At 63.2% G+C, this 57,671-nt stretch carries 49 protein-coding genes (2 of these 49 only partly in view); 35 read left to right on the top strand and 14 right to left on the bottom strand.

Translation table 11 applies throughout. From position 1 onward, the window contains the following. The 9 genes from carA to AC3A4M_RS10700 all read left to right on the top strand — a co-directional run. A protein-coding gene (gene carA / locus AC3A4M_RS10740) for a glutamine-hydrolyzing carbamoyl-phosphate synthase small subunit (RefSeq protein WP_498735738.1) crosses the window boundary here: on the top strand, positions 1-583 show its end. The gene continues 680 nt to the left of window position 1, outside the view; 583 of the gene's 1,263 nt are visible here — the last part of the coding sequence; the start codon falls outside the window, past its left edge; it ends in the stop codon at positions 581-583. Then, on the top strand, positions 583-3,882 hold the full coding sequence (gene carB, locus AC3A4M_RS10735) for a carbamoyl-phosphate synthase large subunit (protein ID WP_498735737.1): 3,300 nt from the start codon (positions 583-585) through the stop codon (positions 3,880-3,882). The genes carA and carB overlap by 1 nt, the downstream gene beginning before the upstream one ends. Further along, on the top strand, positions 3,875-4,735 hold the full coding sequence (gene pyrF, locus AC3A4M_RS10730; protein ID WP_498735736.1) for an orotidine-5'-phosphate decarboxylase: 861 nt from the start codon (positions 3,875-3,877) through the stop codon (positions 4,733-4,735). The genes carB and pyrF overlap by 8 nt, the downstream gene beginning before the upstream one ends. Before the next feature lie 120 nt (positions 4,736-4,855). Next, on the top strand, positions 4,856-5,173 hold the full coding sequence (mihF, locus tag AC3A4M_RS10725; RefSeq protein ID WP_074702268.1) for an integration host factor, actinobacterial type: 318 nt from the start codon (positions 4,856-4,858) through the stop codon (positions 5,171-5,173). Positions 5,174-5,194: 21 nt separating this feature from the next. Further along, positions 5,195-5,767, top strand: coding sequence for a guanylate kinase (gmk, locus tag AC3A4M_RS10720; RefSeq protein WP_498735735.1), 573 nt, complete (start codon positions 5,195-5,197; stop codon positions 5,765-5,767). 49 nt (positions 5,768-5,816) lie between these two features. Beyond that, positions 5,817-6,080: a DNA-directed RNA polymerase subunit omega gene (gene rpoZ / locus AC3A4M_RS10715; RefSeq protein ID WP_169997529.1), complete on the top strand. Its 264-nt coding sequence runs from the start codon at positions 5,817-5,819 to the stop codon at positions 6,078-6,080. Positions 6,081-6,116: 36 nt separating this feature from the next. Further along, the gene (gene coaBC / locus AC3A4M_RS10710; protein WP_498735734.1) at positions 6,117-7,343 is read left to right on the top strand and encodes a bifunctional phosphopantothenoylcysteine decarboxylase/phosphopantothenate--cysteine ligase CoaBC; all 1,227 of its coding nucleotides are present in this window, start codon (positions 6,117-6,119) and stop codon (positions 7,341-7,343) included. A gap of 69 nt (positions 7,344-7,412) precedes the next feature. Next, positions 7,413-8,618: a methionine adenosyltransferase gene (gene metK, locus AC3A4M_RS10705; RefSeq protein WP_498731407.1), complete on the top strand. Its 1,206-nt coding sequence runs from the start codon at positions 7,413-7,415 to the stop codon at positions 8,616-8,618. 7 nt (positions 8,619-8,625) lie between these two features. Beyond that, entirely contained in the window at positions 8,626-10,752 is a 2,127-nt protein-coding gene (locus tag AC3A4M_RS10700) for a primosomal protein N' (RefSeq protein WP_498735733.1), read from the top strand. Here the strand turns inward: AC3A4M_RS10700 and AC3A4M_RS10695 are convergent. The 3 genes from AC3A4M_RS10695 to AC3A4M_RS10685 are packed head-to-tail and all read right to left on the bottom strand — an operon-like array spanning position 10,749 to position 13,552. Then, positions 10,749-11,831 (bottom strand): glycosyltransferase family 4 protein, encoded by a 1,083-nt coding sequence (locus tag AC3A4M_RS10695; protein ID WP_498735732.1) that lies wholly within the window; start codon positions 11,829-11,831, stop codon positions 10,749-10,751. The two genes, AC3A4M_RS10700 and AC3A4M_RS10695, sit on opposite strands and share 4 nt — an antisense overlap. Next, entirely contained in the window at positions 11,828-12,709 is an 882-nt protein-coding gene (locus AC3A4M_RS10690) for an alpha/beta fold hydrolase (protein ID WP_498735731.1), read from the bottom strand. The genes AC3A4M_RS10695 and AC3A4M_RS10690 overlap by 4 nt, the downstream gene beginning before the upstream one ends. A 3-nt stretch (positions 12,710-12,712) precedes the next feature. Continuing rightward, complete coding sequence (locus AC3A4M_RS10685; protein WP_498735730.1) at positions 12,713-13,552, bottom strand: aldo/keto reductase; 840 nt, start codon at positions 13,550-13,552, stop codon at positions 12,713-12,715. Between the two features lie 167 nt (positions 13,553-13,719). Between AC3A4M_RS10685 and glpK the strand changes: the two genes are divergently transcribed. The 6 genes from glpK to holA all read left to right on the top strand — a co-directional run bounded on the left by glpK (position 13,720) and on the right by holA (position 23,567). Next, complete coding sequence (glpK, locus tag AC3A4M_RS10680; RefSeq protein ID WP_498735729.1) at positions 13,720-15,234, top strand: glycerol kinase GlpK; 1,515 nt, start codon at positions 13,720-13,722, stop codon at positions 15,232-15,234. A gap of 208 nt (positions 15,235-15,442) precedes the next feature. After that, positions 15,443-17,932 carry a leucine--tRNA ligase gene (gene leuS / locus AC3A4M_RS10675; RefSeq protein WP_498735728.1) on the top strand — a complete coding sequence of 830 codons (2,490 nt, stop codon included), beginning with the start codon at positions 15,443-15,445 and terminating at the stop codon, positions 17,930-17,932. Positions 17,933-17,944: 12 nt separating this feature from the next. Next, positions 17,945-18,898: a DegV family protein gene (locus AC3A4M_RS10670; RefSeq protein WP_498731400.1), complete on the top strand. Its 954-nt coding sequence runs from the start codon at positions 17,945-17,947 to the stop codon at positions 18,896-18,898. Positions 18,899-18,984: 86 nt separating this feature from the next. Next, complete coding sequence (locus AC3A4M_RS10665) at positions 18,985-19,770, top strand: ComEA family DNA-binding protein (RefSeq protein WP_498735727.1); 786 nt, start codon at positions 18,985-18,987, stop codon at positions 19,768-19,770. Beyond that, positions 19,767-22,490, top strand: coding sequence for a ComEC/Rec2 family competence protein (locus AC3A4M_RS10660; RefSeq protein ID WP_498735726.1), 2,724 nt, complete (start codon positions 19,767-19,769; stop codon positions 22,488-22,490). Before AC3A4M_RS10665 ends, AC3A4M_RS10660 begins: the two co-directional genes overlap by 4 nt. A 69-nt stretch (positions 22,491-22,559) precedes the next feature. Further along, positions 22,560-23,567, top strand: a complete 1,008-nt coding sequence (gene holA / locus AC3A4M_RS10655; protein ID WP_498735725.1) for a DNA polymerase III subunit delta — start codon at positions 22,560-22,562, stop codon at positions 23,565-23,567. A gap of 91 nt (positions 23,568-23,658) precedes the next feature. Here holA and rpsT read toward each other — a convergent pair whose 3' ends face one another. Together rpsT and AC3A4M_RS10645 are read right to left on the bottom strand one after the other, a co-directional pair. Then, positions 23,659-23,919 carry a 30S ribosomal protein S20 gene (gene rpsT, locus AC3A4M_RS10650; RefSeq protein WP_169997508.1) on the bottom strand — a complete coding sequence of 87 codons (261 nt, stop codon included), beginning with the start codon at positions 23,917-23,919 and terminating at the stop codon, positions 23,659-23,661. A gap of 186 nt (positions 23,920-24,105) precedes the next feature. Then, a complete protein-coding gene (locus AC3A4M_RS10645; protein ID WP_498735724.1) occupies positions 24,106-24,507 on the bottom strand; it encodes a type II toxin-antitoxin system PemK/MazF family toxin in 402 nt (133 codons plus the stop codon). Between the two features lie 292 nt (positions 24,508-24,799). Here AC3A4M_RS10645 and lepA point away from each other — a divergent pair, with 292 nt between their 5' ends. Together lepA and hemW are read left to right on the top strand one after the other, a co-directional pair. Next, positions 24,800-26,653 (top strand): translation elongation factor 4, encoded by a 1,854-nt coding sequence (gene lepA, locus AC3A4M_RS10640; RefSeq protein ID WP_498735723.1) that lies wholly within the window; start codon positions 24,800-24,802, stop codon positions 26,651-26,653. Positions 26,654-26,693: 40 nt separating this feature from the next. Further along, positions 26,694-27,923, top strand: coding sequence for a radical SAM family heme chaperone HemW (gene hemW, locus AC3A4M_RS10635; RefSeq protein ID WP_498735722.1), 1,230 nt, complete (start codon positions 26,694-26,696; stop codon positions 27,921-27,923). A gap of 46 nt (positions 27,924-27,969) precedes the next feature. Here hemW and AC3A4M_RS10630 read toward each other — a convergent pair whose 3' ends face one another. Both AC3A4M_RS10630 and AC3A4M_RS10625 read right to left on the bottom strand, forming a co-directional pair. Next, positions 27,970-28,392 carry a DUF4870 domain-containing protein gene (locus tag AC3A4M_RS10630; protein WP_498735721.1) on the bottom strand — a complete coding sequence of 141 codons (423 nt, stop codon included), beginning with the start codon at positions 28,390-28,392 and terminating at the stop codon, positions 27,970-27,972. Between the two features lie 136 nt (positions 28,393-28,528). Continuing rightward, a complete protein-coding gene (locus AC3A4M_RS10625) occupies positions 28,529-29,371 on the bottom strand; it encodes a DUF3097 domain-containing protein (protein WP_498735720.1) in 843 nt (280 codons plus the stop codon). 181 nt (positions 29,372-29,552) lie between these two features. Between AC3A4M_RS10625 and hrcA the strand changes: the two genes are divergently transcribed. The 3 genes from hrcA (at position 29,553) to AC3A4M_RS10610 (ending at position 32,546) form a co-directional block, all read left to right on the top strand. Then, on the top strand, positions 29,553-30,566 hold the full coding sequence (hrcA, locus tag AC3A4M_RS10620; RefSeq protein WP_498733450.1) for a heat-inducible transcriptional repressor HrcA: 1,014 nt from the start codon (positions 29,553-29,555) through the stop codon (positions 30,564-30,566). Positions 30,567-30,645: 79 nt separating this feature from the next. Beyond that, the gene (gene dnaJ, locus AC3A4M_RS10615) at positions 30,646-31,773 is read left to right on the top strand and encodes a molecular chaperone DnaJ (RefSeq protein WP_498735719.1); all 1,128 of its coding nucleotides are present in this window, start codon (positions 30,646-30,648) and stop codon (positions 31,771-31,773) included. Positions 31,774-31,775: 2 nt separating this feature from the next. Next, positions 31,776-32,546 carry a 16S rRNA (uracil(1498)-N(3))-methyltransferase gene (locus AC3A4M_RS10610; protein ID WP_498735718.1) on the top strand — a complete coding sequence of 257 codons (771 nt, stop codon included), beginning with the start codon at positions 31,776-31,778 and terminating at the stop codon, positions 32,544-32,546. A gap of 16 nt (positions 32,547-32,562) precedes the next feature. Here AC3A4M_RS10610 and AC3A4M_RS10605 read toward each other — a convergent pair whose 3' ends face one another. After that, a complete protein-coding gene (locus AC3A4M_RS10605; protein ID WP_498735717.1) occupies positions 32,563-33,309 on the bottom strand; it encodes a Gmad2 immunoglobulin-like domain-containing protein in 747 nt (248 codons plus the stop codon). A gap of 510 nt (positions 33,310-33,819) precedes the next feature. Here AC3A4M_RS10605 and AC3A4M_RS10600 point away from each other — a divergent pair. The 5 genes from AC3A4M_RS10600 to AC3A4M_RS10580 all read left to right on the top strand — a co-directional run bounded on the left by AC3A4M_RS10600 (position 33,820) and on the right by AC3A4M_RS10580 (position 39,320). Next, entirely contained in the window at positions 33,820-34,857 is a 1,038-nt protein-coding gene (locus AC3A4M_RS10600; protein ID WP_139003488.1) for a PhoH family protein, read from the top strand. Positions 34,858-34,860: 3 nt separating this feature from the next. Continuing rightward, on the top strand, positions 34,861-35,334 hold the full coding sequence (gene ybeY, locus AC3A4M_RS10595) for an rRNA maturation RNase YbeY (protein WP_498735716.1): 474 nt from the start codon (positions 34,861-34,863) through the stop codon (positions 35,332-35,334). A 20-nt stretch (positions 35,335-35,354) separates the two neighbouring features. Then, positions 35,355-36,674, top strand: coding sequence for a hemolysin family protein (locus AC3A4M_RS10590; RefSeq protein ID WP_498735964.1), 1,320 nt, complete (start codon positions 35,355-35,357; stop codon positions 36,672-36,674). Continuing rightward, positions 36,671-37,639, top strand: a complete 969-nt coding sequence (gene era / locus AC3A4M_RS10585) for a GTPase Era (RefSeq protein ID WP_498735715.1) — start codon at positions 36,671-36,673, stop codon at positions 37,637-37,639. Before AC3A4M_RS10590 ends, era begins: the two co-directional genes overlap by 4 nt. Before the next feature lie 214 nt (positions 37,640-37,853). After that, positions 37,854-39,320 (top strand): LCP family protein, encoded by a 1,467-nt coding sequence (locus AC3A4M_RS10580; protein WP_498735714.1) that lies wholly within the window; start codon positions 37,854-37,856, stop codon positions 39,318-39,320. A gap of 93 nt (positions 39,321-39,413) precedes the next feature. Here the strand turns inward: AC3A4M_RS10580 and AC3A4M_RS10575 are convergent, their stop codons facing one another. Further along, a complete protein-coding gene (locus AC3A4M_RS10575; RefSeq protein ID WP_498735963.1) occupies positions 39,414-41,354 on the bottom strand; it encodes a M13 family metallopeptidase in 1,941 nt (646 codons plus the stop codon). A 211-nt stretch (positions 41,355-41,565) separates the two neighbouring features. Here AC3A4M_RS10575 and leuA point away from each other — a divergent pair, with 211 nt between their 5' ends. From leuA to AC3A4M_RS10560, 3 genes are all read left to right on the top strand, one after another. Further along, the gene (leuA, locus tag AC3A4M_RS10570) at positions 41,566-43,320 is read left to right on the top strand and encodes a 2-isopropylmalate synthase (RefSeq protein ID WP_498735713.1); all 1,755 of its coding nucleotides are present in this window, start codon (positions 41,566-41,568) and stop codon (positions 43,318-43,320) included. Between the two features lie 95 nt (positions 43,321-43,415). Beyond that, a complete protein-coding gene (recO, locus tag AC3A4M_RS10565; protein ID WP_074702323.1) occupies positions 43,416-44,168 on the top strand; it encodes a DNA repair protein RecO in 753 nt (250 codons plus the stop codon). Next, the gene (locus tag AC3A4M_RS10560) at positions 44,165-44,968 is read left to right on the top strand and encodes an isoprenyl transferase (protein WP_498735712.1); all 804 of its coding nucleotides are present in this window, start codon (positions 44,165-44,167) and stop codon (positions 44,966-44,968) included. Before recO ends, AC3A4M_RS10560 begins: the two co-directional genes overlap by 4 nt. On the opposite strand, the gene AC3A4M_RS10555 is transcribed toward AC3A4M_RS10560, so the two are convergent. After that, positions 44,965-46,032, bottom strand: coding sequence for an alpha/beta hydrolase (locus AC3A4M_RS10555; protein ID WP_498735711.1), 1,068 nt, complete (start codon positions 46,030-46,032; stop codon positions 44,965-44,967). The two genes, AC3A4M_RS10560 and AC3A4M_RS10555, sit on opposite strands and share 4 nt — an antisense overlap. Positions 46,033-46,117: 85 nt before the next feature. On the opposite strand from AC3A4M_RS10555, the gene AC3A4M_RS10550 reads away from it, so the two are divergent. Next, on the top strand, positions 46,118-47,197 hold the full coding sequence (locus AC3A4M_RS10550; RefSeq protein WP_498735710.1) for a quinone-dependent dihydroorotate dehydrogenase: 1,080 nt from the start codon (positions 46,118-46,120) through the stop codon (positions 47,195-47,197). Between the two features lie 129 nt (positions 47,198-47,326). Here the strand turns inward: AC3A4M_RS10550 and AC3A4M_RS10545 are convergent, their stop codons facing one another. Continuing rightward, positions 47,327-47,920 (bottom strand): DUF3043 domain-containing protein, encoded by a 594-nt coding sequence (locus AC3A4M_RS10545; RefSeq protein ID WP_498733476.1) that lies wholly within the window; start codon positions 47,918-47,920, stop codon positions 47,327-47,329. Between the two features lie 61 nt (positions 47,921-47,981). Here AC3A4M_RS10545 and AC3A4M_RS10540 point away from each other — a divergent pair, with 61 nt between their 5' ends. The 6 genes from AC3A4M_RS10540 to AC3A4M_RS10515 all read left to right on the top strand — a co-directional run bounded on the left by AC3A4M_RS10540 (position 47,982) and on the right by AC3A4M_RS10515 (position 54,135). After that, positions 47,982-49,406 (top strand): dipeptidase, encoded by a 1,425-nt coding sequence (locus AC3A4M_RS10540; RefSeq protein ID WP_498735709.1) that lies wholly within the window; start codon positions 47,982-47,984, stop codon positions 49,404-49,406. Between the two features lie 156 nt (positions 49,407-49,562). After that, entirely contained in the window at positions 49,563-49,949 is a 387-nt protein-coding gene (locus tag AC3A4M_RS10535) for a HesB/IscA family protein (RefSeq protein WP_074702333.1), read from the top strand. A gap of 191 nt (positions 49,950-50,140) precedes the next feature. After that, the gene (ctaC, locus tag AC3A4M_RS10530) at positions 50,141-50,986 is read left to right on the top strand and encodes an aa3-type cytochrome oxidase subunit II (RefSeq protein WP_498735708.1); all 846 of its coding nucleotides are present in this window, start codon (positions 50,141-50,143) and stop codon (positions 50,984-50,986) included. Between the two features lie 18 nt (positions 50,987-51,004). Continuing rightward, entirely contained in the window at positions 51,005-52,732 is a 1,728-nt protein-coding gene (ctaD, locus tag AC3A4M_RS10525) for an aa3-type cytochrome oxidase subunit I (RefSeq protein WP_498733481.1), read from the top strand. A gap of 3 nt (positions 52,733-52,735) precedes the next feature. Continuing rightward, positions 52,736-53,137 (top strand): cytochrome c oxidase subunit 4, encoded by a 402-nt coding sequence (locus tag AC3A4M_RS10520; protein ID WP_498733483.1) that lies wholly within the window; start codon positions 52,736-52,738, stop codon positions 53,135-53,137. 209 nt (positions 53,138-53,346) lie between these two features. Then, positions 53,347-54,135, top strand: coding sequence for a GntR family transcriptional regulator (locus tag AC3A4M_RS10515; protein WP_498735707.1), 789 nt, complete (start codon positions 53,347-53,349; stop codon positions 54,133-54,135). 280 nt (positions 54,136-54,415) lie between these two features. Here AC3A4M_RS10515 and qcrB read toward each other — a convergent pair whose 3' ends face one another. From qcrB to qcrC, 3 genes are all read right to left on the bottom strand, one after another. Next, positions 54,416-56,092 (bottom strand): cytochrome bc1 complex cytochrome b subunit, encoded by a 1,677-nt coding sequence (gene qcrB, locus AC3A4M_RS10510; RefSeq protein WP_498735706.1) that lies wholly within the window; start codon positions 56,090-56,092, stop codon positions 54,416-54,418. Positions 56,093-56,094: 2 nt separating this feature from the next. Then, on the bottom strand, positions 56,095-57,123 hold the full coding sequence (gene qcrA, locus AC3A4M_RS10505) for a cytochrome bc1 complex Rieske iron-sulfur subunit (RefSeq protein WP_074702343.1): 1,029 nt from the start codon (positions 57,121-57,123) through the stop codon (positions 56,095-56,097). A 95-nt stretch (positions 57,124-57,218) separates the two neighbouring features. Continuing rightward, a protein-coding gene (qcrC, locus tag AC3A4M_RS10500; RefSeq protein WP_498635200.1) for a cytochrome bc1 complex diheme cytochrome c subunit crosses the window boundary here: on the bottom strand, positions 57,219-57,671 show its 3' portion. Its footprint extends 360 nt past the window's final position; only the last 453 of its 813 coding nucleotides appear in the window; its start codon lies off the right edge, out of view; the stop codon is at positions 57,219-57,221.

Raw genomic sequence — 57,671 nt, 5'->3', positions numbered from 1 at the left:
CATCCAGGCAGTGAATCCCGACGGCGTTTTCATGTCCAACGGCCCCGGCGACCCTGCCACCGCTGACACTCAAGTAGGCATGCTGCGGGACGTCCTGGACGCCAGGATGCCGTTCTTCGGCATCTGTTTCGGCAACCAGATTCTGGGCCGGGCCCTGGGCTTCGGCACCTACAAACTACGCTATGGGCATCGCGGCATCAACCAGCCGGTGATGGACCGCCGCACCGGTAAAGTGGAGATCACCTCCCAGAACCACGGTTTCGCCGTCGACGCTCCCACCGACGGGGTCACCCGCGCACCGGAAGAACGCTTCGGCCGGGTCGAGGTCAGCCACGTCAGCCTCAACGACGACGTCGTCGAGGGCCTGGCCTGCCTGGACATCCCTGCCTTCTCGGTCCAGTACCACCCCGAAGCCGCAGCCGGCCCGCATGACTCGGCCTACCTCTTCGACCGCTTCATTGATCTGATGGCGGCCGAAAAGAAGAATCCCGGCACTACGGATGCTGCCGACGTCTCCAAAGCACTTATTGCAGACACCGATACAACTGTCGCCGTCGCCAGCGACGCCAAGGAAGAAAACTAATGCCCAAGAGAACAGACCTCAAAAGCGTTCTGGTTATCGGCTCCGGCCCCATCGTCATCGGACAGGCCGCCGAATTCGACTACTCCGGCACGCAGGCCCTGCGGGTGCTCAAGGAGGAAGGCCTGCGGGTCATCCTGGTGAACTCCAACCCGGCCACGATCATGACGGACCCTGAGTTCGCCGACGCCACCTACGTCGAGCCGATCACTCCCGAGATCGTCGAGAAGATCATCGCCAAGGAACGCCCGGATGCCGTGCTGCCGACCCTGGGCGGCCAGACCGCGCTGAACACCGCCATCGCGCTGGACAAGAACGGCGTCCTGGACAAGTACAACGTCGAACTCATCGGCGCCAACATCGAAGCCATTGAACTCGGCGAGGACCGGGAGAAGTTCAAGGGCGTCGTGGAACGCTGTGGCGCCGAGTCCGCCAAGTCCATCATCGTGCACTCCATGGATGAGGCCTTCAAGGCAGCCGATGAGCTGGGCTACCCGATGGTGGTCCGGCCGTCCTTCACCATGGGTGGTCTCGGTTCCGGAATGGCGTACAACGCGGAGGACCTGCGCCGCATTGCCGGCGCCGGCATCCAGTACAGCCCCACCAGCGAGGTCCTGCTCGAAGAGAGCATCCTGGGCTGGAAGGAATACGAGCTCGAGATGATGCGGGACAAGAACGACAACGTGGTTGTCGTCTGCTCCATCGAGAACTTCGATCCGGTCGGCGTGCACACCGGGGACTCCATCACCGTGGCGCCCGCCTTGACCCTGACGGACCGCGAATACCAGCGGCTGCGCGACATTTCCATCGCGGTGATCCGCGAGGTCGGCGTCGATACCGGCGGCTGCAACATCCAGTTCGCGATCGAGCCGGATACCGGCCGCGTCGTCGTTATTGAGATGAACCCGCGCGTTTCCCGCTCCTCGGCCCTGGCCTCGAAGGCAACCGGCTTCGCCATCGCCAAGATCGCCACCAAACTCTCCCTGGGCTACACGCTGGACGAAATTCCCAACGACATCACCCAGAAGACGCCGGCTTCGTTCGAGCCGACGCTGGACTACGTTGTCGTCAAGGTCCCGCGCTTTGCCTTCGAGAAGTTCCCGGCGGCCGATCCGACACTGACCACCACCATGAAGTCCGTCGGCGAGGCCATGGCGCTGGGCCGGAACTTCACCGAAGCGCTGCAGAAGGCCCTGCGCTCACTGGAGCAGAAGGACGCGCAGCTGACCTTCGATCCGGTCAACGACTTCGAGGTTCCGGAACTGCTGGAAAAGGCCAAAACCGGCACGACCGAGCGGCTGTCACAGGTCCAGCGCGCCCTGCTGGGCGGCGCCACCGTGGAACAGCTGTACGAAGCCACCGGCATCGACCCGTGGTTCCTGGACCAGCTGCAGCTGATCAACGAGATCGCCGCCGAGATCCGCAATGCGCCTGCCCTCACCGAGGAGATCCTGCGCCTCGCCAAACGGCACGGCTTCTCCGACGAGCAGATCGGCAAGCTGACCAACACCCCCGAGGCCGTAGTGCGCGGCGTGCGGCACGCACTGGGCATCCGCCCGGTGTTCAAGACCGTGGATACCTGCGCAGCGGAATTCGCGGCCTACACGCCGTACCACTACTCCTCCTATGACGAGGAGGACGAGGTCGAGCTGCACGCCAAGCCGTCCGTGATCATCCTCGGCTCGGGCCCGAACCGGATCGGCCAGGGCATCGAGTTCGACTACAGCTGCGTGCACGCGACCATGGCCCTGCGCAGTGCCGGCTACGAGACGGTCATGATCAACTGCAACCCGGAAACCGTCTCCACGGACTACGACATCTCCAACCGTCTCTACTTCGAACCGCTGACGCTCGAAGACGTGCTGGAGGTCATCGCGGCTGAAGAGCGCACCGGCGGCGTGATGGGCGTCTTCGTCCAGCTCGGCGGCCAGACCCCGCTCAAGCTGGCCCAGGCACTGGCCGACGCGGGCATCCCCATCCTTGGCACGTCGCCCGAAGCGATCGATCTGGCCGAGCACCGCGGTGCCTTCCAGCGGGTGCTCGACGCGGCCGGTCTGATAGCCCCGAAGAACGGGACCGCAGTCTCCTTCGAGGAAGCAAAAAAGATCGCCGACGAAATCGGCTACCCGGTGCTGGTCCGCCCGTCCTACGTACTGGGCGGCCGCGGCATGGAGATTGTCTACGACGAGCCCAACCTCTCGCGCTACATCGCCAACGCCACGGAAATCACCCCGGACCACCCGGTCCTGGTGGACCGTTTCCTCGAAGACGCCATTGAGATCGACGTCGACGCGCTGTATGACGGCAAGGACATGTACCTGGGCGGAATCATGGAGCACATCGAGGAAGCCGGCATCCACTCCGGCGACTCGGCCTGTGTCCTGCCGCCGATCACCCTCGGCACTTCCGTCATCGAACGGGTCCGCGAGGCTACGTTCGCGATCGCCCAGGGTGTCGGCGTGCGCGGTCTGATCAACATCCAGTTCGCCCTCGCCTCGGACGTGCTGTATGTCATCGAGGCCAATCCGCGTGCCTCCCGTACCGTGCCGTTCGTGTCCAAGGCCACCGGCGTCCAGCTGGCCAAGGCCGCCGCGCTGATCGGCACCGGCGTGACCATCCACCAGCTGCGCACCGCTTACAAGATGCTGCCGGAGACGGGGGACGGTTCCACCCTGCCGCTGGATGCACCGGTGGCCGTGAAGGAAGCCGTGCTGCCCTTCAACCGCTTCCGCACTCCCGAGGGCACGGTTGTTGACTCGCTGCTCGGCCCGGAAATGCGTTCCACCGGCGAAGTGATGGGTATCGACAAGTACTTCGACACGGCCTTCGCCAAGTCCCAGGCCGCCGCCAACAGCGCCCTGCCCACGTCCGGCAAGGTGTTCGTTTCCGTGGCGAACCGGGACAAGCGTTCCATCATCATGCCCGTGAAGCTGCTGGTCGATCTGGGCTTCGAAATCCTCTCCACGGGCGGCACCGCCGAAGTGCTGCGGCGCAACGGCATCCAGTCCACCACCGTGCGCAAGGTTGCCGAAGGCCGCGGCCCCGACGGCGAAGGCACCATAGTGGATCTGATCACCGAAGGTGCCATCGGCCTGATCCTGAACACCCCCTCGGGTGGACAGGCACGCGGGGACGGCTACGAGATCCGCGCCGCCGCAACCTCGGTAGGTACGCCTGTCATCACCACCGTGTCCGAATTCGGCGCGGCGATCCAGGCCATCGAAGCCATGCGCCAGTACGAGTGGGACGTCACCAGCCTGCAGGAGCACGCCCTGAAGCTGAAGGCCGCCGTCGATGCCTGACGCCGCCTCCGGACCCGCCGCGTCCTTCGGGGCGCGGCTGCGGGCCGCCATGCAGAAACACGGACAGCTGTGCGTGGGCATCGATCCGCATCCGGCCTTGCTGGAGTCCTGGGGTTTGAACGACGACGCCGATGGGCTGGAACGCTTTTCCCTCACCGTGCTGGAGGCGGTGGGGGAGGGCGTTGCCGCGCTCAAGCCGCAGGTGGCGCTCTTCGAGCGCCACGGCTCACGAGGCCTTGCGGCCCTGGAGAAGTTTCTCGCCGCCGCGGCGGCGGCCGAGGTGCTGACTATTGCCGATGCCAAACGCGGCGATATCGGTTCCACCATGGCCGCATACGCCCAGGCTTGGCTTGCAGACGGCTCGCCGCTGGCCGCGGATGCCGTGACGCTGAGCCCGTACCTTGGCTACGAGTCGTTGCGGCCGGCCCTTGATCTGGCTGCCGGAACGGGGCGGGGCGTGTTCGTGCTGGCCCTGACGTCGAATCCTGAAGGCGCCAGCGTCCAGCATGCCGGCGGCGCAGACTCCGTTGCGCGCCGGATTGTGGAGGCCGCGTCGGCTGACAATGCTGCCGCGGACCGCGACGGCACGCTGGGGTCCGTGGGCCTCGTGGTGGGTGCCACGGTTGCGGACGCGCCTGCGCAGCTGGGCTTGGATCTGGCCGCGCTCAACGGTCCGGTCCTGGCGCCCGGTCTCGGCGCGCAGGGTGCAACCGGCGCGGACCTGCGACGCACCTTCGGCCGGGCCTACGGCAATGTACTGGCGACTTCGAGCCGGGAAATCCTCAGGGCCGGACCGGACCCGCAGGGCCTGCGTTCGGCAGTCGACAGCACAATGGAAATGCTTGCGGACTGAGGTCTGCAGCGATCGGGCTCCGGGGAGGATTGATTTTCCCGGGCGCTAGCGGATAGGTTCAGTGCAAGCTGATTACTTCCTAGCCGCGGCTGCGGCCAGCGATACGATGTGGAGAAGCCTGTGAGCCTGAAACCGCTGTCGGATACTGAACGCACTGCAGCCCGAAACAAGGCCACCGCGGCCAGAGCCGAGCGGGCCGAGATCAAAGCCAGGCTTAAAGACGGCCGGGTCAGCGTGGCCGAGGTCATCGATACGGCGAAGAATGTTGAATCGATCGGCAGGCTTCGGGTCGTCGAATTGCTCGAGGCGCTGCCGGGCATCGGCAAGGTCCGGGCCGCGGCCATAATGGAAAGCATCGGAATCGCCCCAACCCGGCGGGTCCGGGGTCTGGGCGTGCACCAGCGCAAGGCCCTGATCGAACTTCTGGAATCACAATAGATCCTGCAACAGATGGAAAGCATGTCTGATAAACCCCGCCTCACCGTCCTGGCCGGTCCCACCGCCGTCGGCAAGGGAACCGTCTCCACTTTCATCCGCGACCATTACCCGCAGGTCTGGCTGTCGGTATCCGCTACCACGCGGGCACCGCGCCCCGGCGAGGTGGACGGGGTCCACTACTATTTCGTCGCCGCCGAGGAGTTTGACCGGCTGGTGGCCGATGGTGCCATGCTCGAATGGGCCGTAGTCCACGGTCGCAACCGCTACGGAACCATCCGGAACACCGTGGAGCAGGCGATGGCGGAAGGGAAATCGGTGCTCCTGGAGATCGATTTGCAGGGCGCCCGCCAAGTGAAGGAAAGCATGCCGGAGGCGAATTTCGTCTTTTTGGCGCCGCCCAGCTGGGACGAAATGGTCCGCCGCCTGGTGGGCCGTGGCACAGAAACGCCGGAGGAACAGCAGCAACGGCTGGAAACCGCTAAACTGGAACTTGCTGCCGAATCCGAATTCAACCACACCGTCGTAAATGACGATGTCCGGCGGGCGGCAGAAGAGCTTGTTTCGCTGATGGGGCTCGTACCGAACCCGCGTTAGACCGCGACCGTCAGTGAAGCAGATACCTACAGAATTTTTTGGAGAATAAGTGTCGACTAACCTCGAAGGCATCATTAATCCGCCGATCGACTCCCTGCTGGAGACGACGGACTCGAAGTATGCCCTGGTGATCTACGGTGCCAAGCGCGCCCGCCAGATCAACGCTTACTACTCGCAGCTGCATGAGGGCCTGTTCGAGTACGTTGGCCCGCTGGTGGACACCAAGCTGAACGAGAAGCCGCTTTCCATCGCCCTGCGCGAGATCAACGAAGGCCTGCTGGTTTCCAAGCCGGCGGAACCGGCTGCAGAGTAGTACCAGGCAACAACTCAACACGGTAACGGAGCAGGAATGCGGATCATTCTAGGTGTGGGCGGCGGTATCGCCGCCTACAAGTCCGCATCCCTGCTCCGGCTGTTTAAGGAAGCCGGACACCAGGTCACCGTTGTCCCGACCGAGGCCGCCGAGAAGTTCGTCGGGCGCGCCACCTGGGAAGCACTCTCCGGCCAGCCAGTGTCGACCACCGTCTTTGACGCGGTGGACACCGTGAACCATGTGCGGCTGGGCCAGGACGCTGACCTGGTGGTGGTGGCTCCTGCCACCGCGGACGTTCTTGCCCGTGCCGCGGCTGGCCTTGCCGATGACCTGCTCACCAATACGCTGCTGATGGCCCGGGGGCCGGTGGTTTTCGTGCCGGCTATGCACACCGAAATGTGGCAGCACCCGGCAACGCAAACAAATATTGCCACGCTGCGCGGCCGCGGAGCCCTCGTCATGGATCCAGCCGTCGGCAGGTTGACCGGCAAAGACACCGGGCCCGGCCGGTTGCCGGAGCCGGAGGAAATCTTCGAATTCGCCCTTGAGCAGCTCGGCGAAAGCCAGTCGGCCGCAGGCACCACCATACTGCTGGGCAAGCGTGTGGTCATCACCGCTGGCGGAACTCGCGAACCGCTGGACCCGGTGCGCTTTTTGGGCAATCGCTCGTCGGGAAAGCAAGGTGTCGCGTTGGCGCGGGCCGCGGCGGCCGCCGGCGCCGAGGTCGAGCTTGTCGCCGCCCACATGGATGTTGCTCCGCCTGAGGGCGTCAAGACTACGCGGGTGGAAACTGCCCTGCAGCTGCGGACGGCGATGCTTGAAGCGTCGGCGCGTGCCGACGTCGTTATTATGGCTGCTGCTGTAGCTGACTTCCGTCCCGCGGAGGCAGCCGAAACCAAGATCAAGAAACGCGACGACGCCGCGGATCCGGTCATCACCCTGGTGCGCAACCCGGACATCCTGCAGGAAATTGTCCAGGCCCGGCGCGACAGCGGAACGGGTCCGGCGTTGATCGTCGGCTTTGCCGCTGAAACCGGGGACAGCAGCAGCGATGTGTTGGGCTACGCACGTCAAAAGCTGGCCCGCAAGGGCTGCGATCTGCTGGTGCTGAACCAGGTGGGCCGGGATCTGGTGTTCGGCCAGGACAAGACTGCAATCAGCATTCTCGATAATTCCGGCGCTGATCCGCAGACAGCGGCCGGGAGCAAGGACACCGTGGCCCGCACCATCATCGAACGGGTGGCGGCGGAGCTCGTCTCCTGACCATTCCGCCCCCTCGCCGCCTGTTGACAGGCGCGGCAGCTGCGGCTTAAGACCAAGTAAGGTATGTCTGTGACTTCTTCTGCTTCCCCCCTGCGGCTTTTTACCTCCGAGTCCGTCACTGAAGGGCACCCGGACAAGATCTGCGACCAGATCTCGGACGCCATTCTTGATGCGCTGCTCCGCGAAGACCCGGACTCGCGTGTCGCTGTGGAGACACTCGCCACAACGGGGTTGGTCCATGTGGCCGGCGAAGTGACGACCCAAGGCTACGTTGAGATCCCGCAGATTGTCCGCGAGACCATCCTGAACATCGGCTACAATTCTTCCGACAAGGGCTTCGACGGCGCCCGCTGCGGCGTCTCCGTGTCCATCGGGCAGCAGTCGACGGACATCGCGTCCGGCGTGTTCAATTCGCTGGAGGGCCGCGAGGGCACGCAGCAGGACGACTACGATGCACAGGGCGCCGGCGACCAGGGCATCATGTTCGGCTACGCCAGCGACGAGACCGAGGTGTTCATGCCGGCACCGATCTGGTTGGCGCACCGGCTTTCCGAGAAGCTGACGGAAGTCCGCAAGGACGCCACGCTGCCGTACCTGCGGCCTGACGGCAAGACCCAGGTCACCGTCGGGTACGATGGCGATAAGCCGGTTTCCGTTGACACCGTGGTCATTTCAAGCCAGCACGAAGCCGGCGTGGATCTCGACCACCTGCGGGCGGACCTGTCCAAGTACGTTATTGAACCGGTGCTGGCCAATTCGAACCTGGACGTTTCCGACGTCCGCCATATTCTGAACCCGGGCGGAGAGTTCGTCATCGGCGGCCCGGTGGGGGACGCCGGACTGACCGGACGCAAGATCATCGTGGATACCTACGGCGGAATGGCCCGCCACGGCGGCGGCGCGTTCAGTGGCAAGGATCCGTCCAAGGTCGACCGCTCGGCAGCCTACGCCATGCGTTGGGTGGCCAAGAACGTCGTGGCTGCCGGCCTGGCTCGCCGGGCCGAAATCCAGATCGCCTACGCCATCGGAATGGCACGGCCGGTCGGGATTTATGTGGAGACGTTCGGCACCGAGACAGTGGACCCGCTGCGCATCGCAGACGCCGTCCAGGAAATCTTCGACCTGCGGCCGCTGGGCATCATCAACGACCTGCAGCTCAAGCGTCCCATCTACCTGCAGACCGCGGCGCACGGACATTTCGGCCGCGAACAGGAAGACTTCACCTGGGAACGCACCGACCGGGCCGAGGCTCTGCGCAGCTACTTCAACGCCTGATTCCAGCGTGACAGACGGATCAGCCCCGGGGGAGGAAGCCGTCCAGCTGTCGCTGCTGCACGGATTCTCCTCGCCCGCCAAACCCCGCGGCGCCACTGTGCCGGCCGGAGAGAACCCGGTGGCCGAGGTCCTGATCGAGTCCGCAGTGCCGCATCTGGACCGCGTCTTCGATTATCTGGTTCCGCAGGAGGCCGCCGCGGAGGCGGTTCCCGGGGCACGCATCAAAGCCCGTTTCGGCGGCCAGGAGATCAGCGGCTACATCATCGGACGCAAAGCAGAAGCTGCAGAGGGGGTCCGGCTCAGCCCGCTGGCAAAGGTAATTTCCGCCCAGCCGGTACTGACCCCGGAGCTGCTGGAGCTGGCGGGCGCATTGGCCAGGCGGTACGCCGGGACGCTCAGTGACGTCGTCCGCGCTGCGATCCCTCCACGGGTGGCCAAGGTGGACAAGGAATTCGCGGCAGCGGGCCGGCTCATGCCGGGCGCACCGACAGGGGGAGACCCGGGGCAGTCGGACGAGCCGGACCCGGAAGCCGGCGCAGACAACGCGCCAGCGGATGCTGCGGACCCGGCGGTTTGCTTTGCCGGCTACCGAAGCGCTGCGGCGTTTCTGGCCCATCTGGCCGCCGGAGAGTCGCCACGGGCGGTACTTTCAAGCCACAAGTCCTACGGGCCGGCATCCTGGACACGCCAGTTGGCGGCGGCCGTAGCGGCGACGCTGACCAGCGGACGCGGTGCCCTGGTGGTGGTCCCTGATGCCAAGGATCTTGACCTGCTGGGCGAGGCGCTCGAGGCGACGATTGGTGCCGAGGCGTTCGTGCGGCTGAGCGCCGATGACGGTCCGACCCCGCGCTACCGGAACTACCTGAAACTTCTGCACGGTACCGCCAAGGTCGCGATCGGCACCCGGTCCGCGGCTTACGCACCGGTCCGTGAGCTGGGCCTGGTTGCGATCTGGGACGACGGCGATGATCTGTACGTTGAACAGCGCGCCCCCTACCAGCACACGCGCGAGGTCCTGCTGCTGCGCGCGGAGCAAACCGGTTGCGCGGCCTTGCTGGCCGGGATTGCCCGCAGCACGGAGAGCCAGCGGCTTGTTGAAACCGGCTGGGCTCAGCCCCTGCAGGCTGACCGGCCGGCATTGCGTGCGCTCACGCCCCGGGTCGTCAACACCGCCGATACGTTCCAGCAGGAACGCGATCCTCTGCTCCGCCATGCCAGGCTTCCGCAGGCGGCGTGGCAGGCAGCCAGGGAAGGACTCGAACACGGGCCCGTCCTGGTACAGGTCGCGCGGACAGGTTTTTCACCGGCCATGGCCTGCCAGGACTGCCGCACACCGGCCCGCTGCACCGAATGCCAAGGACCGCTGGGACAAGCCGGTTACGGGACAGCGCTGACCTGCCGGTGGTGCGGCCGGCTCGCCGCCCACTGGCGCTGCGGCGTTTGCGGTTCGGGCAGACTGCGGGCGTTGGTCATCGGGGCCTCGCGAACAGCAGAGGAGCTTGGCCGGGCCTTTCCCGGGGCCACAGTCATCTCTTCAGCGGGTGATCACGTGAAGGCCACGGTCAAGGCCGGCAAAGCCGTGGTGGTGGCGACGCCGGGGGCGGAGCCGGCGGTCGCCGGCGGATATGCCGCGGCCCTGCTGCTGGATGGCAACTCGCTGCTGAGCCGTGAGTCTTTGCGCGCTCCCGAAGATGCCCTGCGCCGCTGGTTCACCGCCGCATCGTTGGTCCGTCCGGCAGCCGAGGGCGGGACAGTAGTGATCACGGCCGACCATGACGCGGTGGTCGGGCAGCTGGTGCGTTGGGATCCAGCCGGGGCCGCTTCCCGGGAGCTCGCGTTGCGGCGTGAACTGCAGCTGCCTCCCGCGCTCAGGATCGCAGCCATTACCGGTTCAACCGCCGGAATTGAGACGTTTATGTCCGGACTCGAAATCCCCGGCGACGTCCGTACAGTGGGCCCCACTGAGCTGGAGAATTACGGGGCCCCGGCCGGACACCACCGCCTGCTGTTGTTCTTCAGCTACCAGCAGGGGAATACCGTGACCGGAGCCCTCCGGGCCAGAAAGGCGGCCGTCTCCGCCAAACGGTTGGCGGAACCAGTCCAGGTCCGCTGCGACGGCCTGGATCTGCTCTAGCAGGCCCGGCGCCTGGCTAGCACCTCTTCGGCCGCCCCAATCAGCTGCGCTGCCGAGCTGTCCCAGTCATACTCCGCGGCGCGGAGCACCCCCTCGGCCGATGCACGACGCCGCCGTTCCGGATCCTCCAGCTCGCGGACGGCGGCGGCGAAGGCTTCAGGATCGTCCGGATCCACATGGAGCGCCACGTTTTCGGCGACCTCCCGGAAAATGGGAATGTCGCTGGCGATGACAGGTGTTCCGGCGGCCATGGCTTCGATGAGCGGCAGCCCGTAGCCTTCGTCCCTGGACAGCGTGACCAGCGCCGAGGCTTCGTGCAGGAGGCGCAGGTAATCGCCGTCGGAAATCCCGTTGTGGAACACCAGCTGTGCGGCATCCGCCGCGCGGTCCGCCAGCTCTGCACGCCTCGGCCCTTGGATGGGGCTGAGCAGATGCAGCCGGTAGCCGGGCAGCAGCGCCATTGCGTCGATGAGCGTCTCGACATTCTTGTAGGGCATGTAGGACCCCATGTAGAGCAGTTCCTTGCGCACGGCCGCCGACGGATCCCGCGGTGGTCCCAGCGGCTGGGCGGCATTGGAAACGATCCTGACCTCGCGCCGGGTGAGCCGGGTCTGCTGCAGCAGCGACCGCGTGGTCCGGCTGATGGTCGCAACCGTGTCCGCCCGGTTGAGCAGCAGGCGCTGCGGCCAGTACGCCTTGTGGTAGACCCGCCACAGCAGCCTGACCGGCAGCGGCAAAAATCCCGGCGGCCTGGGATGGCGGTAATAGATCAGGTCGTGGATGGTCAGAATCAGGCCGTAGCGCCTGCCGAAGCTGCCCATGGTCTGCATGGGACAAAAAACGACGTCGGCGCCCAGTTTATTTATCCGGCGCGCCACGAGGAGTTCGGCAGGGGAGAGGGGACTGTTGATCTTGACCCACGGGACATCGGCGGGAAGGAACTGCAGCTGCCGTTCGTCGTTGATGAGCATCAGCACCTCGGTCAGTTTCGAGGCAGCCGAGATCAGATTGGAGCCATAGCGGCTGATGCCGTCCAGCTGGTCGGTGCGCGTATAACGGGCGTCGATGACAAGCTTCACCGCTCCAGCCCGTCGAGGAACTCGCTGATCATGGCGGCCGCAATATCCGGCGCCTCGTAGTGGATGAGGTGGCCCACGCCGTCGATTATTTCCAAGTGGCTGTCAGGCAGCTGCGCCGCCAGCTGCTGCTGGCTGTCCACGGAGCCCAGATCGTCCTTCCGGCCGGCGATCAGGAGAACCGGCAGCTTCAGCCGCGGCGCGACCTCGAGGACGTCGTGGGAAATGGAGGCGCGGAACGCCTCAAGGACCACGTCCCGGTTGGCGAAGGCGCTGAAGTAGGCATCGTGCTGTCCATGAATGTACCGACGCAGCTGCCGGTCCCTGGTCTTGGCCATCATGATGCTCATGACCCTGACAATCAGCGGGTGCTGCAGCAGGCGCATTCCTGGCTTTTCGGGCAGCTTTGCCGCGAGGTAATAGTAGAACTCGGCGAGCCGTGAAGCCACCGCCTTCGGACCCTTGAGGGCGGGTTCGCTGATCGGATTGATCAGCACGGCTGCCCGGAACGAACCCGTGTGCGTGGCCAGATGATGGCTGACGATGATCGAGCCGAACGAATGGCCAATGATGACGGTGTCCGGCCCCAGTTCCAGAGCAGCTGCGAAGTCCGCCACGAAGTCCGCGTAACTTTCCACGCTGTGCCGGCGCCCCGAGAACGGTGCGGAGGCGCCGAAGCCGGGCAGATCGGGGGAGATGATCCGGTGCCCGGGGAGCGACTGGGCGACCAGTTCCAGGCCATGGTGGTCGCCACGGAACCCGTGAACGACCAGAATATCGGATTTACCGTTCGGGGTCTGGGCCGGGTACTCCCAGTAGGCCACTTCCCCCGAGCCGAGACTGAGGGCACGGCGGACCGCACGGTCTTTGGTGGCAGGCACGCTCTAGTTCACCTCGTCCGGGTGGGAACCGATGCGGCCGTTCCGCTCAAGCCCGCCGAGCCGCTGCATGGCTGCAGCATCGAGGGCGAAGTCCCACACCTTGAAGTTCTCCTGGATCCGCTGCTGCGAGCTAGCCTTCGGGATGGCCACGTTGCCCAACTGCAGGTGCCAGCGCAGCACTATCTGGGCCGGCGTCCTGCCCAGTTCCTGAGCCAGTTCCGCGACCACCGGGTCGAACAGAACTTTCCCCCGCCCCAGCGGGCTCCAGGCGACCGTCCGGATTCCGTGAGCAGCGTGCAGCTCCCGCAGCTGCTCTTGCTGGAGCCACGGGTGCAGCTCGATCTGGTTGACCGCCGGCACCACGTCGCAGTTTTTCAACAGTTCTTCAAGATGGGCCGGTTGGAAGTTGGAAACGCCAATGGCCCGGACGCGTCCCTCATGGTAGAGGCGTTCCAAGGCCCGGTAAGTGTCCACGTACAGTGCCCGTTCCGGCTGCGGCCAATGGATCAGATACAGGTCGACGTAGTCGAGCCCAAGCATGGCCAGCGATGCGTCAAAGGCACGCAGCGCCGCGTCGTAGCCGTGGCTGTCATTCCATACCTTGCTGGTGACGAAAATGTCGTCGCGGCTGAATTCCGGTTCCTCGGCGAGGAACCGGCGGACCGCCTCACCCACGCCCGCTTCATTGGCGTACAGAGCGGCAGTGTCGAAATGCCGGTAGCCGGATTCCAAAGCCTGGTAGCAAAGGCCGCCGGCGTCCTGCGGCGGAACTTTGTACAGGCCGAAGCCCAGCTGGTCCATCAGGACGCCGTTGTTCAGCGCCGTTTTATCTGCCGTTCCCATATACAAGACTCTACCGAGCAATGCCGGCATCGGCGGCCAACCACCGCCGTAAAAGAGCCGCACAGCCGCCTGGCAGGAATTGACCTCCACCCGCAGCGGGACTAGGTTCGAGCCCAGTCGGTGCTGCCCTCCGGCGCCGGTGTCCTGTCCTAGGGAAGAGGTCCGCTTTGTCCGACTACATTCTGGCGATCGACCAGGGGACCACGTCCTCGCGGGCCATCATTTTTGACCATGCAGGGCAGATCGTTTCGACCGGCCAGAAGGAACACCGGCAGATTTTCCCGCAGCCAGGCTGGGTGGAACATGATGCGGTGGAAATCTGGGACAACGCCCGCGAGGTCATCGGCAACGCGCTGGCGCGCGCCAATCTGACCCGCCACAATATTGCCGCCGTGGGCATCACCAACCAGCGCGAAACCACCGTGGTGTGGGACCGGAACACCGGAAAACCGGTTTACAACGCCATCGTGTGGCAGGATGTGCGCACCCAGCCTATCTGCGACGCCCTGGCCGCTGACGGCGGCACCGACCGGTTCAAAGCAACTACGGGGCTGCCGCTTTCCCCGTACTTCGCCGGAACGAAGCTGAAATGGATTCTGGACAATGTGGAGGACGCCCGGGCCAAGGCCGACGCCGGCGAGCTCCTTTTCGGCACCACGGACAGTTGGGTGCTGTGGAACCTGACGGGAGGTACCGACGGCGGAGTCCATGTCACGGACGTCACGAACGCTTCCCGGACGCTGTTCATGGACTTAAAGACTCTTGCCTGGGACCGGTCCATCCTGGAGGCCTTCGATGTGCCGGCTTCTCTGCTCCCGGAAATCAAGTCTTCTGCCGAGGTGTACGGGACCGTCCATGGATCCCAGCTGCTGCGGCACGTTCCCGTTGCCGGGATTCTTGGCGACCAGCAGGCAGCGACTTTCGGGCAGGCAGCTTTCGACGCCGGGGATGCCAAGAACACTTACGGCACCGGCTGTTTTGTCATCGTCAATACCGGCAGCGAGATCGTCGAATCCGCCAACGGCCTGCTGACCACCGTGGCCTACAAGATTGGCGACGACGCACCGTGCTATGCCCTTGAAGGCTCGATAGCTGTTGCTGGGTCACTGATTCAGTGGCTGCGGGACAACTTGGGCATCATCGGTTCGGCCATGGAGGTCGAGGAGCTGGCCTCCTCGGTGCCCGACAGCGGCGGGGCGTACTTTGTGCCCGCATTTTCCGGCCTCTTCGCTCCCTACTGGCGTGCCGATGCGCGCGGAGCCCTGGTGGGGCTGACGCGTTTCGTCACGAAAGCACACATCGCCAGGGCTGCCCTGGAAGCCACGGCGTTCCAGACCCGTGAAGTGCTGGAAGCCGTCAACGCTGATGCTGCCGTTCCGCTTGCGGAATTGAAGGTCGACGGCGGGATGGTTGCCAACGATGCGTTGATGCAGTTCCAAGCAGACATTCTCGGTGTCCCGGTCATCCGGCCCAAGGTCGCCGAAACCACGGCACTAGGCGCGGCCTACGCAGCGGGGCTGGCCGTTGGATTCTGGCAGGACCTTTCGGAACTGCGGTCGAACTGGGCCCAGGACCGTCGCTGGGAACCACGGCTGGACTCCTCCGAGCGGGACCGGCAGCTGCGGTTATGGAAGAAGGCGGTGACCCGCACTTTTGACTGGGTGGACGAGGACGTGCGCTGAACCTGATGCGACTGGACGATGCCAAGGGAAGCCTCCGGCTGATCTGCGGTAAAGTAATTCCATGTCCGCACTTCTGCTTAGCTAGCCGCACCTACGGAACACTTCCGTAACGTGCGGCCGCCCCTCCCGTGTCGAGGGGCTTTTGTGTGTCTAAGCGGCAACCACCGGGAGTGCGCCGTAGCAACCAAGAGGACGAGGACAAGTCAACGTGAGTACGCAGTCTGGTACCGAACCGAACGAGTACAGTTTTTCCGCCATGGAGGCCAAATGGCCTGCCGTTTGGGAAGAGCTTGGCGTCTTCAAGGCTGTTGACGACGGCTCGAAGGAACGCCGTTACGTGCTGGATATGTTCCCCTATCCCTCGGGTGACCTGCACATGGGCCATGCCGAGGCGTTCGCCATGGGCGACGTCGTCGCACGTTACCTGCGGCTGAAGGGCTACGACGTCCTGCACCCCATCGGCTGGGACTCCTTTGGTCTGCCTGCGGAAAATGCGGCCATCAAGCGCAATGCGCACCCGTCCGAATGGACCTACGCCAACATTGAGACCCAGGCTGCATCCTTCAAGCGCTACGCCATCAGCGCCGACTGGTCCCGGCGGCTGCACACCTCCGACGCGGACTACTACCGCTGGACACAATGGCTGTTCCTGCGGTTCTACGAGCGTGGGCTGGCCTATCGGAAGAACTCGCCGGTCAACTGGTGTCCCAAGGACCTGACCGTGCTGGCCAACGAACAGGTTGTCAACGGTGCCTGCGAACGATGCGGGACCCCTGTGACCAAGAAGAGCCTGAACCAGTGGTACTTCAAGATCACTGAGTACGCCGACCGGCTGCTGGATGACATGGACGAGCTGAAGGGCCGTTGGCCTGAGCGTGTGCTGGCCATGCAGCGCAACTGGATCGGCCGGTCCGAGGGTGCCCACGTCAACTTCAACATCGAGCCCGCAGACGGCCGGGAAGCCAAGGACGTCACCGTCTTCACGACCCGCCCGGACACTCTGCACGGCGCGACGTTCTTCGTCGTTGCTGCTGATGCCCACCTTGCCCTGGACCTGGTCACGCCCGAACAGCACGATGCGCTGATGGACTACCGCGAAAAGGTCAAGGCCCTCTCCGATATTGAACGCCAGTCTACCGACCGGGAGAAGACCGGTGTCTTCCTCGGCCGTTACGCCATCAACCCGTTGAACGGCGAGAAACTGCCGGTTTGGGCGGCCGATTACGTGCTGGCAGACTACGGCACCGGCGCGATCATGGCTGTTCCCGCGCACGACCAGCGCGACCTGGACTTCGCCAAGACGTTCGATCTGCCCGTGCGGGCGGTGCTGGACACCGGTGAGGAAGATCCCGCGGTCAGCGGCACCGCCACCACGGGCGAAGGCAGCCTGATCAACTCGGGCGACCTTAACGGTCTGTCCAAAGCAGAGGGCATTGCCAAGGCCATCGACATCGTCGAGGCAGCCGGCACCGGCGAGAAGACGGTCAACTACCGGCTCCGCGATTGGCTACTCAGCCGCCAGCGCTTCTGGGGTGCGCCGATCCCCATCATCCACTGCGCCGAATGCGGTGAAGTTCCCGTTCCCGATGACCAGCTTCCGGTGCGGCTGCCCGAAGACCTGCGCGGCGAAGCGCTCTCACCGAAGGGCACATCGCCCTTGGCCGCCGCCGCGGACTGGGTCAATGTGGACTGCCCGAACTGTGGACGCGCGGCCACCCGGGATACGGACACCATGGATACCTTCGTTGATTCTTCCTGGTACTACCTTCGGTTTGCCTCGCCGGACTACACCGAAGGGCCGTTCGACGTCGAAGCGGTCAACAAATGGCTGCCGGTCGGACAGTACGTAGGCGGCGTCGAGCACGCCATCCTGCACCTGCTGTACAGCCGGTTCTTCACCAAGGTGCTCAAGGATCTCGGGCTGGTGGACTTCGACGAGCCGTTCAGCGCCCTGCTGAACCAGGGCCAGGTCCTCAACGGGGGCAAGGCCATGAGCAAGTCTCTGGGCAACGGTGTGGACCTCGGCGAGCAACTCGACAAGTTCGGTGTCGACGCCGTCCGGCTGACCATGATTTTCGCTTCACCGCCGGAGGACGACGTCGACTGGGCCGACGTTTCGCCGTCGGGTTCGGCTAAATTCCTAGCCCGTGCTTGGCGACTGGGCCAGGACGTGACTTCCGCCGTCGGTGCCGATCCCGCCGACGGCGACCGCGCGCTGCGCTCGGTGACCCACCGGACCATCGCCGACGCCGCCGAACTGCTGGACAACCATAAGTTCAACGTGGTCATCGCCCGCCTCATGGAGCTGGTCAATGCCACCCGCAAGGCGATCGACAGCGGTGTCGGCGGCGCCGATCCCGCCGTCCGGGAAGCTGCCGAAGCAGTCGCCATTGTGCTGAGCCTCTTCGCTCCGTACACCGCTGAGGACCTCTGGGCAGCGCTCGGGCATGAGCCCTCGGTTGCGGCAGCCAGCTGGCCGGCTGTCGACGAGCGGCTGCTGGTCCAAGCCACGGTTACCGCCGTCGTCCAGGTGCAGGGCAAGGTCCGGGACCGGCTCGAAGTGGCCCCGGACATCAGCGAAGAGGAACTCAAGGCCAAGGCATTGGCATCGGAGCAGGTGGTTAAGACTCTCGATGGGCGCAGCATCCGCACGGTCATCGTCCGGGCACCCAAACTGGTCAATATCGTCCCGGCTTAAGGACGGCTGACAGTGTCATGGCTTGAGGAGCTGGTGCAGCGGTCACGGCAACTGCTGCACCAGGCTGGCCGCAAGCCGGACGAGGCGTCTGGAGGCCCACGGGTCGCCGTCGTAACGGATTCGGCAGCCTCGCTGCCGGCGGAGTGGGCAGCCGAACCGGAAACCGCGGACTGGCTGCGGATTGTCCCGATGCCGGTGATGATTTCCGGCCAGATCTACGGCGAGGGAGTGGACGACGTCCCCGCCGTGCTGACCATCGGCCTGGCCGAAGGCAAGGAAATCAAGACCTCCAGGCCGTCGCCAGGCCTCTTCATACGGACCTACGAGGAACTGCAGCGGCAGGGCTACGAGGCGATCGTATCCATCCACCTCTCTGGATCCCTGTCCGGCACCGTGGAAGCCGCGGCGCTGGCTGCGGCAGAGGTCGATATCCGGGTGGAGATCGTCGATACCCGGTCGGTGGCGATGGCAGAGGGATTTGCTGTTGTCGCCGCGGTGCTGGCGGCGCAGGACGGCGCGGAGGTATCCGCGGTGGCGGAACGGGCCCGGGAAGCGGCGGCAGCGGCCGATGTGCTCTTCTATGTTCCAAGCCTGGACCAGCTGCGCCGGGGCGGGCGGATCAATCCGGCGGCCGGGTTCATCGGGTCGCTGCTGGCTATCAAACCTATTCTCACGATCCGTGACGGTGCCATCGCAGAGGTGGAAAAAATCCGGACCGCTTCCAAAGCGCTGGTCCGGATGCAGCAGCTGGTGGTCCGGCGGATCGAAGAACTCGAGTATTCGCCGCAGCTGGCTGTCCATTATTTTGGCAACGAAGCAGAGGCCAGGTCGCTGGCCGAAGAGCTCAGTCCTCATGTCGGTGATGAAATCCTGGTTACCGCAGTACCGTCGGTGCTGGCCGCGCATGCCGGACTGGGGGTCCTGGCCGTCGTCATAGGACCCGCCATGCCCGACCCGGTGTCCTGATCTCCACAATGTGGGCCGGGATGCTCCTGTCCACAAGGCGCAGGAGCGTCCTGCCCGGCCGTTGATTTCCTCCATAGCGTAGTCCCATGGGCCGCCACCGCTGGGGAACAGCCGCCACAGAAGCCAGCCACGGCCTGAAAATATCTGCCCGCCGCCCGCGTCTGCGGGTGGCACTGGGAGCAGCGCTGATCGCTGCAGGACTGGCCGTCGGCTACGCTTTGGTGCTGCTCCTGACAGCAGATACCCACAGGGAAGAGAGCGACGTGCTGCTCTCCCTGCCTGTCACGAGCTCCGAGGCAGAGGCCGGACCCTCCGGGGAAGGACAGGGCGCGGAGCAGGCCGCCGATCCGGTGCCCTCGGCCCAGGCGGGCGAGGAGGGTGTTTCCCCAGGGCCGGAGGCCGGTCCCAGCGATGCTGCGCAGATCATCGTCCATGTCGCCGGCGCCGTCGGCCGTCCGGGCATTGTCCGTCTACCGGCATCGGCGCGGGTTTTTGAAGCACTGGAAGCCGCGGGAGGTGCTAGCGAGAACGCAGATCTGGCATCACTGAACCTGGCGGCGCCGCTCACGGACGGCCAACAGGTCTTCGTTTCCTCACCCGAGCACCAGTCCGCCCACGGCAGCAGCGGGACTGCAGCGGGTCCCGAGGGCGGTGCTGACGGAGCAGAAGACCAGCCCGCAGCCAAGATCAATCTCAACAGCGCCTCGCTGGAAGAACTTAAGACGCTGCCCCGGGTCGGGCCCGTTCTTGCTCAGCGCATCATCGACTTCCGCGAGCAGCATGGAAGCTTTGGCAGGCCCGAAGACCTGGATGCAGTGCCGGGCATCGGTGAAGTCATGCTCGCAAGCCTCGTAGACTTGGTCACGGTATGAGCCCGGCACCGCCCTGGCAGCACTATGCGCGGGCCGCCCGCGAAGTGGCCAGCGAAACGGTCAAGGACGCCACCAGCGAGGCAGGCCCCGCCGGAAAACGAAGCTTGAAAGCATGGTTTTTGCGGGAAAAGGGCCCAAGTGGTGCCGCCGCAGCTAAAGCGTTGCGGCCGGGAGCTGGAGAGAACGGTCCCAACACCGTCCGGCTGGATCTAAGGCTAGCCGCCGCGGCGACAACCTGTTGGCTGGTGTCGCTCATTTTGCTGCGGTTACCGGGCGCCGTGGCCTTGACCTGCGCAGGTACCGGCATGGGCGCGGTTACAGTTCTCCTGCTGGCAGGGCTGCTCCGCCGGCGGCGGAAATCAATTCCCGCGGTGAATGGCACAGTGTTCCTGCTGGTGTGCACTGCCGGCCTGCTGGCACTGGTCATCGGCGTCAAACACACGGAGCGGCTCAGCGGGCCGATCGGTCCCGCCATCGAATCCGGAGCGTACGTCACCGCCGAACTAACGGCCCTCTCGGATGCCTCGCGCTCAAAGACACCGTCGATGTTTGGCTCCGGTCCACGCTATCTCGTCACCGCCGAAATCACCGAGGCATCGCACGCGGGACGGAAATTCGAGGCTGCAACCCCGGTGCTCGTCATCGGTAACCAGACATGGCAGACAGTCCGCTACGGGGATCGATTGCAAGCCGCCGGAACCCTGGCACCGATGGAACCGGGATCGTCGGAAGCTGCCATGCTGAGTGCCTCAACGGCACCCGATGTGACATCGACGCCGGCGGCTGCTGAAGCAGTCAACACACTCCGGAGCCTTTTCGTCGAACACACCGGGGGACTGCCGCCGGATGCGCGCGGATTGCTGCCAGGAATGGTGTTTGGCGACAGGGAACAGCAGACCGACGATTTGGCGGAGGCCATGCGCCGCACAGGACTGACGCATCTCATGGCGGTCAGCGGCGCAAACTGCAGTTACTTGCTCGGCTTTGTTTACCTGTTGGCGGCAGCCTGCCGAGCGCCTCGATGGCTGAGTTCCGTACTGGGCATCGTCGCGCTGGCCGGATTTGTGCTGCTGGTACGGCCGGAGCCGAGCGTCCTGCGTGCCGCCGTCATGGGAACGATAGGCGTGGCTGCATTGGTATCCGGGCGGCGTCGAGCCTCGCTGTCTTTCCTCGCTCTGGCCGTCATCGTCCTCCTGCTGGCGAATCCATGGCTCGCCGGCGAATACAGTTTCATTCTCTCGGTGCTGGCTACCTTGGGGCTGGTGCTGCTCGGCAGCACGTGCTCGCAATGGCTGCAACACTTTATGCCGAAGCTACTCGCCGATGCCATGGCGATTCCGCTTGCTGCGCAGCTGTTCTGCACGCCCGTCCTCGTCCAGCTCCAACCGGAATTGGCCATGTTCTCGATACCGGCCAACATCCTGGCGGCGCCGGTGGTTCCCTTCGTCACCATCGGCGGCATGGTTTCCTTGGCGCTGCTCCCATGGGCGGCACTGCCCGGCGGTTGCCTCGTCCAGGCGACCGGCTTTCTCACCCTCTGGGTCGCGCAGATCGCCCGGACCTTCTCCGGACTGCCACTGGCTACTCTTCCGTGGCTTGGTGGAGCGGCCGGCGCGGTCCTGGCCGCCGCTGCCGCCGTCGTCCTTCTCGCCATTTTGTGGCTGGCTGCACAGGGTCGCGGCGGCATTTCCTCTCTGTGGTTCAGGGTCGAGCAGGCGAGCGGCCGTGGCCGTGGCTCCGGCCAGCGGTACACTCCTGAACTGCCTGCGTCCGCAAACCAGGGGACCCGCGGGCACGCGGACCAGGGGACCGGCTTCGGGAACGGACCCACGCGGTTTGCTGTAGCGCGATGGACCGGGAAGCAGCGGGTGGGGGCTGCGTTTTGCGCGGCCGCCATCGCCGGTGTGCTGCTGGGCTGGCTGGTCTCCAGCACGAGTGCGGTTCCGCTGCCGGATCGCTGGGATGCTGTGGTCTGCAACGTCGGCCAAGGAGACGGGCTGGTCATCGGCACAGGTGCAGGACAGGCCATGGTCATTGACGCCGGGCCTGAACCAGGCGCTATGGATTCATGTCTGGATTCGCTCGGAGTGGAGAGCGTTGGGATTTTGGTCCTCACGCATATGCATCTGGACCATTACGGTGGCCTGGACGGCGTCCTGGACGGACGTAAGGTGGGCCGGGTGCTCGTTGGAAGTTCGAAGAAGGAGCTGCCCGACTTGGTCGAGGGCACACTGGCTGAACATGGGTTGGATCCTGAGCTAGGCGAGGCGGGTCAGTCCGGCCGGACGGGCAGCGCTTCGTGGCAAATACTCTGGCCGACGGCGGGACGGAGCGGTGTTTCGGAGAATGATTCGAGTATCGTTATGCTGGTCACAGTCTCCGGCGCCGACGGCGGGATTCTGCGGATACTGCTGACCGGCGATCTGGAAGAGGATGCCGCGGCAGATCTGCTCCGAGGCTTGGCTCTTGAACCGGGCAGCGTGGACGTCCTCAAGATCAGCCATCATGGCGCCCGCAACGGCGGGACAGCGATCCTGGACCAGCTGCAGCCGAGAGCGGCGGTCATTTCCGTGGGCCGTGACAATGACTACGGCCATCCTGCGCCAGAGATCCTCTCGGCCCTGGAGCGGCTTCGGATACCAGTATTCCGGACGGATCAAATCGGTACCATCGTCGTCGATCTCGCAGACGGCAGCTTCGCCGTGCGCCCGGCGGAATGAGGCGATTCCGGCTTGGGAAAATCGGCTGCCCGTGACAATGTTGACTCTGATACTAGGAGGACCTGAGCTGTGAATCCACCCCCGGCCCGTCCGGCCGCAGGCAGCAAGACTGCCGGCCGAATCGTTTCCTGGCGCGACGTTGAACCGGCTCCGGTCGTGCTCATCAGCGGGCCGGAAGAATATTTGGCACACCGGGCCAGAGACCGTATTCGTTCGCTGACCCGCGGAGTGCATCCGGACGTCGAGCTCACCACGCTGGAAGCCGCATCCTATGCGTCCGGCCAACTGACCATGATTGCCAGCCCCAGCCTCTTCGGCGAGTCAAAGCTCGTTGAAGTGGACGGAGTTGCGCAGATGAACGACGAGTTTCTGGCCGACGCCTTGGCATACCTGCGGGCGCTGGCGGAGGACGTCACTCTGGTGCTGCACCATTCGGGCGGCGTCCGGGGCAAGAAATTGCTTGACGCTATCAAGGCCAGCGGGGCACCAGTGGTCGACTGCCAGGCGATGAAGAAGGACTCCGACAAACTGGACTTTGTCCGGCGGGAGTTCAAAGCCGCCCGGCGCGGACTCGATCCGGCGGCCGGTCAAGCCCTGGTCTCTGCCGTCGGGGCATCCCTCCCGGACCTTGCGGCGGCGTGCAACCAGCTGATCTCGGACGTTCAGGGAACGGTCACGGAGGAGACGGTCGAGAAGTACTATGGCGGCCGGGTGGAAGCCACCGGATTCAAGGTGGCTGACGCCGCCGTCTCCGGCAGGGGCGCCGTCGCCCTGTCCACGCTTCGCCATGCATTGGCCACGGGTGTGGATCCGGTGCCGATCGTCGCTGTCCTGGCTATGAAACTCCGGCAGATCGCCAAGGTAAAGGGAGCATCAGTCAGCGCCAAAGACGCCGGCCTGGCCCCGTGGCAGTTCGACCAAGCACGTAAGGACGCCAGGAACTGGGACTCGGCTGCGCTTGCTGCCTGTATTCAGATGCTTGCCGAAACCGATGCCCAGGTGAAGGGCGCAGCCCGGGATCCCGAATATGCCGTCGAGCGCGCCGTTACCGTCATCGCAGCGAGCGTTGGCCACTGACTTCCTATCGTTAACGCTGAAGGCCCCCGCCGAATCGGCGGGGGCCTTCATGTCATCGGCGGTTAATGCCGGTGAGCTTTGGAGCTGCTTCCTAGAGGGCGTTGACCTTCTTGGAAATAGCGGACTTGCGGTTAGCAGCGTTGTTCTTGTGAATAACGCCCTTGCTGACAGCCTTGTCCAGCTTGCGGCTGGCCGTAGCCAGAGCAGCGGTTGCACCGTCCTTGTCGGAGGACTCAACGGCGCTGCCGACTGCGCGGATAGCAGTCCTCAGCTCGGACCGGACAGCGATATTGCGCTGGCGGGCCTTCTCGTTGGTCAGGATGCGCTTCTTCTGGGACTTGATATTAGCCACGTATAAACTCTCTTTGTTGCGGACTGGTCGGTGAGGGCAGTCAGACCGGCCATTGACTGAGCGGCGTGGGGATACCGTAATGGCAGCCGGCCTGAGGTGCCCGTCGACCTGCGCGGACACACAGCTATAAATGTTAGCAGAAAAGCGCCACGGGCTGCGTCCGCCGTGGAGGCGGCGCGCCGAGCACTAATTCCAGCCGCGCGTCTTTCTTAGCGCCCTCGCCACCTGGGAAAACTCGCGTTCGCCCAGGACGGCTCCCTCGCGCCGGATATCCCGCGGGTCCAACTGCAGTACACGGTCGAGCTTCACCTCGCTGGGCCGTCCGCGGGAGTCCCAAGATCCATACCCTATGTCTACATAGTCCTCATGGCTGCTTGTTCCGTTGTTCCGGTCCTGGCTGGTCATCATCAATGCCAGCAGCCATTGGCCGTTACGACCTATCAGCAGCACCGGACGGTCTTTGCCCTTGCTGTGGTCCTCTTCGTAAGGAACCCAGGTCCAGACGATTTCCCCAGGATCTGGTTCGCCGTCTGGACTGGGGGAGTAGGTCACGGAAGCCCTGCCGCGGAAGTCGCCGGGGTAAGGCACGCTCAGTTCTCCTCGGCCGCGTTCCGTTGCGGGTCCAGGCCGGCTGTAAGGCGCCCGCCCTCGCCTTGCAGCCGGGGGCTTGGATGTTGACGTGCGGTTGACCGCCCGGAAGACTTTTGCGGCACCGCGGAGCAGCCGGCTAATAGTGTTCACGCTGAAAGCCATGCACCAAAACTACCCGCCGAATCCGTACTTGCCGGGAAGAAACAAGGGGCATCTCATGGGAGACTGTTAACTTGGTATCTATCGAAGAGCCATCATCGAAGCCCCGTTAGAGAGTTAGGAAACCGCTGTGTCACCCATGGCCCGCACCGCACCGGTGCCTGCCGCCACAGATCCGGCGATCATCAGGAATTTCTGCATCATCGCCCATATCGACCACGGGAAGTCCACCCTGGCGGACCGGATGCTGCAGTTAACCGGCGTAGTTGAGCAGCGGGACATGAAGGCCCAGTACCTGGACCGGATGGACATCGAGCGCGAACGCGGTATCACCATCAAGTCCCAGGCCGTCCGTCTGCCGTGGGAACTAGACGGCAAGACCTACGCGCTGAACATGATTGACACACCTGGCCACGTGGACTTCACCTATGAGGTGTCCCGGTCCTTGGCTGCCTGCGAGGGCGCTGTTCTGCTCGTCGACGCGGCGCAGGGCATTGAAGCCCAGACGCTGGCGAACCTGTATCTGGCGATGGAGAACGACCTGACCATCATCCCGGTGTTGAACAAGATCGACCTGCCCGCGGCGCAGCCCGAGAAGTATGCAGCGGAGCTTGCCAACCTGATCGGCGGCGATCCCGAGGATGTGCTGAAGGTCTCTGGTAAGACCGGCATGGGAGTAGAGGCCCTGCTGGACAAAATTGTCCGCGACCTCCCCGCCCCGGTCGGCAATGCCGATGCCCCCGCCCGTGCCATGATCTTCGATTCGGTCTACGACACCTACCGTGGCGTGGTGACCTACGTCCGCGTGATCGATGGAGAACTCAAACCCCGCGAGCGCATCCAGATGATGTCCACCAGGGCCACCCACGAACTGCTGGAAATCGGTGTCAGCTCTCCTGAGCCGGTACCGTCCAAGGGCTTGGGCGTTGGCGAAGTCGGCTACCTGATCACCGGCGTGAAGGACGTGCGCCAGTCCAAGGTCGGCGACACGGTCACCACCCTGAACAACCCTGCCCCGGAGTCCCTCGGCGGCTACGCGGATCCGAAACCGATGGTCTTCTCCGGTCTCTACCCGATCGACGGAGCAGATTATCCCGTACTCCGCGACGCACTGGACAAGCTCAAGCTCAACGATGCCGCACTGATTTACGAACCGGAAACCTCGGCCGCTCTCGGCTTCGGCTTCCGCGTGGGCTTCCTCGGCCTGCTCCACCTGGAAATCACGCGTGAACGCCTGGAGCGCGACTTCAATCTGGACCTGATTTCCACCGCGCCCAACGTGGTTTATGAGGTGACCCTCGAAGACAAGAAGGTTATTACGGTCACCAACCCCAGCGAATATCCGGACGGTAAAGTCTCCGAGGTCCGGGAGCCGATGGTTTCTGCTACCATCCTGGCTCCCAACGAGTTTGTGGGCGCCATCATGGAGCTCTGCCAGGGCCGCCGCGGCGACATGAAGGGCATGGACTACCTGTCGGAAGACCGGGTGGAGCTTCGCTACCGGCTGCCGTTGGCCGAAATCGTCTTCGACTTCTTCGACCTGCTCAAGTCCAAGACCCGCGGCTACGCCTCCCTCGACTGGAAGGCCGACGGCGACCAGGTCGCGGACCTGGTCAAGGTGGACATCCTGCTGCAGGGCGAACAGGTGGACGCGTTCAGCGCCATCACCCACAAGGACAAGGCCTACAGCTACGGCGTGATGATGACGGGCAAACTGCGCGAGCTCATCCCTCGCCAGCAGTTCGAGGTGCCCATCCAGGCAGCCATCGGCTCGCGCATCATCGCCCGCGAGAATATCCGTGCCATCCGCAAGGACGTGCTGGCCAAGTGCTACGGCGGCGACATCAGCCGTAAGCGCAAGCTGCTGGAGAAGCAGAAGGAAGGCAAGAAGCGCATGAAAATGGTCGGCCGGGTGGAAGTTCCACAGGAAGCCTTCATCGCAGCGCTGTCGTCCGACGAATCGAAAGACAAGAGCAAGAAGTAAACCGAAGTGATCAAAACAACGACGACGGCGGCGGTCACCTGTGCCTAGCGTCCTGCCGCTGGGAGACCCGGCACCGGCCGATGGCTTGCTGCCGCCACAGGCCGCTGCCGGCGCCCAGGACCGGGACTTCTGTCTCTACGTCCACATTCCGTTCTGCTCGGTACGTTGCGGGTACTGCGACTTCAATACCTACACGGCCAAGGAGCTCGGCTCGGGTGCGTCGCAGGATGAATACGCCGGTACACTCAACGCCGAACTCGACCTGGCGGCCAAGGTGCTGCCCGCATCCGGGCTGCCCCGGCGCCCGCTGTCGACGGTCTTTTTCGGCGGCGGTACTCCCACCTTGTTGCCGGCGTCGGATCTGGCGGCCATTCTGGCCCGTGCCACCGAACTATGGGGTCTGGCACCGGGGGCCGAAGTCACTACGGAGGCCAATCCGGACTCCGTCACGCCCGAATCGCTGCAGACGCTTGCGGCGGCCGGGTTTACCCGTGTTTCCTTCGGGATGCAGTCGGCAGTGCCCCACGTACTCAAGGTGCTTGACCGTACCCATGATCCGGAACGCGTTCCGCAGGCGGTGCGCTGGGCACGCGAGGCCGGGCTGCACGTCAGTCTGGACTTGATCTACGGCACTCCGGGGGAGTCGGTTGCCGACTGGGAAGCCAGCTTGGATGCCGCCATCGACTGCGAACCGGATCATATTTCGGCCTATGCGCTGATCGTGGAGGAGGGCACCAAGCTCGCTGCCCAGATCCGCCGCGGCGAAGTACCGGGAATTGACGACGACGACCACGCCACCAAATATGAACTCGCCGAGGCGCGGCTGGCTGCCGCCGGCTTTGGCTGGTACGAGGTCAGCAACTGGGCCCGCACCGAAGCCGACCGCTGCCGTCACAATCTCTCTTACTGGCGTGGTGATGACTGGTGGGGTGCAGGCCCCGGGGCCCACTCCCACATGGGCGGCGTCCGCTGGTGGAACGTGAAGCATCCGGCCGCCTACGGCCAACGTCTGTCAACGGGAGTCTCTCCGGCGGCGGGTCGGGAAACCCTTGACGCCGCGACCCGCAAACTGGAACATGTGATGCTTCAGACCCGCATTATCGACGGTTTGCGGACACAGGAATTGGGCCCGCAGGGACGGAAAGCGGTAGCCGGTCTGATCGCAGACGGGCTAGTGGACGGACCGGCGGCTTTCGCCGGCACCGTCCGGCTCACCTTGCAGGGCAGGCTTCTTGCCGACGCCGTGGTCCGCCGCCTGCTGGAAGACTGACAGGCACATAGTGGATTAGCCCTTTCTGGGCGCGCCGACTGCCTGCCTAGTTGAGCAGGCGCAGATTCAACGAGTAGCGGTAGGGGCGGCCGCGGTTGACTGCGATGCCTGCCATCACGGAGAACACCGTGAGGAAGACCCAGATTGCGGCTGCAATGACGGCAAAGAAGCCGCTGATCACAGGCACCAGAATCAGGATGTTGGCAATAACAGCAACGATCGTTGGCGGAAGTGTGAAGTTCAGGGCTTCCTTCGACTCTTGGGCCGTGAAGGGGCCGCGGTCCTTGAAGATCAGGTAGATCACCAGCGAAGGAAAGCAGCCCAGGATGCCGCCGAAATGAGCCAGAGTGGCCCACTGACGGTCTTCGGACGGCGTCAGCGGCAGGGCTGAGGAAGAGGCGCTTTCATACTGCGTCCGGGGAGCCGGTTGACGATCCGGTTGCTTCTTGCGCGCGGGGTTGTCTGACACAGGACCTACCTCAGGGAATTCGTTTTCGTTCTAATGGCTATTTACCTACGAAACTAAGATTAGCCGCAATGACCGGTAAACACCGGACTGGGGTCAATCTTCCGGCGCAGAATGGGGTTGCCGCAATGCGCATTCCTCAGGCGGTGAGGAAATCGATGACTTCTTCAACGCGTCCCAGCAGGGACGGTTCCAGGTCCGCGTAGGAGTTGACGCTGCCAAGCAAGCGCTTCCACCCGTCCGCGATGTCGATCTGGGTTTTGTTGGGCCACCCGAGGCCGGCGAGGATTCCGGTTTTCCAATCGGTTCCGCGCGGAACCACCGGCCATTTTTCCAGCCCGATGACGGCCGGCTTAATGGCCTGCCAGACATCCACATACGGGTGACCGACAATCAGCACGTTGTTGCGTGCCGATGGAACTGCCATGGCGGCCTGGGCAATACGCCACTCCTTGGTGTCGGGCAGCAGATGGTCTACCAGAATGCCCAGTTTTCGCTGCGGCCCCGGACTGAACGCCGTAACCGCCGAAGCCAGGTCATCCACGCCGTGGAGCGGCTCGACGACTATGCCTTCAACCCGAAGATCGTGGCCCCACACCTTCTCGACGAGTTCGGCATCGTGCTTGCCTTCGACCCAGACCCGGCTGGCCTTGGCCACCTGCGCGCGCAGTCCTTCTACTCTGACCGATCCGGAGGCCGTCCGCTGCGGACGTCCGACGGCGGCAGCGGCCATGGCAGGAACTACCTCCACGGGTTCACCTTCCAGCAGAAAGCCGAAGCCCAGGGGGAAGGAACGTTTCTTTCCCCGCCGGTCCTCCAGCGACACCAGATGGACCCCGCCGGACTTCTCCACGCGCACCACCGCACCTACCCAGCCGCTTTCGACGTCCTCCAGTACCAGCCCGGGTTCGGCCCCGACCTTGCGAAGCTGACGCGACTTCGGAGCGGATAGATCCTGTGGTCCCCAGCCGTAGCTGCTCATCGGTTGTAGTCCTTCGGTCACGCAGCTATCGGGTAGCTGCTGGCGATCAGCGGAGCCGCCGATAGATGCATGGCAGCCTGACAATGCTAACAACGTGCCAAAGGTATTAGACTTAGCACTTGGACGTGTTGAGTGCTAACCGGCATGTCTGCTGCAGCCGTACGAAATCAGGAGGTGCCCAGTGAGCGAAGGCCGTCGGCTCGAGGTGCTGCGCGCTATCGTGGAAGACTACGTGCATTCGCGCGAACCCGTGGGGTCCAAAGCACTGGTTGACCGCCACCATTTAGGTGTTTCCTCGGCCACAATCCGCAACGACATGGCTGCTCTGGAAGAAGAAGGCCTGATTGTCGCTCCGCACACTAGCGCTGGCCGCATTCCAACGGACAAGGGCTACCGGCTCTTCGTCGACCGGATTTCGGATGTGAAACCGCTCTCCTCCGCAGAACGCCGTGCCATCCAAGCCCTGCTCGAGAGCGCGGGCGACCTGGATGATGTCATGGATCGCACCGTGAGGTTGTTATCCCAGCTGACCAATCAGGTAGCCGTAATCCAGTATCCGCGGCTGGGGCGTGCTTGCACCAGGCACATCGAGTTTGTCCTGCTCGCACCGCAACAGGTCCTCGTTGTCCTGATTGCCGACAACGGGAAAGTTGAGCAGCGGGTCATTTCCCTGCCTGATCCCGTCACGGATGAAGAATTATCCGACCTCCGATCGGCCTATCTCTCCGAATTGGCCGGGCACCCCCTCGATTCGGTGGGCGGGCTGCTGCGGAACGGATTGAAAGACGTCAGACCCGGCACGGAGGCTATCGTGCCACCGCTTTCAGCGGCCTTGGAAAATCTTGCTGCAGCCACACAAGAGGAACGTATCCTCATGGCCGGCACGGCCAACTTGGCCCGTTCCCCCATGGATTTCCCGTTGAGTATCGGACCCATCCTCGAGGCGCTCGAGGAACAGGTGGTCCTGCTCCGCCTGCTGTCGGAGATGCAGCAGGACGCCCGCGGGATTTCCGTACGCATTGGACATGAGAACCCGTACGGTTCGTTGGTGGAAACATCCGTGGTCGCAACAGGCTATGGTCCGGGTTCTTCAGCCAAGCTGGGCATCCTCGGTCCAACCCGGATGGATTATCCAACTACTATGGCCGCCGTCCGCGCCGTAGCCCGTTATTTGTCACGCATCCTTGCCGGATAGGCAGCCGGCCAACAAGCAGCAACATGGGCAGCGGGAGCCGCTGTCCGCAACCGATTCCCAGGAAGAGAAGTAATACAAGGTGAGCAACCACTACGACGTACTCGGTGTCAGCCGCGATGCCACTGCTGAGGAAATCAAGAAGGCCTATCGGAAACTGGCTCGCAAGCTCCACCCTGATGTGAACACCGGGCCGGAGGCTGCGGAACAGTTCAAGCAGGTCAGCCATGCGTACGAGGTGCTGTCGGACCCGCAGAAGCGGCGGGTATATGACACCACAGGCAATGAGAACGGCACGGACAGCGGCTTCGGCGGCGGCTATTCGGGTGCTGGGTTCGCCTTCCAGGATATTTTCGAAACCTTCTTCGGTGGGCAGGGCACTGCCGGACCGCCTTCGCGCACGCGCCGCGGACAGGACGCACTGATCAATGTCCGCATCGATCTCAAAGATGCCGTGTTCGGCGTCAATAAGAAGATCGAAGTGGACACCGCCGTCGTTTGCCCCACGTGCGACGGCAGCTGCTGCCGTCCCGGCACGAGCCCGCGGACCTGCGACATCTGCGGCGGTTCGGGCCAGGTACAGCGTGCCGTCCGCTCCATCTTGGGGCAGGTCATGACCGCCGCTCCCTGCGGAAGCTGCCAGGGCTTCGGCACGATCATTCCCGACCCGTGCAACGAATGTAATGGGGAGGGGCGCATCCGCAGCCGCCGCTCGCTGACCATCAAAATTCCGGCAGGTGTCGGAACGGGCACCCGGATCCAGCTGGCCGGGCAGGGCGAATCAGGTACGGCAGGCGGCCCCCAGGGCGACCTCTACGTCGAGATCCGTGTTGCCCTGGATAAGAATTTCATCCGTGAGGGCGACGACCTCCATGTGACGATGGCGGTACCCATGACGGCTGCGGCCCTCGGTACGGATGTGGACATGGACACGTTCGACGGGACGCAGTCGCTGAACATCAAGCCTGGTACCCAGGCGGGCGAGGTCATCACCCTCAAGGGGCTTGGGGTGACGCATCTGCGGGGCTACGGCCGCGGCGATCTGAAGGTCCATGTGCACGTGGAAACGCCCACCCGACTCGATTCCGAGCAAGAGGAACTGCTGCGCCAGCTGGCAGCGTCGCGCGACGAGCAGTTCACCGAGGGCAAGCTTGCGGGCAGCGGCAGCGGCGTGTTTGCCCGGCTGCGGGACAAGCTCGGCAATCTCTAACAGTGACCAATCCCGTTTTCTTCACCGAACCTGGAGCACTGGCGGAGGTGGCATCCGGTGAGGAATTCGTCCTGACCGGTGCCGAGGCCAGGCATGCTGTCGCGGTTAAGCGTCTGAGCCCCGGCGAGAGCGTGGACGTCGTGGACGGACGGGGCATGCGGCTTTCCGGAACGGTCGTCTCGACGGGTACGGAGAGCCTGACCGTCTCCGTCGAGACCGTTGCCCCGGAACCCGCGGCACCCTTCCGGCTTACGCTCGTCCAGGCGTTGGCCAAGGGCGACCGTGATGAACTTGCGATCGAAGCTGCCACGGAACTGGGTGTGGACGAGGTAGTTCCCTGGCAGGCCGAACGGAGCATTGTCCGCTGGCGCGACGCCAAGGCTGCCAAGGGGATGGCGAAGTGGGAATCGACGGTCCGTTCCGCCGCGAAGCAAGCGCGCCGCGCCACAGTTCCTGACGTCGCGCCGCTGGTTGATTTGAAATCGCTCTGTGGACGTATCGGCGAGAGCAGGTTGGCGCTGATCCTCCACGAGGACGCCCGGCTGTCGCTGGCAGAAGCGGTCCAGAGAAGCGGATTGGAATCGGAAGCAGACCTGGAGCAGAGCATTCTCATGATCGTCGGGCCCGAGGGCGGCATGAGTCCCCGCGAGGTCGAGCAGATGCGTGAGGCGGGGGCGGTGCCGGTGATCCTGGCCCCGCATGTGCTCAGGTCCTCAACTGCCGGGCCGGCCGCCGTCGCGCTGCTCAGCGAGCGGCTGGGCCGCTGGAACTGAACGCTGTCTGGCCCGCTTACCTGACCGTGAAAACCTTGCTGTCAGCATTCTGAGGCTCCTCGGTACGGCCGCTCATGTCCTCGTGGAAGACCGTAACCCGGTATGTGCCAGGATCGAGCTCCTGGCTGAACCGGAACTCACCGGTTTCACCCGCAGCTGAGTCAACCTGCACCGTACCCTCTTCGAGGATGCTTCCTTCACCGGTGTCTTCCGCCGACTCCAGCCGCGAAATGCGCCAGGACAATTGGGATTCAAAGGCTACACCGCGCCCGTAGACCTCCACCCGTCCTTCAGCGGAAGCTCCATGCTGTGGATCAATGATCCAGATCGGTGCACTGAGATTGGCGTCGCGGGACATCGGCTCGCCGAGCTCCACATGACCGAATGCCTTGTAGCCGGAATGCCCGTCAACCAGGATCACGACGTCGAGCGGGTTTTCCGCGGTACTCAAACCGGCATTGGCAGCTGCAGCGGTGGCGGTGTAGACCAATTGCTGCACTGCACGTTCCGCAATCCCGGCATCCACATCGGACTTAAAAGCGTCGGAGGAGATGTCCAGCGTAATGACGGATCCGTTGGTGATGGAGGCTCCAACTTTTGACGCAGGCTGCCAAGGATTGAAGTAGTCCGGGTCCAGCGGCTGCAGCTTGGTGACCGCGCTGATTGCACTAGTGATCGGATCACCAAGATCCTCCGCTTCGCGGAACTCGCGGTAGAGGAACACGGTGTCGGCATTAGTGCCCAGCCAATAGACCGGGGACAAAGCAGTACTTTGCAATGTTTCCACCGGAGCACTGGTCACCAGGGGACTGCTCTGGATGCTCGGCTGGCCGCTGCCCGCCGGCATGGAAGTCTGGCCGTTCGGACCGTTACCGGAAGGCGTGCAACCAATCATGACCATGGAGCCAAGGGTCAACACTGCCAGCCACGCGCGGAATCGGCGCGGGGCTGCATGGTGCGGCCGGTGGTGTTGCTCTCTGGAAATGACCGGATTCCTCCTCAACTCATGGCGGCGTCCTGTACGCGAACGGAAGTCTGATGGCGGCACCTTCTGGTACCTGAAAAACCAGCTTGGCATACTGCCGGCGTCCAGACGCGCGGTTGGGCCGTCTCTCAACCGGACTGATGCACGATTGAGACAGGATCGATATCTACCGGTCATGCATGGATTTCGGGAACGACATCCGGCCGTTGCCGTAGCATTGAGATGTACAGCAATCCCACACAACAGTCGAACTAGCTAAGGGGAGATGGAAGGCCTGCCGGCCGCTTTATGTCGGAAACACGTCTGGATGTGGATCCGCTCGGATCCAGTAACCGTTCCATCCACTTTGAATCGTCGGAACATATGGTCAAGGCACTCGGAGCCCAGGATGAGGTGCTCCGGCTCATAGAATCCGAGTTCAGCGACGTGAATCTGCATGTACGCGGCAACGAACTCTCCATCTCCGGCCCGCCTGCTGCCGTCGACCGCACGGAGCGCCTGCTGGAGGAAATCCGCACCCTGGCTGCCAATGACACGCGTGTGTCGCCGCAGGTAGTTGCACAGCTGCTGCGCATGCTCAGCGAGCAATCAGTTGCCAGGCCGGCCGAAGTGCTGACGCTGAACATTCTTTCTTCGCGCGGACGGACCATCCGTCCGAAGACGCTGAATCAGAAGAACTACGTGGACGCCATCGACAACAACACCGTTGTCTTCGGCATCGGCCCGGCGGGAACGGGCAAGACATATCTGGCCATGGCCAAAGCCGTCCAGGCCCTGCAGCACAAGGAAGTCAACCGGATCATCCTGACGCGTCCGGCCGTTGAAGCGGGGGAGCGGCTCGGCTTCCTGCCCGGCACGCTCAGTGACAAGATCGACCCCTACCTGCGTCCGCTCTATGACGCACTGCACGACATGATGGATCCGGATTCCATTCCACGGTTGATGGCAGCGGGCACCATTGAGGTCGCCCCTTTGGCGTATATGCGCGGCCGGACCCTCAACGATGCGTTCATCATTCTGGATGAAGCGCAGAACACCACCCCGGAACAGATGAAGATGTTCCTGACCCGGCTGGGCTTCGGCTCGAAAATGGTAGTGACGGGCGACGTCACGCAGATCGACCTTCCGGGCGGCACGAGCTCGGGACTCAAGATCGTCAGTGAGATCCTGCAGGGTGTGGATGACGTCAATTTCTCCATGCTGGAGGCTTCGGACGTGGTCCGGCACCGGCTGGTCAGCGACATCGTCACCGCGTACGGCCGTTGGGACGACGAACGCCGGAAGCCCTCGACAGCCCGGCGGCGGCGGACGGAACAGGAGAGCTAGCACGTGGCCATCGAAGTCAACAACGAGACAGAGTACGACGCCGACGAAGCCGGCCTGGCCCGCCTCGGCCGCTATGTGCTCGAAAGCCTCTATGTGCACCCGGAAGCCGAACTCTCCATCATCCTGGTCGACACGGACGCCATGGAACGGCTCCACATTGAGTGGATGGACGAACCGGGGCCCACGGATGTGCTCTCCTTTCCCATGGACGAACTACGGCCGGGCACAGCGGCGCAGCCCAGCCCCGCCGGGGTCCTTGGCGACATCGTCATCTGCCCGAAAGTCGCGGATGAGCAGGCCAAAAAGGCCGGCCACAGCATTGGCGACGAGATGCTGCTGCTGGCCACGCACGGCCTTCTGCACCTGCTCGGTTACGACCACGCCGAGCCGGAAGAGGAGCAGGAAATGTTCTCCCTCCAACGCCAACTGCTCGCTGCGTTCCTGGGCAAGGAAGCGCCCACGGAGACCACGCGTTGATCATTGGGTCCCTGGCCGGCATGGCGCTGGCCTTCACGCTCTTCGCGGCAGTACTGACCGCCGCTGAGGCAGCGTTTACCTACCTACCGCGGCAGGAAGCCGAACAGCTTCTGGCCAGCGGGCGCGTACGTACATTGGCGATGGTGCTCCAAGCGCCGGTAGCCCACATGCACGCCCTGCGGTTCTGGCGTGTCTGGTTTGAAATGGCGGGCGCCGTTGCGGTCGCCCTGCTTTTCCATGACCTGCTGGATAACATCTGGCTGGCGGGACTGCTCGCCACGGTGACCATGGCGGCGGTGGGCTTCGTGCTGGTTGGCGTTTCGCCACGCCAGTTCGGCCGCATCCACGCTCCCGCCGTGGTTAAGGCAACGGCTCCCGCCATACGCTTCCTGTGCGGAATTCTCGGCCCGGTACCCGGCTGGCTCGTGCGCTTGGGCAGCGCAATCGCGCCGAATGCCCCGCGGGCAGATGCCGCTTTCTTCTCTGAGGAGGAGTTCCGCGACCTTGTGGACCGTGCCAGCGAGGCGGAAATGATCGAAGACGCGGAAGCGGAACTCATCCACTCGGTCTTCGAGCTGGGCGATACCAAGGTGCGCGCCGTGATGGTGCCGCGCACCGACATGCTCACTATCGATTCCGGCTCGACCCTGCAGCAGGCGATGTCCCTGTTCCTGCGTTCGGGTTATTCACGCATCCCGGTCATCGGCGAGAGTGCGGATCAAGTGCGCGGTATCCTCTATTTGAAGGATGTAGCCGCGCGGCTCCATTCGAGGCCCGGAACGGCGACGACGACCATGGTTGATGAGGCTTCCCGTGATGTACGGTATGTGCCGGAGTCAAAAGCGGTCAGCGACCTGCTCAAGGAGCTGCAGCGGGAGTCCACCCATGTGGCTATCGTCATCGACGAATACGGGGGCACTGCAGGTCTGGTCACTTTGGAAGACTTGATTGAGGAAATCGTTGGCGAAATTGTCGACGAGTATGATTCCGAGAGTCCCGAGATCGAGCCGCAGCCGGACGGGCGATACTTGATCAGCGCACGCACCAGCATTGACGACGTCGGCGAACTCTTCGATCTGGATCTGGACGACGAGGAAGTCGACACGGTCGGCGGATTGCTGGCCAAAACCCTGGGACGGGTCCCCATCGTCGGCAGCCAGGTGGAGATCGATGGTCTCCACCTGTATGCCGAAAGGCTTGAGGGCAGGCGGAACCGCGTCTCGCATGTCCTTGTATGGTTCCAGCCGCCCACAGACCAAGAGAATTCAGTGGCTGCCGACAACGGCGCCGCTGCCGCCAGCCAGGCACCCGCAGGTGCGGAATCGGAGACAGAACGATGAGTCCAAACAAAGGCATAGTTGTTGCCATGGCAACCGAAGGCTGGCCGGAGAACTACCGTGCCGGGTTTGTCTCGCTCGTGGGGCGGCCGAACGCCGGCAAGTCGACACTGACCAACGCGTTGGTGGGGCAGAAGGTGGCCATCACCTCGGCCAAGCCGCAGACCACCCGGCACACTATCCGCGGCATCGTCCACCGCGAGGACGCCCAGCTGGTGCTGGTGGATACGCCGGGGCTGCACCGGCCGCGGACGCTCCTGGGACAGCGCCTGAACGATCTGGTCGCCGACACGCTCTCCGAGGTGGACGCGATCGGCTTCTGCCTCCCCGCAAACGAAAAGATCGGTCCCGGGGACCGCTTTATCGCCAACCAGCTGGCCGCGCTGGCGAACAAGCCGGTCATCGCGCTGGTCACCAAGACCGATCTGGTGGACCGGGCTGCGCTGGCGGAGCAGCTGCTGGCCGTCACCGCACTGGGTGCCGAGGTCTTTCCGGATGGTTTTGCCGATGTCGTTCCCGTCTCGGCAGCCGACGGCTTCCAGGTCGACACGGTTACCGATGTGTTGATTTCGCGCATGCCGCTGTCTCCGCCGCTGTATCCCAGCGGTGAGTTGACTGATGAGCCGGAGGCGGTGATGGTAGCCGAGCTGATCCGCGAGGCTGCTTTGGAGGGTGTCCGGGACGAGCTGCCGCACTCTTTGGCCGTAGTGGTGGAAGAGATCGTTCCGCGCGAGGGACGCAGTGAGGACAGTCCATTGCTGGACGTCCGGGTCAATCTCTTCGTCGAACGCTCAAGCCAGAAAGCCATTATCATCGGCAAGGGTGGCGCGCGGCTTCGCGATGTCGGCACCAAGGCACGGCGTGGCATCGAGGCACTGCTGGGTACGCGGGTATACCTTGATCTTCATGTGAAAATCGCCAAAGACTGGCAACGGGACCCGAAACAGCTGGTCCGGCTCGGCTTCTAGCAGTCCACGGGAACTTTTCACCGCGTCTGCCCGTAAAATATGTAGCAATCTATTGACTTAACCGTAGTGAGGGGGAACATCCGTGGGTCGTCGCGGCAGTTCCAGTGATGATCCACTGTTCCAAGAAGGCGCTGCACCGGGTCAGCCTGTGCGTGGGGGACAAGCCCCCCAGCCCCGGCGCGACACCGCCCGGCATCTGCGCTCCTCCAAGCGCATGGGTTGGCTGAAAATCGTTGCGGTGGTCCTGGCCTGCGCTTTGATCGCAGGAATCGGCGTCGTCGTTGTCAAAGTCATGGGCCTGCGCGCCAGCCTCACCGCCGAGCCGCTTAACCTGGGTACCGGTGCAACCGGCCTGCCGGTGGATCTGAGCACCGACCCGGTCCAGATCCTCATTCTCGGCACCGATTCCCGCGACAATACAGGCGGCGCATACGGCAAGGATCCCTCATCAGACGGCAAAGGTAACTCCGATGTCATGATGCTGATGAACCTTTCCGCGGACCGGGAGCGGGTGACCGTGGTCAGCCTGCCGCGCGACTTGCTGACCGACATTCCCACCTGCGAGGATCCCCAAACCGGGCAGGTATATCCCGCACAGGAGTTCGCCCAGTTGAACACCGCCTTGAGCTACGGCGGCCCCGGGTGCACGGTCGCGGCCGTCAATGAGCTGACCGGGATGGAAGTCGACCACTTCATGATGGCGGACTTCAACGCGGTCAAGGAGCTCTCCGAAGTCATCGGCGGCGTCGAAGTCTGCGTTAATGAACCGATTAACGACACCTATTCCAACCTGGTGCTGCCCGCCGGCGTCAGTTCAGTGCAGGGCGAGCAGGCGCTGGCGTTCCTGCGGACGCGCCACGCGTTCGGAGACGGCGGAGACCGCGGACGCATTCGCGCGCAGCAGAGCTTCCTGGCCTCGATGGCCCGCAAGATCATGTCCGAGGGCACGCTCACGAACGTACCCCGGCTCTACAATATCGCCGATGCGGTGGCAAGGAACCTCACGGTCGACGAAGGCCTGACCGAAATCACCAAGCTGCTGGCCCTGGCCGACCGCCTCAAGAATGTCGACCTGGGCAAGGTTGCCTTCGTCTCGCTGCCCACGTCGCTGTATGAGCCGAATCCGAACCGTCTGGTCATGGACGATGTAGAAGGGCAGAAGCTGTTCGAGATTCTGAGGAACGACGGCGACGTGACGGCTGGTTCCGAGCCCGAACCTTCCGCTTCGCCCACCGAGGCTCCGGAGGAGACCGAAGAGCCGTCGGAGACAGCCGAGCCTGAACCGGAAGAGACACTCTCCTTCGACCCATCGGTGCAGCCGGTGCAGGTCCTCAACGGATCCGGTGCCGAAGGCCGCAGCGAGGAGGTCGCTGAACAGCTGCAGTTGCTGGGGTATCTGCTCAGCGCTCCGGCGGAAACCGTGGCCAGGGCCGAGAGCACCAGCCCTGCCACCCAGATCTTCTATTCAGCCGGCTTCGAAGACGTTGCGCGTGCCCTTGCGGAGGAGCTGAACGTGCCCAAGGCCAACGTCCTGTCGTCCGAAACCCGTTACGGCGTCACGGTTTCTGTCGGAAAGGACTTCACCACCGGTGAGAAGCTGGATCCGACCGGGGGAGTGAGCGGTAACTTCACCGGACAGACTGCCGACCAGGTTACTTGTCAGGGTTCCGGCGGCTTCTAGATCCAGGTGCAAGCCGCTACTGCACCAACGCACGTTAAATGCTGTGGGACCTGCCGGAAAGGCAGGTCCCACAGCATTAAGGGGCCAGAGCGGTCACCAGATCCGTACCCGCTCCGATGGAGCAAGCCATAGTTCGTCGCCCTCGCTGACCGAGAAGGCGTCATGGAACTCGACCATGTTGCGCACGATCTGGTTGCAGCGGAATTCGTTCGGTGAGTGCGGATCGATGGTCAACCGCCGTACCGATTCTTCGGTCCTGATCTTCTGGCGCCAGCACTCGGCCCACGAATAGAAGAACCTCTGGTCGCCGGAGAGACCGTCAATCTCGGGCGCCGGCTCCCCGTTAAGGCTCAGCCGGTACGCCTTGAACGCAATGATCAGACCGCCGAGATCGCCGATGTTTTCGCCCAGTGTCAGTTCGCCGTTGACGGTATTGCCGGGGGCTTCTTCGGGGCTCAGGACCGAGAACTGGTCCACCAGACGGGAGGTGAGCTGCTCAAATGCTTCCCGATCACCGTCTGTCCACCAGTTGCGCAGCGCGCCCGTGCCGTCGTACTGCGAACCCATGTCGTCGAACCCGTGGCCGATTTCGTGGCCGATGACGGCGCCGATTGCCCCGTAGTTCGCCGCCATGTCTGCATCCGCATCGAAGAACGGTGGCTGGAGGATGGCCGCGGGGAACACGATCTCATTCATCGTCGGCATGTAGTAAGCATTGACCGTCTGCGGAGTCATGTGCCACTCCTCGGCGTCAATCGGGCCTTCCAGTTTCGCCAGGTTGCGGCGGACCTCGAAGGCATTCGCCTCCAGCACGTTTTGCCACACATCATCACCGGCGGCGAAACCGGAGTAGTCGATCCATTTGGTTGGGTAGCCGATTTTCGTCCGGAAGGCCGCAAGCTTCTCCAGCGCGCGCTCAATTGTCTCTGCACTGAGCCAGGACAGGGAGGTGATGCTCTGCCGGTAAGCCTCGATCAGATTCGCGACCAGTTCCTCCATCCGCTGCTTGTGTGCCGGCGGGAAATGCCGGTCCACGTATTCGCGGCCGATAGCTTCTCCCAGAGCGCCTTCCACGAACGCCACACCCCGCCTCCAGCGTTCTTTCAGTTCCGGTATGCCGCTCAGCGTCTTGCCGTAAAAACTGAAGTGGGTGTCAACCGCCTCCGCGTGCAGGTAGGGTGCCGCCGCGGTGAGCGCCTGAAGCCGGAACCAGGATTTCCAGACATCCAAGGGCTCATCTTCGAGCAGGCTGCCAAGCGTCTTCACGAAATCCGGCTGGCACACCACGACTTCGCTCACGGCCTTGCCCTCCGCGCCCAGGCCGGCAAGCCACGACCCTACCCACGGCAAGGATTCGGAGAGCTCGGCTACAGAGCGAAGGTTGTATGTCTTTTGCGGATCACGGCAGGAAACCTTGTCCATGTGTCCGGCCGCCAGCTTGTGCTCAAGCGAGATCGCGGCGTCCGCTTCGCTGGAATCGAATCCGGCCAGTTGCAGCAACCGGACGGCGTAAGCGTGGTAAGCGGTCCGGATGTCGGCAAAGTCTTCGTCGCGGTAATAGGCCTCGTCCGGCAGTCCCAGCCCCGACTGATAGAGGTAGACGAGATAGCGGGTGGGATCTCCGGCGTCGTTATTGACGAAGAACGCCAGCGGGAAGGCGGCGCCGTTGCGGGTGAATTCCGGCAGCAAAGCCAGCAGTTCGTCCCGGTCCGAAACGGCGTCGATAGCGTCGAGTTGCGGCTGGACCGGCGCGAACTTCTTCGATTCGATCGTCTTCGTATCCATAAATCCGGAATAGAGCAGGCCGATCTTGCCTGCCGGTGACTGCGGGTCAGGGCTGGCTGCCGACTCTTCGACGATCTCGCGCACGGCGGCTTCCGATGCATCCCGCAGGGCGGTGAACGACCCTTCCAGTGGCCGGTCCGCCCGGATGACTGTTTCCGAGAGCCATTTCCCGTTAACGTGCCGGAATAGATCGTCCTGCGGACGGACCGCGGGATCAACGTGGGTCAGGGCAATGCCGGAATGAACCAAGGCAAACTTCCTTTCGTAACGGACCGCTGACACGGTTTCCCCTTCATCCTACGCACCGTGCTAATGTGAAATTGTGCGCGCAGATCTGCTTCTTCTTAGCTGCCGCGGCGAGGCCACGCGAACTTCTGTTTGACAGGCCGAACCCTCGCTGCGGAGTTCGTGTTGCCCGGCCAAAATCTCAAAAAGAACTCTGAAGAAAAGGCCAACGAACATGCGTAACGCACAGAAGCCATCCGGAATGCCCATCCATAAGTACGTTCCGTTCCAGGACCAGATCACCGTTGAACTGCCCGACCGCACCTGGCCGGACAAACTGATCACTGCCGCCCCGCGCTGGTGCGCTGTGGACCTGCGCGATGGCAACCAGGCCCTGATCGACCCGATGAGCCCCGAACGCAAGCACAAGATGTTCGACCTGCTGGTGCGCATGGGCTACAAGGAGATCGAAGTAGGATTCCCTTCCGCCTCCCAGCTGGACTTCGACTTTGTCCGCCAACTGATCGAAGGCGACCGGATTCCGGACGACGTGACCATCCAGGTGCTGACCCAGTCCCGCGAGCACCTGATCGAGCGGACGTACCAGTCCCTTGAAGGCGCCGACCGCGCCATCGTCCACCTCTATAACTCCACTTCCGTCTTGCAGCGCCGAGTGGTCTTCAACCAGGACATGGACGGCATCGTCGATATTGCCCTGCAGGGCGCACGGCTGTGCCGGAAGTACGAAGAGGGCCTGAAGGGCACCGACGTGACCTACGAGTACTCGCCGGAGTCCTACACGGGCACCGAGCTCGAGTTCGCGGCCCGGATCTGCAACGCTGTCACCGATGTTTTCGAAATGTCGCCCGACCGCAATGTCATCCTGAACCTGCCGGCCACCGTCGAAATGGCCACCCCCAACGTTTACGCGGATTCCATCGAATGGATGTCCCGGAACCTGAACAACCGCGAAAACGTCATTCTCTCGCTGCACCCGCACAACGACCGGGGGACCGGCGTGGCCGCCGCCGAACTGGGTTACCTGGCCGGTGCGGACCGCATCGAAGGCTGCCTGTTCGGCAACGGAGAGCGGACCGGCAACGTGGACCTGGTGACGCTGGGCCTGAACCTTTTCAGCCAGGGCATCGATCCGATGATCGACTTCTCGAACATCGACGAGATCCGCCGCACAGTGGAGTACTGCAACCAGCTGCCGGTGCCCGAGCGTTCGCCCTACGGCGGCGACCTCGTCTTCACGGCGTTCTCGGGCTCCCATCAGGACGCCATCAAAAAGGGCTTCGAGGCCATGGAGAAGGATGCCGCCGCCGTCGAAAAGACGGTTGACGAGATTCCCTGGGCCGTTCCTTACCTGCCGGTTGATCCCAAGGACCTGGGCCGCAGCTACGAGGCAGTCATCCGCGTCAACTCCCAGTCGGGGAAGGGTGGTGTGGCGTACCTGCTCAAGAACGAACACAGCCTGGACCTGCCGCGCCGTGCGCAGATCGAGTTCTCCGGCGTCATCCAGCGGCGGACCGACACGGTCGGCGGCGAAGTCAGCGGCGCGCAGTTGTGGGAAGTCTTTAATGACGAATACCTGCCGACGCCGGAGCGCGTCTGGGGCCGCTACTCGCTCGGCTCGGTCAAGACGGACACGGCCGAGGACGGTTCAACGCACCTGACGGCGACGATGGTCATCGACGGCGTGCAGCACCGGCGCAGCGGGGAAGGAAACGGCCCGATCGCGGCCCTGCTGGATATCTTCAGCCAGGACGGTGTGGATCTGCGGGTCCTGGATTACACCGAACATGCGCTCTCCGAGGGCGGCAACGCACGGGCTGCGGCCTACGTGGAATGCGCCGTGGGGGAACGCGTGCTGTGGGGCGTCGGTATCGACACAAATACCACGATGGCTTCACTGAAAGCCGTGATCTCTGCAGTCAACCGCGCTGTGCGCGACGCCGCGTCTGCTTCCCCCGCCGTCGCCAGCTGACACGCGCCGGCCGAGATTGATGCAACCGGCTCCCCGGGCCGACCTGGCTCCGTGCTGTTGTGCGGAGCCGGGTCTGCCGGTGGGACAATAGCTACGTGTCCAACAGATCCTTTGCCTCCCGCACCTACCGGGACGAAGGCGTTATCCTCCGCACGCACAAGCTCGGCGAGGCAGACCGCATCATTATCCTGCTGACCAAACGCCATGGCCAGGTCCGGGCGGTTGCCAAGGGCGTGCGCCGCACGAGCAGCAAATTCGGTGCGATGCTGGAGCCTTTCATGGTGACGGACCTGCAGTTGGTGAAGGGGCGGAATCTCGACATCGTGACGCAGGCCCAGATGCTGGGGCCGTACGGGCGGGACATTGCCGCCGACTATCGAAAGTACACCTCGGCAGCCGTTATCTGCGAGACTGCCGAGAAACTGACCGATATCGACGGGGAGTCCACCTCCGCGCACTATGCGCTCGTCATCGGTGCGTTGTCGGCGCTAAGCCGCAACGTCCATGCACCCGAACTGATCCTGGATTCTTACTTGCTGCGGGCACTCGCCACGGCCGGCTGGGCTCCGAGTTTTACCGACTGCGCGCGTTGCGGAGAGCCAGGGCCGCACAGTGCCTTTTCGGCCCCGCTGGGCGGTGCGGTGTGCCATGGCTGCCGGCCGCCGGGCTCGGCGTCGCCCGCACCGGCTACGATGACGCTGCTGGCAGCTTTGCTGAGCGCCGACTGGCCCGCGGCAGACAGTTCCGTGACCGGTGCCCGGAACGAGGCGGCCGGGCTGGTCGCCGCCTATCTGCAGTGGCATCTGGAACGATCCCTGAAGTCCCTCAAACACGTGGAGAGAGTGTGAGTCCCAAAACCCCGCGCAGTCCCGATCCGCACCCTTCGGGCGCCACGCCGCCGGCGGTTCCGGCAACATTCGTACCTGAGCACGTGGCGATCGTGATGGACGGAAACGGCCGCTGGGCGAACCAGCGGGGATTGCCCCGCACCGAAGGCCACCGGGCGGGTGAAGCTGCACTGCTCGACGTTATGGCGGGTGCCATCGAGATCGGGGTCAAGCACGTTAGCGTCTACGCTTTTTCGACGGAGAACTGGAAGCGCTCTCCGGATGAAGTGCGTTTCCTGATGGGGTTCAGCAAAGACGTGCTGCGCCGTCAGCGGGACCAGCTCGACGAGTGGGGTGTCCGCATCCGCTGGTCCGGCCGGCGACCCCGGCTCTGGCAGTCCGTTGTCAAGGAACTCGAGGTGGCTGAACAGCAAACCATCGGCAACAGCACCTGCACGTTGAACATGTGTGTGAACTATGGTGGCCGCGCTGAGATTGCCGATGCGGCCAAAGCCATTGCGGCCGACGTCGCTGCCGGCCGGATGAAGGCGTCGTCGGTCTCGGAGAAGACCATCGGGCGGTATCTGGACGAACCGGACCTGCCCGATGTGGATCTGTTCCTGCGCACCTCCGGCGAGCAGCGGTTCTCCAACTTCATGCTCTGGCAGTCCGCCTATGCCGAAATGGTCTTTATGGACACCCTGTGGCCGGACGTGGACCGGAGGACGCTCTGGGAAGCCATCGAGATTTATGCCCGCCGGGACCGCCGTTACGGTGGCGCAGTGGACGCGGCGAAACCGGCGGGGCGGGCGGCACGTTAGCTGCCCAGCACGTAGGCTTTGATCCACCGTTCGAGCCGGCGGTATGCGTCCGTCCGGACCTCGGATTTGGAGAGGAAGACGTCGTGCAGGGCAGAATCGATCCGCTCGACGGTCACGCTTGAGCCGAGCTTGACGGCGCTGGCGGCCATCGTCTCGACGTCAAGCACTGCATCTGCGGACTTCATTTCCTCATGCCACAAGGGGCCGTAGACGCTCCGGGCAGATGTCAGCACGAGGATGGGTACGCCAATGTTGAGGCCTTTGTCCACGGCGGCCTGTCCCTGCCAGATGGCGCTAAGCCAGCCGGCCCGGACGGGAAATGCGTACTGCGGGCGCATCTTCGGGTCCAGATCCCATTCTCCCTCCGCCTCGCTGCTGATGCTGCGCCAGTAGAAACCGCGGGCCGGGAGCCTGATTTCGGCTTCCGGCCTGATCCGTGAAATCGGATCGATGACGGTGGCGGCAGCCCGGCGTACGAGTGAGCTCCGGTGCATTTCCAGCCAGGGGCTGTTCAGTACCAGGGCGTGCACGGCGCCCGGATTGCGGTCCGTCCACAACGCCGCCACCAGGCCGCCGGTGGAATGGCCCATCAGGATGGTCTTCACCACGCCAGGCTGCAGGTCCAGCCGGGACGCGGTGTCCTCCCGCACGGCATCCATTGCGGCTGCTATCTCGCCGTCGTAGTCGGCAAGGTCGCTGGCATACCCGGCCAGGTCGCCCGCGCCCGCGGTCCTCGCGCCGGGATCCGCGCCTTCGGGGGCGGGAGCGCCGTCGTCGTTCTCTTCCTGCTCAGCGATGCGCAGATTACGCCCGTGGTTGTGGACGTCTAGCGCGTAGAAGGAAACGCCTTGCCGGTGCCAGAAAGCGGCGAGTTCGGCATTGAAGAAGTAGTCGCTCCAACCGTGCAGGTACAGCACGGCCTGCGGACCGGGCGGTATGCCCGATGCCTCGGGCAGGTGCCGGACAAGCGTTGCACGCCGGCGGCCGCCGTCAGCGGCCGGCACCTCCAAAGTCGCCGATTCAAAACCCGCGCCGAGAATGTCCTCGGTCCAGACCGTTGGCATGCGGCTCCTTCCACTTCTTGCACTCATGCTAAGCCTTTCACCCGGCTGGTTTGGTTGCCGGGGCAATTACCGTAAAACTAGGATCATGCGCCTGTACCCCCTGTTCTTTCGTGCCGCCTTTTCCTGGATGGATCCCGAGCGTGCCCACACCATCGGCTTCCGGCTGATCCGTCTGGCCCACAGTGCCGGTGCCGGCTCCCTGCTGCGGCGTCTGACCGCCCCCGACGCTTCGCTGCGGACCCAGGCGTTGGGCCTGTCGTTCCCGTCGCCCTTCGGCCTCGCGGCGGGCTTTGATAAGGAAGGCCACGGCATCGAAGCGCTGTTCGACCTGGGCTTCGGCTGCGTTGAAGTCGGCACCATCACGGGCTCAGCCCAGCCTGGGAATCCTCGTCCGAGGCTTTTCCGGCTGGTTGAGGACCGGGCGGTAATCAACCGCATGGGCTTCAACAACGACGGCGCAGCGGCAGTTGGACCGCGCATTTCCGCGGCACAGCGGTCGCTGCAGCGCCGCCTGGGCACCAGCCGTCCCGCGATCGGCGTGAATATCGGCAAAACCAAGACGGTGGAACTCGATGACGCGGTGGAGGATTATCTGAAGAGTACCCGCCTGCTCGCGCCCAACGCCGATTATCTGGTGGTCAACGTCAGTTCGCCCAACACTCCTGGGCTGCGGTTGCTGCAGAGCGTTGACACGTTGCGGCCGCTGCTGAAGGCAGTAGGGGAGACCGCCGACTCCGTGGCACGCAGGCATGTGCCGCTGCTGGTCAAGATCGCTCCCGATCTGAGCGACGAAGACATCGACGACGTGGCGCGCCTGGCGCTCGAGCTGAAACTGGACGGCATCATCGCCACCAACACCACGATTTCGCGCGATGGCTTGAAGTCCGACGCCGACAAGGTCGCCTCCTGTGGCGCCGGCGGCCTTTCCGGCGCTCCTCTTAAGCAACGATCCCTTGCGGTGCTGCGGCGGCTGCGGACCGCCGTCGGGGATTCGCTGACGCTGGTAGCCGTCGGGGGAGTCGAAACGGCGGAAGATGTGCAGGAACGGTTGGACGCCGGCGCCAGCTTGGTCCAGGGCTACACTGCGTTTCTGTATGAAGGTCCGTTCTGGGCCGCCCGCATCAACCGCGACCTGGCACGCAGCCGTAAGGCAGCCGCCGTTTAGCTGCCGTAGGCTCCCAACCGCTGACTGGCCGGTTGAAAGCCCTGCGCCGCCTGGGAGCTGGGAGCGGTTAAAATACCGGGGGCCGGATCTCATGATCCGGCCCCCGGTAGGTTTTACTGGGGTGGTTGCCTAAGAGGGGTACTGACCGCGCTTAACCTGCGGCTTGGGCAGACGCATCCGGCGCAACTGCAGTCCGCGCATCACGCCGTACCAAACGGCGCCGCGTTCCGACTCCCCGAACTTTGCCACCAACCGCTTCTTGAGCTGGCGTCCCAGGATAAAGGCGTCAATCGCGACGCAGGCGAGCAGAATCCAGAAACCGACCAGAATGATGGCCTGGACGTTCAGGTCGCGAATGAAGCTGAGTACAACGAAGATCAGCGCGAACACGATCAGGAACTCGCCGAGGACCCAACGGGCGTCAACGAAGTCGCGGACGAAGCGCTTCTGCGGCCCCTTGTCGCGGAACGGCAGATGGCGCTCGTCCCCGGTGTCCATGGCCTGGCGCATACGGATCCGTTCTTCGCGCTGCGCATCCCGGCTGGCGGCCCGTGCCGCTTTACGGTCGTTCGGAACGAGCGGACGCTTGCGCGCGGCTTCCTGGGCCTTCCGTTTGGGCGTCGGCGCGCCTTTGCCCGGCACCTGGTCCCGTTCAGGGACGGCCTGGGCCTGCTGGTCTACGGTTTCCTGGGGCGAGGGAGCCTCTTTTTTTCGTCCAAACACCCCTACAGAATACCTTGCAGTCCTTGCCGCCCGTGCCGCGGCCGAGGGTAGGGTGGCCGGTATGACAAGTCCTTCTGATTCCGGCCATCATCCGGCGGCAACAGGCGCTCAGCCTGTCGACATCGACGCCCTCGCCGGGGCAGTCGACGCCAGGATGGGCCAGACCATTACGTCCTTGAAAGAACTCGTCGCCATACCAGGCATCGCCTGGGAGGCGTTCGACCCGGCCGAGCTGGCAACCAGTGCCGAAACCGTTGCCGAACTGATACGCGGCCTGGGCCTGACCGACGTACAGATCCTCAGTGTTTCCAACGGAGAGACCGAAGGTGGTCCCGCTGTGGTGGCCCGGCGTCCGGCCGCCCCAGGCAAACCCACAGTCCTCTTGTACGCGCACCATGACGTCCAACCCCCGGGGGACCCGGCGCTTTGGAAAACCGAACCCTTCGCCGCAACCGAAAAGGACGGGCGGCTCTTCGGCAGAGGCGCGGCCGATGATAAGGCCGGCATCATGGTCCATGTCGCATCTTTGGAGGCGCTGCTGGCGACCATGGGGGAGGACTTCGGCGTCGGCGTGACGTTCTTTATCGAAGGGGAAGAAGAAGCAGGTTCCCCGACGTTCCGCACGTTCCTGGAAACGCACCAGGAACTGCTCCGCGCCGATATCATCATCGTCGCCGACTCAGCCAACTGGAAGGTAGGGGTACCTGCCCTCACCACGAGCCTGCGCGGGCTGGTAGACGGGGTTATCGACCTGCGGGTACTGGAACACGCCGTGCACTCGGGTATGTTCGGCGGACCCTTGCTGGATGCGCCCACGCTCATGGCCCGGCTCATTTCAACCTTCCACGACGACGCCGGTGAAGTGGCCATCGAGGGACTTGTCTCCGCGGGACCTGCAGCCGTGGACTATCCCGAGGAAGATTTCCGTCGGGACAGTTCGGTGCTGGAGTCAGTGCAGCTTGCAGGGACAGGAAGCATCGCAGACCGGCTCTGGAACAAGCCGGCGCTGTCTGTCATTGGCATGGACGTGCCCAGCGTAGCGCTGAGCTCTAACACTCTCTTGCCCTCAGCACGCGCAAAAATCAGTATGCGGCTGGCGCCTGGCCAGGATCCTGATGCAGCCATGGAAGCCATTGCCGCCCATATCGGCAATCATGCCCCCTTCGGGGCTGAAGTGTCCTTTGTACCCGGGGAACGAGGCAACGCATTCGCCACCGACACAAACGCCTCGGCTGCCCAGGCCGCGCTCTGGGCACTTGGAACAGCGTGGAATACACAGCCGGTCGAGGCGGGCATGGGAGGGTCAATACCATTCATCGCTGATCTGACCGAGCTGTTTCCGCAGGCGCAGATCCTGATTACGGGCGTAGAAGATCCCGATTCACGCGCCCATTCCGCGAACGAATCGCTCCATCTGGGTGATTTCCGCAATGCGGTGCTGGCCGAGGCGCTGTTGCTGGCACGCCTAAACGTTGCCGGCCAATGAATCGGTTCGTATCGCTTCGCGGAAGCCGCCATCACGGCCGCAGATTGGCCGGTTGCCCGAAATAACTGCCCGGGTCGTAACATAGAAGGGGAGCCAGAGCACCGCTGAGTGATAGCAGCAGGTCACCTGCTGGCCAGTCAAAGATAAGGAATAGCAATGAGTGAAACCACCAGCACTGCAACCGACACCACAACCCAGACCGAGGCTGAACTGCCTACGCACGAGGTTGCCCTGAGCGACGTTGCAGCCGGCAAGGTCCGCAGCCTGCTCGAACAGGAGGGCCGCACAGATCTTCGTCTGCGCGTTGCCGTACAGCCCGGCGGATGTTCGGGGCTCATTTACCAGCTCTACTTCGACGAGCGCATGCTGGACGGGGACGCAGTGCGCGACTTCGACGGTGTTGAGGTCATCGTGGACAAGATGAGTGTTCCTTACCTCAGCGGTGCTTCGATCGACTTCGAGGACACCATTTCCAAGCAGGGCTTCACCATCGATAACCCGAATGCCGGTGGGTCCTGTGCCTGTGGAGACTCGTTCCACTAGAACGGGCCCTGTAGGCAGCCCGAGGGCCGGGATCCGACGCCGACGCACGGAGGCAATCTGTCACATCCACGTCATCGGTGAGGGTAAGCTCTACAGTGAGTAGTAAAACTGAATATGCGTGCGCGGTCTCAGCGCGGAAATTTCCGTGCCGCGTGCGCATCACTTGCACGAAACAAGAGGAAGGGCCGTCTGTGAGTTCGCACGACCGAACCGGCAGTCGGCGCGCCAGGATCACCAAGGCTACGGGCCTTGGCGCAGTGGGCGCGCTGTTGTTGACGGGATGTTCAGAAGAAGTCCGAATGGGATGGTTGCCCACTGAACGGGGTACAACCAACCACTCCGATCGGATCATCGATTTGTGGGTGAACTCCTGGATTGCCGCACTGGCCATCGGCGTCATCACTTGGGGCCTGATTATCTGGTGCATCGTGGCGTACCGCCGCCGGAAGAACGAGACGGGTTACCCGCGCCAGATCAGCTACAACCTGCCGTTGGAAATCTTCTACACGGCTGTACCGTTGGTCATGGTTATGGTGCTGTTCTACTTCACCGAAAAGGACATGAGCGCCATCACGGCCCGGGACGACAACCCGGACCAGATCATCGATATCCGCGGTAAGCAGTGGTCCTGGGACTTTAACTACGTCACGGAAGACAAGTACTTCTCAGGCGTTCAGGCACACTTGACCGGCGAAACCGGTATCCCGGAGACTCTGCCCACTCTTTACCTGCCGGTGAACCAGAGCGTAGAGCTGCAGCTCAACTCCCGCGACGTCATCCACTCCTTCTGGGTACCTGCGTTCCTGCAGAAGGTGGACATGATCCCGGGCAAGACCAACTACATTACGTTGACTCCTCAGCGTGAAGGCGTCTTTGATGGAAAGTGCGCCGAGCTTTGCGGCGAATACCATTCGGAAATGCTGTTCCGTGTGGAGGTCGTCTCCGAGGCCGAATTCGAGCAGCGCATGAGCGAGCTTGAAGACGGTCAGATCGGTGAGGAATATGACCGTAACCCGTACGCCGAATCGGCTGAGTAAGGAAGGCAGGGAGAACTAGTGTCTACTTACGAGTACACCGCCGATGAAACCGGCACGACAGTAGCGCCGCGCGTCGTTCCCCGCTCCAAGGGACGCATCGTCGTCAACTGGATCACTTCGACGGACCACAAGACCATCGGGTACATGTACCTGATTGCGTCGTTCATCTTCTTCTGTCTCGGCGGCGTGATGGCGTTGGTCATCCGTGCCGAGCTGTTTGAACCCGGTATGCAGATCCTGCAAACCAAGGAGCAGTACAACCAGCTGTTCACCATGCACGGCACGGTCATGCTGCTGATGTTCGCAACGCCGCTGTTCGCCGGCTTTGCCAACGTGATCATGCCGCTTCAGATCGGTGCACCGGATGTTGCCTTCCCGCGGCTGAACGCACTGGCCTTCTGGTTCTTCCTCTTCGGCAGCACCATCGCAGTTGCCGGTTTCATCACCCCGCAGGGTGCCGCGTCCTTCGGCTGGTTTGCCTACGCGCCGCTGTCCAGTACAACGTTCTCGCCCGGCGTGGGTGGAGATCTCTGGGTCTTCGGTTTGGCGTTGTCCGGTTTCGGCACCATTCTTGGCTCGGTCAACTTCATTACCACCATCATCTGCATGCGTGCCCCGGGCATGACCATGTGGCGTATGCCGATCTTCACCTGGAACACGCTCGTCACCGCGATCCTCGTGATGATGGCGTTCCCCCCGCTGGCTGCCGCGCTGTTTGCGTTGGGAGCGGACCGACGATTTGGGGCCCACATCTTCAACCCGGAGAACGGCGGCGCCATTCTGTGGCAGCACCTTTTCTGGTTCTTCGGACACCCAGAGGTCTACATCATCGCCTTGCCGTTCTTCGGCATCGTCTCCGAGATCTTCCCGGTGTTCAGCCGCAAACCAATCTTCGGTTACAAGGGCCTTGTGTACGCGACGATTGCCATTGCTGCCTTGTCCGTTACCGTTTGGGCGCACCACATGTACGTGACCGGCTCGGTCATGCTGCCGTTCTTCGCCTTCATGACCATGCTGATCGCAGTGCCTACCGGCGTGAAATTCTTCAACTGGATCGGCACCATGTGGCGCGGATCGATTACTTTCGAGACGCCCATGCTTTGGAGCATTGGCTTCCTGGTCACCTTCCTCTTCGGCGGCCTGACCGGTATCATCCTGGCGTCACCGCCGCTGGACTTCCATGTGTCGGACACTTACTTCGTCGTCGCGCACTTCCACTATGTAGTCTTCGGAACCGTGGTCTTCGCGATGTTCGCCGGTTTCTACTTCTGGTGGCCGAAGTGGACGGGCAAGATGCTCAACGAACGCCTCGGCAAGATCCACTTCTGGCTCCTGTTCCTTGGCTTCCACGGCACCTTCCTGATCCAGCACTGGCTCGGCGTCATCGGCATGCCGCGTCGCTATGCGGACTACCTTCCCGAAGACAACTTCACGGCGATGAACCAGTTCTCCACCATCTCCTCGTTCGTGCTCGGCGCGTCCCTGATTCCGTTCTTCTGGAACGTGTACATCACGTGGCGGAATGGCAAAAAGGTCGAGGTCGACGATCCCTGGGGCTTCGGTGCGTCACTGGAGTGGGCGACTTCCTGCCCGCCGCCGCGTCACAACTTCACGTCCTTGCCTCGGATCCGTTCCGAGCGGCCTGCCCTGGACCTGCACCATCCGGAGCTCGCTCCCAAACACACGCCGAAGCAGCCCGCTCCGGCCGCCCAGGTCTTCGGACCGGCCGACCGAGAGGATGCATAGCGCATGAAGGTTGAATCCTGGCTCTTTATCGGACTCGCTCCGTTCTTTGCGATCGTCGCCGTGGTCTACGGCTTCATGGTCGATTGGCAGGAACACGTCGGCTATCTGGCGCTGCTTCTGACGGCGGGTCTTTCAGTGATGATCGGCGGGTACCTGTGGTTCACCGGCCGTCGTGTTGGTGCCCGTCCCGAGGACAGGGTGGATGCAGAAATCCACGAAGGTTCCGGCGAGCAGGGGCACTTCAGCCCCTGGAGCTGGTGGCCGCTGGTGTTGAGCCTCGCGGCTGCAACCGGCTTCCTCGGCCTGGCCGTTGGCTTCTGGATCACATACATCGGCGTCGGCCTGTTGATCGTCGCACTTATCGGTTGGGTTTATGAATACAGCCGCGGAGATCACGCACACTAAGTGAATACTGACCAAAGGGCCCGGAGCATCATGCTCCGGGCCCTTTGGGGTTAACGGCACCGTACAGAAGCTGAAAGCCCACATATCCCGCTCGGCGCGTACGAGACACCACGTGGTTCCAGAACGGCGTGCGGCGGTAGCCATGGAGTCCGGTGGTCTAGACCGGGCTAGAATAGTGTCGTTGCATCAGCTCGGAGCAGGGGAGTGTCTTGGTATCTAAAGCAGCAGCGGCGATTCCCGGAGAAATCGATGATGCGTCCAGAACCTCCAAGCACGTTCAATTGCGGGAGATACTCCGGCGTCATGCGAATGAGAATTGCGAGCCTGGGGGACCGTTTCCGTCTGAAAGGGAACTCACCGAACGTTTCGGCGTGGCACGTATGACGGTGCGACAGGCAATTGATTCGCTGGTCGCCGAGCAGGTGCTGGAACGCATTGTGGGACTTGGGACTTTCGTGAGCCAACCCAAACTGGATCTGCAGGTGAAGCTGACTTCCTACAGCGAAGAGATGCAGCGTCGCGGCATGGTCCCGGACGCCCGCGTCTTGAGCTTTGAGCAGATCGGCGCCGCCCCGCTGGTTGCGCGGGAGCTTCAGATCGAGGAGGGGCAGCCTGTGGTCCGGTTTCGCCGGCTGATGCTGGCCGATGGTGATCCAATGAGTGTGGATGAGAACTTCATTCCTGCCAGCCGGGTTCCTGGCATTCTGGATGATCCGCCTCCCACCTCCCTCTACAACGTTCTCAGTGAGCGCTATGGGTTGGTGATGGAATGGGGCGAAGACACCATCGAAGCCACAGCAGCACAACCATCTATAGCCAGATTGCTGAACGTCGACATCGGCGCCCCGTTGCTCAAGATTCAACGCCACGCCTATGTATCGAGAATGATGGCGGACTTTTCAATTTCGTATTACCGTGCCGACCGCTACAAGCTGTGGGTGCCTCTCCAGCGGCCTGGCGGACGGTCGCCACGCTCCTACAACGTCAAGCGATTCTAAGGCCCTGCTAGGCCGCCGGGATGGCCTGTGAGCATATGCCTATCTGTACGCTCGCGGGGCGGCGACTCGAGCTGAAGCGGCATTCGTGCCGGGGCGCCGGACCATCGAGCCATTATTCCCCGTTAACTTAATTTGTGGGCCAGGGGCGGAAACCGCGCAGGTGACCAGAATTCCATCCACGCTTCCCATCATTCGCTGTTGCCTATCCACAGACGTGTGAATTAAAGCGGCGGGCGGCTCTGGACCACTGGTCCGGAGCCGCCCGCCGTGATGTTACAGATCAGTGGCTGCTGATTTCAGCCTTGCTCTCTGCGGTTTCGATTTCTTCGTGGCCGCCATGGCTATGGGCGGCTGCGAGTTCGGCCGGTGTAACCGGAGCAACGCGGTCCTCGAAGAAGAATCGGGACAGGCGTCCACGCAGCTTCTCCGTGCCGGAGATCTTGCCATTGGCGTCCGGCTCTGCCGGCTGGACCTCCGGGGATTCGAAGCTCACCAGGCGGTGCAACTTGTAGTCATCCAGGGGCGCATGGACCTCGATGAATTCACCGTGCGGGAGACGGACGATACGTCCGGTCTCGCGGCCGTGGAGAACGATCTCCCGGTCCTTGCGCTGTAGGGCGAGGCAGATTCTCCGGGTCACAATGAACCCGATGATCGGCCCGATGAAGAACAGCGCGCGGAGCCAGTAGGTGACATCGTTCAGAGACACGAGGAAGTGTGTAGCGATGAGGTCGGAGCTGGCTGCTGCCCACATGACGCAGTACCAGATCACGCCAGCCACACCGGTTGCGGTACGGAAGGGAGCGTTGCGCGGACGGTCCAGGATGTGGTGTTCGCGGGTGTCCTTGGTTACCCAGCGTTCGATCCACGGCCAGGCAAACATGAGGCCGAACAGGATGCCCGCAGGCACGAGGGCCGGGAGCAATACGTTCAGCGACAGGGTGAAGTTGCCGAAGATCACGTATTCAAACGGGAAGCCCCAGAGTACACCTGGCATGAGTCGAAGCGCACCGTCCACGAATCCGATGTACCAGTCAGGCTGAGTACCGGCGGAAACAGGGGAGGGGTCGTAGGGCCCGTAATCCCAGATCGGGAGGATCTGGAAGTTAGCTGCGATGACTGCAACCACACCGAAGACGATAAAGAAGAAACCGCCAGCCTTCGCAGCGTAGACCGGTCCAACAGGGAAGCCAACGACGTTGGTTTCCGTGCGGCCCGGGCCGGGGTACTGCGTGTGCTTGTGGATGACAACCATAAACAGGTGAATGGCAATCATCAGAAGGATCAGCGCGGGCACCACGAGAATGTGCATCACGTAGAGGCGTCCCACGATTGCCGTGCCCGGGAACTCGCCCCCGAAGATCAACATGGACAGGTAAGTACCGATGAGCGGAATCGCCTTGATAACTCCATCGATGATCCGGAGACCGTTGCCGGAGAGAAGGTCGTCCGGCAGCGAGTAACCGGTGAAGCCTGCCGCCAGAGCCAGGATCAAGAGGACACAGCCGACGACCCAGTTGAGCTCACGCGGACGACGGAAGGCGCCGGTGAAGAACACACGGAGCATGTGAACCGATACTGATGCAACAAAGAGCAGCGCAGACCAGTGATGCAGCTGGCGCATAAAGAGTCCACCGCGGATATCGAAGGAGATATCCAGGGTCGAGGCATATGCGACGGACATTTCTACACCCTTGAGCGGGACATAGGATCCGTCATATTGCGTATGTGCCATCGAGGGATCGAAGAACAGCGTCAGGAACGTTCCCGACAGCAGCAGAATGACGAAGGTGTACAGCGCAACTTCGCCGAACATGAATGACCAGTGGTCAGGGAAGATCTTGCGGCCGAATTCCTTGACGATGGATGAACCGCCAACTCGAGTATCTACGAAGTTGGTGACACGTCCGAGACTGGTTTTCGGCTGATAGGTATCCGATGATGTCGAAGCACTCATGATTAGCCACGCTCCCAGAAGCTAGGTCCGACGGGTTCGTGGAAGTCGCTGGTTGCAACCAGGTATCCCTCGTCGTCAACGCTGATAGGCAGCTGCGGCAAGGCGTGTGTGGCCGGACCGAAAATGACTTTGCATTCCTGGGTCAGGTCGAACGTCGACTGGTGGCAGGGGCAGAGCAGGTGATGCGTCTGCTGCTCGTAAAGAGCGACCGGGCATCCCACGTGGGTGCAAATCTTGGAATAGGCAACGATGCCGTTGTAGTTCCAGTCTTCGCGGCCGGGGGATACATGGAGGTCCTCCGGATTGAGACGCATAAGCAGGACGACGGCCTTGGCCTTTTCTTCCAGCTTGTGCTCAGCTTCGTTCAGGCCTTCCGGTATCACGTGGAAAGCCGATCCAATAGTGACATCGGACGCTTTGATCGGTGTGCCGCTTGGGTCACGGGTCAGGCGGACTCCTGCATCCCACATCGTGTGCCTCAGCACATCGGGATTGAGGTCCTCTGAGAGGTCGCGCAGGATCCCGATGGCCGGCAGTGGCGCGAGAATCATGGCACCCAGCAGTGTGTTTCGGATCAACGGACGGCGCTTGATGCCCGTTTCCTCAATGATCTCCGTGACCATCGTTTCCGCAATCACGCGGTCTTCTTCGGTGCGGACGGCGTGGCGCTCTTCGGCGATCTCGTGATCGGGCATCAGGGTCTTTGCCCAGTGGACAATACCTACGCCAATTCCGAGCATGGCAAAGGCAGTGCCCATACCGAGCAAAAAGTTCTGCAGTCGCAGCGTTGCAATGGTCTCATCCAAACGGATGGCAAAGTATCCCACGAAGAAAAGCAGGGTACCGATGATGGAGATTACGAACAGAATCGCAACCTGTTTCTCGGCACGCTTTTCGGCCCGGGGATCCTTGTCGGCAAGGCGCGGGCGATGTGGTGGAAGTCCAGGATCCTGGAACTTCTCCACTTCGCTCTGACCAGCCGTAGCAACGGTGCCCGAGGATTTCGGACTGCCGTGACTATGGTCGCCCATGATCCCTCTCATCCTTCTCTTGATATGTCTCTAAAGATTTTCAGTGCGTGTGTTGTCAGTAGTTTCCCGGCGGCCCTACGGCCGCCGGGAGGAAATCAGGATGACCGCTGGGTCAGCCAGATCGTGAAGGCGATGATGACTCCAAGGCCCGCTGTCCAGATCAGGAGGCCTTCGGAAACAGGGCCGAGCGATCCAAGGGAATTACCACCGGGTGATCCCTGTTCTTCAATGGTCTTCAGGAAGGCGATGATGTCCTGCTTGCCTTCGGGGGAGATGTTGGCATCGCTGAAGACAGGCATGTTCTGCGGGCCGGTCACCATGGCTTCGTAGATGTGCTTCTCGCTCACGCCAGCGAGTGCCGGTGCGTATTTGCCGCGGGTGAGAGCACCTCCGGCTGCTGCAGCGTTGTGGCACATGGCGCAGTTGACTCGGAACAGTTCGCCGCCGGCAGCGGGATCACCTTCGCTGGCATCGAGGTACTGTTCCTCGGGAATGGCCGGACCGGCGCCCAGCGAAGCAACGTAGGCTGCCAACTGCATGGTCTGCTC

This window comes from Arthrobacter sp. Soil_C_60, assembly GCF_057656375.1.
Note: the sequence above shows the minus strand (reverse complement) of the source record. Positions and strands in the feature narration are given on the sequence as shown.

What these genes read in the sequence shown, in the direction of transcription:
- carB (WP_498735737.1), top strand. Translation starts at nt 583, where the DNA reads ATGCCCAAGAGAACAGACCTCAAAAGCGTTCTGGTTATCGGCTCCGGC.
- pyrF (WP_498735736.1), top strand. Translation starts at nt 3,875, where the DNA reads ATGCCTGACGCCGCCTCCGGACCCGCCGCGTCCTTCGGGGCGCGGCTG.
- gmk (WP_498735735.1), top strand. Translation starts at nt 5,195, where the DNA reads ATGTCTGATAAACCCCGCCTCACCGTCCTGGCCGGTCCCACCGCCGTC.
- coaBC (WP_498735734.1), top strand. Translation starts at nt 6,117, where the DNA reads ATGCGGATCATTCTAGGTGTGGGCGGCGGTATCGCCGCCTACAAGTCC.
- AC3A4M_RS10685 (WP_498735730.1), bottom strand. Translation starts at nt 13,552, where the DNA reads ATGGGAACGGCAGATAAAACGGCGCTGAACAACGGCGTCCTGATGGAC.
- AC3A4M_RS10665 (WP_498735727.1), top strand. Translation starts at nt 18,985, where the DNA reads ATGGGCCGCCACCGCTGGGGAACAGCCGCCACAGAAGCCAGCCACGGC.
- AC3A4M_RS10660 (WP_498735726.1), top strand. Translation starts at nt 19,767, where the DNA reads ATGAGCCCGGCACCGCCCTGGCAGCACTATGCGCGGGCCGCCCGCGAA.
- AC3A4M_RS10625 (WP_498735720.1), bottom strand. Translation starts at nt 29,371, where the DNA reads ATGAGCAGCTACGGCTGGGGACCACAGGATCTATCCGCTCCGAAGTCG.
- AC3A4M_RS10600 (WP_139003488.1), top strand. Translation starts at nt 33,820, where the DNA reads ATGTCGGAAACACGTCTGGATGTGGATCCGCTCGGATCCAGTAACCGT.
- AC3A4M_RS10590 (WP_498735964.1), top strand. Translation starts at nt 35,355, where the DNA reads ATGGCGCTGGCCTTCACGCTCTTCGCGGCAGTACTGACCGCCGCTGAG.
- era (WP_498735715.1), top strand. Translation starts at nt 36,671, where the DNA reads ATGAGTCCAAACAAAGGCATAGTTGTTGCCATGGCAACCGAAGGCTGG.
- AC3A4M_RS10580 (WP_498735714.1), top strand. Translation starts at nt 37,854, where the DNA reads ATGGGTTGGCTGAAAATCGTTGCGGTGGTCCTGGCCTGCGCTTTGATC.
- leuA (WP_498735713.1), top strand. Translation starts at nt 41,566, where the DNA reads ATGCGTAACGCACAGAAGCCATCCGGAATGCCCATCCATAAGTACGTT.
- AC3A4M_RS10555 (WP_498735711.1), bottom strand. Translation starts at nt 46,032, where the DNA reads ATGCCAACGGTCTGGACCGAGGACATTCTCGGCGCGGGTTTTGAATCG.
- AC3A4M_RS10550 (WP_498735710.1), top strand. Translation starts at nt 46,118, where the DNA reads ATGCGCCTGTACCCCCTGTTCTTTCGTGCCGCCTTTTCCTGGATGGAT.
- AC3A4M_RS10540 (WP_498735709.1), top strand. Translation starts at nt 47,982, where the DNA reads ATGACAAGTCCTTCTGATTCCGGCCATCATCCGGCGGCAACAGGCGCT.
- AC3A4M_RS10535 (WP_074702333.1), top strand. Translation starts at nt 49,563, where the DNA reads ATGAGTGAAACCACCAGCACTGCAACCGACACCACAACCCAGACCGAG.
- AC3A4M_RS10520 (WP_498733483.1), top strand. Translation starts at nt 52,736, where the DNA reads ATGAAGGTTGAATCCTGGCTCTTTATCGGACTCGCTCCGTTCTTTGCG.
- qcrB (WP_498735706.1), bottom strand. Translation starts at nt 56,092, where the DNA reads ATGAGTGCTTCGACATCATCGGATACCTATCAGCCGAAAACCAGTCTC.
- qcrA (WP_074702343.1), bottom strand. Translation starts at nt 57,123, where the DNA reads ATGGGCGACCATAGTCACGGCAGTCCGAAATCCTCGGGCACCGTTGCT.